Consider the following 51,204-nt stretch of genomic DNA (forward strand, 5'->3'; position numbering starts at 1 on the left):
CACAGCACCTCCTCCCGTGTCTTCTCTTTCCCTAAAATTTCTTGCATCGTAATCTGTTTGCCCATAAATTTTCCTCCTTGGTATCGTTATAATTTTGTTCATTATCGGGTCATTTCTTCGATCTGAAGTTCCGAAAATGAGATGCCTTACGGCCTAGATTCCTGCGGGCAGGAAGAAACCTGCCCGCCGATATGTAGACATAATATCATATCATAATAATTATGTAAATACATTTTTCATTATTAGTACAACAAAACGTATCCGTTCACCAAAACAAGAAAAGGAAGCTAAAAGCTTCCTTTTCTATCCCAGCGCCACATCCAGCACCATCATCAACACAAATCCTGCTGCAAACCCTATCGTACCGATATTACTATGCTCTCCTTCACTGGCTTCCGGTATCAATTCCTCCACAACCACGTACAGCATGGCGCCTGCTGCAAATGCCAGAAGGTAAGGAAGAATCGGAGTCATCACTTCACTTAACAGAATCGTGATTCCTGCCGCCACCGGTTCTACAAATCCCGATGCCGCCCCATAAAGAAAGGCTTTTTCTTTACTCATGTTATCTTCACTTCGCAGCGGCATGGAAATAATAGCGCCTTCCGGGAAATTCTGAATCGCAATACCGATTGATAGGGCGAACGCTCCCGCTAAGGTAATTTCCGCACTGTCCGCCATCATCCCTGCAAATACTACGCCCACTGCCATACCTTCCGGAATGTTATGGAGCGTCACTGCCAGCACCAGCATAACCGAACGGCTCCATCCCCTCTTCGGCCCTTCCGGTTCCTTGTGATCCATATGCAGATGCGGAACAGCAACATCCAAAAGTAATAAAAATGCAATACCTACCATAAGTCCGACTGCTGCCGGTACAAAGGCAAATCTGCCCATGGATTCAGACATTTCCATGGCCGGAATCAAAAGAGACCACACAGATGCCGCCACCATGACTCCGGAGGCAAACCCCAGCAAAACCTTCTGTATCAGCGGACGGATTTCATTTTTAAGCAAAAATACACACGCCGCTCCCAGAACGGTTCCCACAAAGGGTATCATCACACCCCAAAATATACTCATATACGAGCCTCCTAGTTAAAATATACTAATTCATCCGAAAGCGCCGGTATACCCTTGCCGTGCTCTACCTGTATCACCGGACCCTTGCCGCGGTAAGCACGCTTAAATTCAAACCCTACCTTGCCGCGAATCTGAATCCACTGTCCGGCTTTCAACTTCTGTGCATACCTGCTCTTACATACATAGCCCAAAAATGTAACATCATCTGCACAGCAGGTCATTGCCTTTCTTCCTACAATAAATTCATCCTCCGGAAATCCCCTTGGCTTTAGAATTTTTCCTTGAAATTCTACAGTTTTCCCTTTGTAACGATCCGGATGGTCAATCATATCCACATACCAGATCCCATAATCTATATCTTCGATTCTCACCACCGGAGCCTCCAGATCATAAGGCATCTGTTCATCAAAAATATTGTCAATTTCACCGTCTTCATTCTCAAAAATAATTTCGGCGCTCTGATTTACCACCTTCACATTCCTTCGGTAAGCGGCCAGAGGCATATCCTTCCTGCAGCGGTTAAAAACTACCAGTTCCGCATTGCGGACCATCTCCACAAACAACGGCTTCATATTCGCAATATACATATCAAATGTGCTTGCGTCTACTGTCGTAATCTCCTGAACCAGCCCCCAGCCTTCAGGCGCTTCCAGCTCTTCCATTTTACTGACCGGATACATGCCGTTGCACTCGATAATCACCCTTTCCGGATGATAAAGGAGATCAATTCCCTGCAGCCACTCCAGTGTCAGTTCTTCCGGATCCTCCACCGTCAGCAGTACCGTATTTTTCGCCTTTAAAAGTTCTTCATCATATTCTTCTATTCCCTCTTCGCAGAGAATCAACACCGTAGTTCCCTCTATTTCAAAGTATTCCTGACTGAGTGTCTGTGTTAAAAACTGCGTCTTACCGCTCTCCAGAAACCCTGTAATCAGATACACTACTACCCGTGCATTTTCCACCATCTGCATAGCTTCTCCACCTCCGGTATATTTTCTATCCTACTTAAAAACAATTTACAGACCAAACAGCTCTTCCAGTGCGCTCTCTTTAAGCTTAGAGCCGATTACACAGATTCTTCCCGTATATTCTGCCTCTCCTGTCCTTACCTCTTTCTCACCCGGAACCATGTCAAAATAAATCCACTGCCCGTCATCTCCGGCAACCATTCCCTTCGCACGGAGTACTGTCCCGTAAAATTCTTCTGACTCCAAAGCGTCCAGCTTCACCTTTAGTTCTTCCCGGTTGTATTTCTTCACTGTCTCCCTGCCCCAGCTTGTGAACACCTCGTCTGCGTGATGATGTCCGTGTTCATGGTGATGTCCATGCTCATGATGATGTTCATGGCAGCCACATCCACAGTCCTCGCCATGCTCATGATGGTGTTCATGCTCATGATGATGCTCATGCTCGTGATGATGCTCATGCTCGTGATGATGCTCATGCTCGTGATGATGCTCATGCTCGTGATGATGCTCATGTTCATGTCCATGATGGTGATCATGCAGCATCTCTTCCTCCAGCGATTCTACATGTTCCATCGTCTCCAGCAGCTTCTTTCCATCCAGCTGCGCAACCGGCGTCGTGATAATTGCCGCCTTCTCGTTCATACTGCGGAGCAGCTTCACCGCCTCTTCTACCTTATTCTCCTTCGCCACATCGGTACGGCTTAAAATAATTGCTCCGGCGGATTCCACCTGGTTACTGTAAAATTCTCCAAAATTATGCAGGTACATCTTGCACTTATTTACATCCACCACTGTTGTGTAACTGTTCAATACAATATCCACGGAATCTTTTACATCTTCCACTGCTTTGATAACATCAGATAACTTGCCCACGCCGGAAGGTTCGATTAAAATCCGATCCGGTGCGTAAGTTTCAATCACTTCTTTCAGAGAAGTTCCGAAATCCCCCACCAAAGAGCAGCAGATACAACCGGAATTCATCTCCCGTATCTCAATGCCGGATTCCTTCAGGAATCCTCCGTCAATCCCAATTTCCCCAAATTCATTCTCGATCAGCACTACCTTTTCCCCGGTAAATGCCTCCGCCAAAAGCTTCTTAATTAATGTTGTTTTTCCTGCTCCAAGAAATCCTGAAATAATATCTATTTTTGTCATTGTCAATCCACTCCTGTTCTTCTTTCACTTCTATGGTCTGTTTTGTTACAATTCACAGCACCCCACCAACATGCGCACTCGTCGCATCTTCGATGCTCCAGTCCCGCTCCTGAAGGAGCTAAGACTGCTTATGTGGGTGGGGTGACTGCTCCACAGTCCTGATTTGGAATCCAATATACCTTCTTACGTGCAAGCACGACGAATCCATATTGGATTTCAAATCGACTGTGAATAGTAACTCTGTTTTAACACAAATACAAGAAAAATTCAAGGTGGCACACTTAGTATTCTATCCGTTCCAGCAATTCCAGGTTCTTATCCGAATGCTCTACCTCCCTGGAATACCGATAAACAATCTCCACCACGTCTTCAAAGTCAAGCTGCCTTTCATTCTTACACCATCTTGCCACCAGCATTTCATAAATCAGGAACACACTCACCACCGACATCCTGGCTTTTGCATAAATTTTACCGTCGTATACCGCCCCACAGAAATACGTAGCAATAAAATATACCAAAAGCTGCTCACACTGAACCTGCCACCGGGGCATATGTATTTCCAGCCACTCTGCAAATTCCTCCTGCGTTTTCTTATAACTTTCTCTGCCGCTCCCGTAAAGAATATCCTCTGTCTCCCTCAAATGTGGTTCCCAGTCCTCCCGAAGAAATTCCATTGTATATAACTTTCGGAATACTTTCCTGGGATTCCTGCAAAATTTCCTATCCACCGTCTCAGATATTTCCGCGCAAACACATTTTTCCCTATATTTTTCAAATACTTCATCGCAGGAAAATAATTTGTCTTTTTCGACATACCTTTCCATGTCTTCCGCCAAAGAAAGCACAAGTTCTATCCGTTCCTTCAACTCTATCTTCCGGTTCTGCAGGATACCGAGTATCTCTTTTTGCCCGTCTGCCAACTTAGAATACAGGAAAGGATTGTAATCCTCATACTCTTCCTCTCCTTCTTTTTCATAAGTAAGAAAGCATACCGGTTCTTCTTTTCCCAATAAAATCCTTGCTACCTCCGGGCAGGATACCGACAGTGTAATCTCCCGGACTCCCTCAAATTCTTCCACATGCCGAGGGTACAGTCTGCATGTTCTGCACAAGCCTTTCGCTCCCAGCTCCGTATACATACTGCATAAATTATCCGGTTCTAAAAAAGCGCACCTTTTTTCTTTATCCTGCCGAAAGGTTTTTCCCCGCCAATGAATAGACCTCCGGAGTCTTCTGCCAAATTTCCCTCTTACTTTCCTATATTTATGCAGAGATTTATTATCAATTACAATCTGCCATCCGGCGCAACAGGTATCCTCGCACCGGTCTGCAGTACACTGAAATTGCCTGTAATAGTCAGGAATTGTATATAACATAGCATTCACCTCTCCCAAAAAATGTCGTTTCTTTTTATTTGACATTTCTGATATATATTGTTAATATTAGCGTCAGCGGACAAGGGCAGTACGAACCTCTTGTCCATCGACTCCGGCATTATACTTATTATATAGAAAGAAGGTCTTCTATGGAATTCATTACTGATATTCTGCTTGATACCACACTGGACAGTCTCCGCATGCTTCCCTTTTTATTTGTGGCATTTCTGCTTCTGGAAGCCCTGGAGCACTATTCCACTGCATTTATCAATAACACTTTAGCAAAAATAAATAAGGCAGGTCCTCTGGTTGGCGCCCTTTTTGGCTGCATCCCTCAATGCGGTTTTTCGGTCATGGCATCTAACCTATATGCCGGGGGCGTCATCTCTCTGGGTACGCTGCTATCCGTATTCCTTGCCACTTCCGATGAAGCAATCCTGGTCCTCATCGGGCATCCGGGAAATGGCAGCTCTATTCTGGCGCTGATTGTCACAAAAATCATCATTGCCATTATCGCCGGATATATTGCCGACTTCTTCTTGAAGGGCAGAATTTCTACGAAAAAAGATATCGGAAATCTTTGCACTCACTGCGGCTGCCATGACCATCACGGGCTTCTGCGGCCGGCGCTCAATCACACCCTAAAGCTTTTCGCATATATTTTTGTGTTTTCCGGTATCTTAAATTTCCTGATTGCACTGCTTGGATTAAACACGCTTTCCGCCTTTTTACTGGAAGGAAGCCTCATACAGCCTTTCCTTGCCGCATTGATTGGTTTCATCCCGAACTGTGGCGCATCTGTACTTCTGACAGAACTTTATTTGAATGGTGCACTCTCCTTTGCCTCCGTTGTTGCCGGTCTCTGTACCAATGCCGGAATCGGGCTGGTGGTTCTTTTCCGGGTAAATAAAGACCAACGGGAGAACCTGAAAATCACCGGACTCCTTTATCTCATTGCAGCAATCGCAGGACTGATCCTGCAACTGGGGTAGTGCGCATTATTTCAGCGCTGTATTCAAGGCTTCTTCCACCGCATCCAATTGTTTCAGCACCTCTTCATGCTGCTCATCCAACAGAAGACCTTTGTTATATTTATAATACTTATCGCAGTCATTGTCCTTAAGGAATTGGACACTATAATAATTTGTGTTCAATTCCGTTACAAAAGAAACCATTTCATGACTATCTCCAAACGCATCTTCCATAAAGTCAAAGGCATAATCCAAAGAATTTCCGGTTCTTTCTATCACGCACTCCCGCTTCTGCGTCTCTTCAGCAAACTTTTCCCTTACCCTTTCCAACGCTTCTTCTCCTTCCAGATGTTCCTTCTGCAAAGTAAGCAGGTATCTCTCCAGCGTGTCTATCACCCTTCTGAAAATCCGGTCTGCCGTCTTCGTAAGCTGCTCTGCCCTGCGCAGCTTCTCATAATCTTTCTGTGCCTGTGCCACGGTATCCTTAAGATTTTCACAGGATTTATACTGCTTCAGATACTCAAAAAGCCTGGTTACATACTTGTCTGTCTCATAGCATTCTTTGAACATCTCTGATAATTTCCCAATCAGCATTCCTACTACACTGAGTCTCTCATCAAAAGAAGCATACTTAAGTTTTTCCAGTGTATCCTCTCCGTATTGTCCCTCTAGAATCCGCTCCAGGCCATAATCCTTTTTATATTTTTCATAAAGCTCCAGATAATTGGCAAAATCTTTGGCAATCTTCCAGTGCTGGATATATTGGTGCACCACTTCCCGGTCCGCCTTCTTTCCCAACACATCATAGGTCTTAAGGAGCTGGGAGAGGTCCTCCCATCCTCGCGCCGTTGCGAACATCTTCCCGTCTACCGTCGTCTCAATTCGATAAAAATAGTCTCTGCGAAGCTCCAGATAAGCAAGAATTGCCGGATGGATTTCCGCCTGGTATGCGTACTCCCTCCAGACCTCATAATTTTCTTCCACTTCAATTTTTTTAATTCTGTCCAAAGTCACAATATCAAAATCACGGACAGACTTATTATATTCCGGCGGATTCCCTGCCGCCACGATGATCCATCCTTCCGGAATCTTCTGATTGCCGAAGGTCTTACACTGCAAAAACTGAAGCATGGCGGGAGCCAATGTCTCTGACACACAGTTAATCTCGTCGATAAATAAAATCCCTTCCCGGATTCCTGTCTGCTCTATCTTCTCATAAACTGATGCAATAATCTCGCTCATGGTATACTCGGTCACGGAAAATACCTGCCCTCCATATTCCTTCTCCCGGATAAACGGAAGGCCGATCGCGCTCTGCCTGGTATGATGAGTAATGGTATACGCTACCAGTCCAATACCGCACTCTCTGGCAACCTGCTCCATAATCTGTGTCTTTCCGATTCCCGGCGGTCCCATCAGAAGAATCGGGCGCTGCCGGATAACCGGAATCATATATTCTCCACAAGCATCCTTTTTCAAATATGCCTCCACCGAATCCTTAATCTCATTTTTCGCTCTCTTTATATCCATCATATCTCTCCTCTTCCAGAATTAGCTTCATCGCCCACGGCGGCACATTCATATCCTCGTAATCTTCTTTCATAAAGACAAACGCCGTCTCAAACCCAGGTTTCTTTGCCGGATAAATTCCCTGTCCGTCCGTAAAATAAATAAGTCCTCTTAGCCGGCTGAATTCATGCTTCTCTTTCAGCTCTTCCACATAGGCAAACGCAGGGCGGAAATCTGTCCCGCCCTCACCGCGAAGCTCCAAATTGTCCATATATTCCTTCAGTTCCTCCTGCGACGTGATTTTTTGATCTGTCTTCACTTCATCATCGCATTGAATAATATGAATATTTACCCGCCTGAAGAAACTATTATTCTCACTAAGAACCGAATAAGTTTCTTCCAAAAATTTCTTAACCAAATCTCCCGAGCAGGACATGGACGTGTCAATCACAATCACAAACTCTTCCACCTTCTGTACTTCCTTCCATTCCTGAGGCTCGATCAATGGCATATTTCCATAAAGCCGAAGTCCATAGCTGTAAAACACATAATCAAAAGAATCTTCATCTACCGTCATTTCTTCTTTTAACACAGAAAACTTACGCAAAAACTGCCGATAGTCAAACCGCTCTCTATTCTCCACCCGCACCTGTTCCAGCAGATTCCCCGATGCCTGAGACGCCTCTTTTGAAAAAGTCTCCATCTCTGTCTCCATCTGCTCACTCTGATTCTTCCAGCGGTTTTCAATCTCATTCTGCCTTTTCCTGTCGTCATCCTCCGGCCAGTAGCAATGATCGTCCACATAGAATTCCTCTGCAAGCTGCCGGAGTTCCTGCTCCGAAAGCTCCCATCTTTCCAGTACACCATATACCCGATCCGGAGTCAATACCTTCATCCTCTCCCTTAGCTTCCGGTAAGTTTCCCGCCGCAGCCAGGACTTAGAACGTCTCACGCTTCTGTGCTGCATACTGTCGATCATGGATTCTGCCACAATGTCACAGGAAAGGTTCCAACGCTCTTTTTCCCTTCCTTCACGTCGGATCAGATGGCGGAAGATACAATGCAATACGATGTGAAGGTATGCCCGGTTGACTAAAATCCGTTCCTCTCTGTACATACCTCCCAGATACTGTGGATGATAATACAGACAGAAGCCGTCCGTCCCCAGGGGACGAACCGCCTCATCCATCACAAAAGCCAGGCTCGACAGAGCCACATCCAGAAACCGCATGTTTAAATACAGCTCATTTCTGGCAATTTTAAGAATCTGCTCACTGACCGTCTCTATACAATTTTTTAAGTTCTGTTCTTGCTCCGACTTCTTCTCCATTCTTCTATCTGCCAAATTTCCCTTTTCCCATCTTATAATTCAAAAATCTTTTTCTTCTTTGGGAAGTACCGACGTCTTTCTTCCAACAACACGCTCAGAACTTCTGTCTTCTTCTCCACCGACACGGCGTCGATTGCCTGTTCAATGGCTTCCCTTGTCCAATAACCGTTCCTCCCGAAGAATCGGAGAGTCTCTGTATCTTCTGCCAGCGCATAAAATCTCCCCGCATCTTCTATATGTTCCACAAGCCATGCTTCGTATTTCTCCTTTGCAGCACCACTCAGCCGGTAAGGAAAGCGCAGGCGCAGCACTGCAATCTTCGCTGTCACCACCTCATTTTCCCCGGCAGCCGCCCAGGGAAGCAGCGAATCATACTCTGCATAATTCAACTCTCTATTATAGAAGCACTGCCTGTAATATCCGCCGGAACCATGCCGGTGAGTCTCTACAATCCGTGCCGGTGTATTTTCCACTGCTTCCTCATAATGCTCGGGAAACAGCACCTTCGCCGTCTCCACCTGTCCGTCTTCCCTATGATACCGCATGGTAACACAGATTTCATAGCGCACCTCGTCCACAATGAATTTCAGGCAGGATCTCTCTCCCCGGTAGAAATCAATTTCCAGCTCACTGAGCCTGCACCCGGTAAATACTCCTGCGCCAATTTCTTTCCACGAATCGGTAAAGCACAGCCGCCGCAGTGCAAAGCAGCGATAGAATACATATCTTCCCACTTCTTCCAGACAGCCGGGCAGATGAAGCTCTTCTACCCTCTTTCTTGCAAACGCATAAGGCGATATTCTTTTTACCGGCAGCCCCTGAACCTCATCGGGAATTTTCACTTCTCCTTCCAACTCTTCACAGGTCTCCTGCACCACGGCAGCCGTCTCCTCCAGAAGATAATGGATTCCTTCCTGCCAGATATCGGCAGCGCCCTCCTTCTCCAGATTCTTCTCCTGCATCCTTACCGCCCCGCCATCTGCTCATGCTCTTTCTTAATTTCCGCATAAAGCTCCAGCGAATTCCAGTGGCGATTCGTGGGAGTCAGCACCGCCTTCAGAGGGATCTGAATCTTCTCTTTCCTCAGATATGCCAGCATATAATTCATCTGACTCTCCGTAAAATGATTCAAAACCAGCATCTCATCCTCAAATCCTTCTCCCTCAAAACAACTATCCACGGGTTCTATATCTTCTTCTCCCGCCAGCTCTCCCAGAGGTTTCAGGTAATCCGCTTTTTCGACCGTCTTAATCCGTATTCCCATTAAGACAAAAACAAATTTCACCTTATCCACGCGCTTTTTTTCTTGAAAATTATATAACAACACACTTGCCCTTGACGCCATTATTATCACTCCTCCGTTTTAATCTTTCCGGACTCCACGCTAGGCTGTACAAAATTCTGGCGTGCATAGTCCCACAGCACAGCTGACCCTTCTGCCGTATGCTGATTCCGCCCCAAAATCTGGCTTAAATGAACGCCATGTTCCTCCCAGCTCCTGCCGTCGGTAGCTGCATTCAGCATAATCGGCTGGATATTATCCATCGCATGGGCAAATTTCGCCTCCGGCGTCTCCCATGCCTCAAATTCTTCCCATAATCTGCGAAGCTTTTCCTGCTGATCCTGCGGAAGCAAACCGTAGATTCTCTCAGCAGCCCTCTCTTCCCGCTCCTTTTTCGTCTTCTTTCCTTCTTCATCATATGCATAAGTGTCTCCTGCATCAATCTCAACCAGGTCATGGATTAATAACATCGTCACCGTCTTTAACACATCAATTTCTTCATTCGCATATTCATTCAGAAGGATTGCCATAATCGCCATATGCCATGCATGCTCCGCATCATTTTCCTTTCGCTTGCCATCAGATAAATAGGTCTGCCTTCCAATAAATTTTTCTTTATCAATCTCTCTGCAAAAATCAAACTGTTTTTCTAACCTCGTCTTCTCCATCGCACTCTCCTTCTGTCTATCACTGACGCTATTAGTTTATCATGATTTTGCAGGCGCAACAACTATTCTTCCGAATATTGCCTTGCCAGCCGTTCAATCTCTTTCTTCATCCTATGCACTACGGATTCGGGCCCCACAATTTTCGCCCCTTCCCCCAGCGCTATCACCCACGCCAGAAACTGGCCGGACACCGCAACTTTTACATTTACATAAAAGGAATCTTCATCCCTTTTCACCATCGTGACATCCTTTCCAAAACGGTCTATCATCACTCCCGCAAGGTAATTCCTGCACAAAATCTTCACCATCTCTTCCTCGCCGTCAAACATACCGAACATTTTTCTTGCATATGCCCCCATATCAAACTGCCGGAATCTCTCGTCTCCTTCTCTGTGCTCCTTAGCCAGCTCAATATGAAGCATTTTATCTACACGGAAATGTTTGATTTTATCTTCCTCACTGTCGAATGCCACAAGATAATAATTCTCATCATCCCAAGATAATGCCCAGGGACTGACACGGTACAAAGCTCCGTCTTTCCTCAGCACCTGCCTTTTATTCACATCCCAATTAAAATACTGAAACGTAATCTGCACATTAGAACCAATGGCCATATGAATCTGATCCACATTGTAGTAAATATTTTCATTCGCTGTCTTAATCCGCTCAGCTGTATACACCTGACGCTGCAGCTTAGAAGCTTCATATTTGCTTGCCAATCCTTCAATCTTCTTTATCAGTTCCCGAGATTTCTTCGCTGTAAGGAACTTCGCCGCCTGCACGGAATCCACCAGAAGCTTAAGCTCTGCCAACTCAAACTGACGGTTCCCAATATGATAATAATAGGTTTTATTTTCTTTTTCTCCAATAATATCAATCCCAAAGGTACGAAGATTTTCCATATCGCTGTAAATACTTTTTCTCTCCGCAGTTATGCCATATAGCTTGAGAGAAGAAAGAATTTCCGTCATAGTAATGCTGTGGGTTTCGTCTGTCTTCTCCATCAATATTTTCAGCAGATACAAGATTTTCAATTTCTGGTTATTTCCCTCAGCCATAAGTTTCCCTCCATGCTTCTGTGTTACAAGATTTCTTCTCTAAAAGCATTTTATCACAACAAAAAATAGCCGTACAGTTCTTTCGAAACTATACGACTATCCATACGGCTATCTGCATACCTGAAGCGCCTCTGACAGACTGGAACATACAGCCAGACAGCCGGGTCTGATTTCAGGCGGAGCTTCGATAAGATCCGGCACCATGATGGTTGCACATCCCGCCCGAATCCCTGCCCGGACGCCATTCACACTGTCTTCAAATACAAAGCATTCTTCCGGTCTGCACCCGATTTTCTCGGCGGCCCGCAGGAAAATATCCGGCGCCGGCTTTCCCCGTTCTACTTCAGAACCGCTGGTAACAGCAGTGAAGTATTCCCGGATACCGCTTCCTCGCAGATTCGCTTCAATCTGTTCCACGGAGCTGCTGCTTGCAACTGCAAGCAGCACACCTCGTTCCTGAAAGAATCCCAATATTTCACGAACGCCTTCCTTCACCGGGACATGGATCGACAGCTTCTTTTCCATCCGCTCCATGCACTCCCGCGCAATCTCCGCACCATCTTTCACCTGATACCACTCTTCAAGCACCCGCGCCATACCGCTTCCGCTGGTTCCCGATATTGCCTTAGTAAAACCATCGCCCAGCTTTATTCCTCGTTCTTCTGCAATCTCCCGCCATGTCTGCTGGTACATCCTCTCCGTATCGAAGAGGACGCCATCCATGTCAAAAATCGCTCCTTTACATTTCATTCGCCATTCTCTGCCTCCGCTCTTCCAACTCCTTAGTCATCTCCGCACGAAGTCCGTCCAGCTTGTAAAAATATGTAAGTACTCCAATCAGCACACACAATACAATGGGAATCCATATAAAACAAATTTCAATATAAGAAAGCGCTTTTTCTGTCTGCACTGCATTCGCAACATATCCGCCCCTTGCCAGGAACGCTCCGATAATAAAACTGGTAAGTCCCATTCCGCCTTTTACAAAAAACCCCTGGAATGCTGCTATCAGACCCGCCACACTGGCATTCTTCTTATATTCTGAATAATCAATCACATCCGGCTGCATTGCGAATGTAATACCAAAGATTCCATAAATTCCAAGTCCTGTAATCACAAGCCCCGTCAGAAGACAAACTGCTGAGTTCTTTCCTATAAATATAATCATATCTCCCACAATATACAAGAGGATACTGAAAAACATCAGATTTTTCTTGCTGAAGTGCTTCTCCAGGGAAGGAAGCAAAAGCAGCATGGGAAGTCCCGACAAGATGCCCAAAAGTCCTACCAAAGACAGCCATTCCGTCCTGCCCAGATTATATTTAAAATAGTAAATAACAGTAGTGCTTCTTACCACATAAAGGGAAAAATAAAACAGGTTCAGTAAGAACAGAATCCATGCCTGCCCGGTAAGTCCCTTAAAATCCTCCTTCAGCGAAGAATGCTTTTTGTTTACCGTAGATGGAACCACTTCTTTTGTACTTGCAAATGTTACGAAGAAAATGCACATAGCTGCAATGCCATAAATCGTCATCGTAACAAGGTAACCCTTTGCTTCATTCCCTTTTCCAAAGTATTCCACCAACGGCGCCGTAATAGACATAACCACTGCGGTTCCGATCATAGCACACACCATTCTGGTGGATACCAAGATATCTCTTTCATGTACATCGGATGTAAGTCTGGGTACGATAGTATTCAGCGGAATATTAACCACCGTATAGGCCGTACAGAGCAGACAGTAGGTCACATATGCCCACACCAACTTTCCTCCGCTTCCCAAATCCGGAATATAGAAGGTCAGGAATGTAAACACTGCAAATGGTACTGCCCCCAGCAGAAAATACGGTCTTCCCTGTCCCCATCTGGTATGAGTCCTGTCTACAATCAGCCCCATTCCCGTATCCGTCACCGCATCAATGAATTTCGTAACCAACATCATTGTTCCGGCCGCTGCTGCCGTAATGCCAAATACATCTGTATAAAAAACCATAAGATAAGATGCCATCGTACTGAAAACCAGGTTGCATCCCAGATCTCCAATCCCATATCCGATTCGTTTTCCCCACTTTTTCATACTGTAATCCTTTCTTCCCGCTTAAAAACAGGTGAACGCTCCATCAATAATGAAATCAGAGCCTGTGGTAAAGGAACTGGTATCTCCGGCAAGGTATACACAGATAGATTCCAACTCTTCCGGCTTTCCCATTCTTCCCATAGGCGCCATCTCGTTCCATTTCTCAATCAACGGAATCAGCGTCGGAGAATTCAAAGTCAGTTCCGTCCCAATATATCCCGGGCTGATGCTGTTAACACGCACACCTCTCTTCGCCCATTCAATCGCCAGGGACTTCGTCAGCTGAATAACCCCTGCCTTAGAAGCATTGTAAGCGCACTGTGGCTGCGGTACATTGACAATATGTGCTGACATAGATGCCGTATTAATGATGGAGCCACCTCCATGTGCCAGCATATACTTTCCTGCCGCAATATCCGTAAGAAAAATACCATTCAGATTGATATTAATTACTTTATACCACTGATCCCAGGTCATCTCTTCCGCCGGAGCGTTAATACAGATTCCCGCATTGTTATGACAGAACTCAAGACCGCCCAGCTCTTCTACAACCTGTGCCACCATAGCATCTACCTGCGCTGCATCCGTACAATCCGTCCGGATTGCAATCACTTTTCTTCCGGTCTTTTCCGCAATCTCAGCAGCAGTTTTCTTCGCCTCTTCAAAATCCAAATCCACAATCGCTACATCTGCTCCTGCCTCTGCAAATGCCGTCGCTGTACTCTTGCCGATTCCTCTTGCTGCTCCTGTGACAAATCCTCTTTTTCCATCCAGTCTCATTTTTTCCATAATACCCATAGCTTCTTCTCCTTTTCTTAAATAATTTTGTGATTTAATTTTATAAAATCGTTTTGTTTAATGTGTTTATATAATATACCAATTTAGCAAATTATGCAATATGATATTTTAGCTAAATATTTTTCTCTTTTTTTGTCTATATTGCACAATCATTGCCCTCTTTCCTTTTTTCTGATTAAATTGTATAATTGTTTTATTAAATAACTTTGCATTATTGACGCAGTATTCTTGCATCAATACATGAAAGGAGAATTTCTATGGAAACATTTTCACTTACAGATATTAAAAAGAAAAACTTATCCGATGTTTATCATTATATTTATTCCAATCCCGGATGTTCCAAGCAGGCAATTGCAAGTGCATTGTCAATCAGCCTGCCCACCGTCTCCCAGCATCTTTCCACGCTACTTAAGGAAGCACTTATTGAAAAATGCGGCCAGCTCTCATCCTCTGTGGGAAGGCGCGCTATGGCATACCGTACAGTCCCCACTGCACGGATTGCAATCGGCGTTGAAATTCTGCCACGCAATATCTACATCGTAGCTTTAAATCTTTATGGAAAAAAAGAAGCAAAAGAAAAATTCAACCTTTCCTTTCGTCCTTCACAGGATTACTTTACCGAACTCAAGGAACTGATTAACAATTTTTTAAAGAAATATAACTATAAAGAAGAACAATTACTGGGGATCGGGCTTGGTATGCAAGGTCTTACTTCTCCTGACGGTTCTAAAATGACCTATGGAAAAATACTGGATTGTACCGGGCTTTCCATCCGGACATTTGCCGACTTCTTTTCTATCCCGTGTAAATTCATCCATGATTCGGAGTGTGCTTCCAACAGTGAACTGTGGGAAAACCCTTCTGTCAAAGACGCCATCTACCTTTCTATCGGCTATCACCTGGGAGGCGCCATCATTATCAACGGAGAGTTGCAAAATGGGCTGACAGGGAAATCCGGCACTTTCGAGCACATGACCCTGGTTCCCGGTGGTCTTGACTGCTACTGCGGAAAGAAAGGCTGTGCAGAATGTTACTGTTCCGGTAATTCCCTGCTGGAAACGGACATGGATCTCGAGGATTTCTTCACAGAAAAAGAGCATGGAAACCCTACATGCCAGAAGAAATGGGAAGAATTTCTCCGACATCTTTCCATGCTGATTAACAATCTCCATATGGTAATTGAAAGCACCATCATACTTGGAGGACATATTACGCCTTATTTTTCAGAACAGGATATCGACTTTATCAAGAAGAATGTATTAGAACGCTCCACCTTCCAGGATGACACCTCCTACATCATTCCCGGAAAATGCCGCAACGATGCAGTTTCCATCGGTGCTGCCCTGCCATTCATCAAAGACTTCCTGGCAGGGATTGCATCGGATTAAACAGATAATACATCCGCAGCTTTTTATATCCGTTCCTCACTTTCTTTCATTATGCTCGAATATTTTCTTGCATACATAACAAATGCTAGAAGCATAAAACATCCACTGATTATAATCAGGATATTGGCCGCTGACACCGGAATATCAGGGAAAAACACCAGCAGAAACATTACGATGTAAAATACCGCCGTATTCACTTTCCCGTACCACATAGCCCCCTCATTCCGCTTTGTTTTCCCGACAACCTTTATTCCGGCAGCCGCCATAAAGCTTTCCTTTATCAGAAAAAGCACAAACACGATTTTCATCGCTTCATACCGGGACATAAAGCAAATTAATAGTAATCCCTGTGTGAGCTTATCAGCTATTGGATCAATGATTTTCCCTAATTCACTGACCATATGAAATTTTCTGGCAATCTTACCATCCAGAAAGTCTGTCAGTCCTGAGATTAGTAATATAATAATAATTGCCGTCTCTTTCTCCTTTACCTCCGGACTATAAAATACCCACAACATTACCACTGCAAGAACCATTCTAAATACACTTAATAAATTGGGAATTGTGAAAATATCCTTTTTGCTCTGTAAAACTTTCATACCATATCCTCTTTTCTTATACTTACATTCCCATTGTAACCTTTTTGCTTCCCTCATCCAATATACATTTTTACAGAATTGTCTACTTTAGAAAACACATGCGCCACAAATACAAACAAAAATGCCATGCAATCGGCAAGCCTTCTGCACAGCATTTTTGTTCATTTTTTACTTTACACAAACTGTCATTTTGCGTTATTTCTTATTTTGTTAAATTCTCCATAAACCTCTGGATAATGATCGCACACTCTGCACGACTTGTGCTGTCCTGTGGGTCAAGACGATAGGAACCATCTGTATTTTCTTTTCCTTCAATGATTCCATTTCCTACTGCCCACTTCATCGCCGCCTCTGCGAATTCCGTTACTTTATCAGCATCCGTATATTTACTGATATCTGCCGGTTCTTCAGATTCATATCCCATATGGTCCGCGTAACGGTACATCATCGTTACCATCTGCTCACGGGTAATCGGATCATTCGTTCCAAAGTATCCGGAATCTGTATAACCCGTAACAACCTCCGCTTCAGCCGCCCAGATAACTGCCTTTGAATAGAACTGTCCATCCGATACATCCGGGAATCTTGTCTCATACTCTACTTTCGGTTCACCGTTGAGCCGGTAAAGAATCGTTGCAAACTGTGCACGTACCAGCGTTGCGTATGGTGAGAAATGCGTAGGATCTGTACCCGTCATGGTTCCTGCAAAGTAGTTGTAGTATGCTCCATTGTAGAACCAGTCGTCTTTCACCACATCTACGTATGGAAGGTTTGTTTCATCCGGCTTTTCCGCTTCCTTCACCGTTACCTTAAAGGTCGCTGTCTTTCCTTCGTACGTTACTGTTACCGTCTGCTCGCCGACCTCGTTCTTATTATAGCCGGTTACTTCGCAGTCCGTTACGGCAATATCCTTCGTTGTATCGTCGCTGTATTTTGCGGTAACTTTCATTCCGTCAAGGTCAAGCTCTTCCCCTTCCGTATACTCGGTCTTCGTTGGAGTCGTAATCGTAATGGATTCTACTGTTGCATCCGGCTTTGCAGCTTTCTCTTCAAATGCCCAGTAATCCACATCCATCAGGTCTTTTTCTTCTTCGCCTCTGAATACAAAGAATACCTTGTGTTCTCCTGTCGCACCTTCAAGCGTGCATTCTACTGTCTTATAGCTTCCGTCGCCTGCCGGTACCTCTAAGGTTCCTACAAGGTCACCGTCTTTCGCATCCAGACGTACTTCAATGGTTCCACCTGCCTTGCCTGCCACATTTGCCGTCAGCTTCGCAGCTCCCTCTTCGCCAAAGTCAACGCCGGACAGCGCTGTCCATTCTCTATCCTGAATATCAGTAATTGCCATATTCAGTTCTTTTACCATTCCGCCGTCCTGTGCACATACGACAGTCTTAATACCGGAATTCCATGCGAAATTCTCGCTTTCCAGTCTCTGGTATGGATCTACCGTCTTCAGCTGCTCCACACCCTTCATATCCGCTGTAATCGTGTCAATCTTTCCATCTTCATTAATATGAATCTTATTAATGTGAGTAGAACGGTATCCTCTTGTATTACCAATTGCTTTTCCTAATGTCTGCGCATGATAAGTAATATAATACTCTCCGCCAAATTCAAAAATCGCATGATGGTTATTTCCGCCTACACCAAAGAAAGTTGCCGGATTTGCAAGGATCTCTCCTATATAATTGAATGGTCCCATGGGGCTGTCACTTTCCATATAGCAGATATTTCCCTGTCCCGGATATCCATCTGCGTGCTTGGAGAAGTTAGAGCAATAACTATAATAATATTTATTTCCATATTTGTGGATACCGGAATCTTCGAATATTGCCGGTGCATCGATCACCTGTGCATCTCCATCCAAATGAACCATATCATCTGTCAGCTTCACCACGCGGGAGGTCTTCGGATTATTTGCATCGTTTCCTACACCGCCGCCATAATAAAGGTATCCTGTTCCATCATCATCCAAAAGAACTGCCGGGTCAAACAACCAGATAACACCCTGCGCATGTGCAGAACCCGGAGCAACCAATGCCTTTCCAATCGGGTCTACGAATGGTCCGATCGGGGAATCGGATTCCAATACACCGATTCCGGCACCATTATCTGCAAAGTAAAGGAAGAACTTCTCTTTACCATCAATCGTCTTATGCGTCGCTGCCGGAGCCCATGAATTGGTTGCCCATTTTGCAGCTCCGTCAGGATTATTCCTGCCCGCTACCGGGATAGAACCATGGTCGGTCCAGTTCACCATATCAGCGGAAGAAATAACATTAATCGTATTAATACTTGCATAACTGTTATCTGCAGAACCATTATTCTGTGCCTCATATTCCTGGGAATCGTTAGTCATATAGATATAAACTCTTCCATCGTACTCCATTGCATAGGGGTCTGCGCCAAACTTATAGTCAATCAGTGGATTCGCTGTATCAAGTAGCTTCGCTGCAGGTTCTTTATTCACCAGAATCAGCCTATCAATTGCATCGTTCAACGCTGCCGCTGCCGCGTCTATGTCTGCCTGCTCCGCCTTTTCAGCATCATTCAGGCGCTCGGCTTCCGTCAAAGCAGTCTCATACCGCTGCCAGCTTTTCTCCGTATACAAATCTTTCGCTCCTACAGCTTTCGCTGCTTTCAGGGCACTTTGAAGCGCTTCTTTATCAAGCGGAAGCTCAATTACCTTACCGGTAATCTTAAAGTTGTCAAGATATCCTGTGTAATACTCGCCCTGAATATTTGTTCCCCATGGAATCCAGGTTGCTTTTCCGATATAGAAAATCGGATTTCTTCCCAGAATATCCAGTACGCTTACAAGACCGTCCTGAGTCACCGGTTCTGCATCTCCCACTTTAACAGTGGTGCTGTTCTTACCTAACGTAACCTCAATATGTACCCAGTCGCTTGCGTCCAGAGGCACTTCGCTGATCTCGGCTCTCACACCCTCATTCTTATAACGCTCGATTTTCAATGTAGATCCTGCCAGTGCTCCGATATACTGCTCTTTCTGGAACGTGGGAGGGGTTGTGTCGGGAGCTGCAAAGAATGCCCAGTTTGGGCTTCCACCAGCCGTCTTCATATCATAAGATATGGTCATCTCCTCCACGCCTGTCAACAGGCTGCTTCCATCCTCTTTGGTTACATCCAGCCAATTCGTATTAGCTCCATCCAGATACAGGGCTTTCCTGCCATCGATTTCCACAATCTCACCCTTTGGCTCTGCAACCGCCTGACCGCCTTTAAAGCCGGTCTCCTTGTCATCAAAAGTAAAATCCAGAAGAACTACTTCTTCTGTCTCTTCGGTGTTCTCCGCAGCCGTCACCCCAACCTGTGGAACCAGCATTGCCGCCGTAAGAAGCACTGCCATAACTTTTGACAATGTCTTTTTCTTCATCTTTCTTCCTCCTTTACTGATTTCTAGTCTGGTATCACATTATCAAATGACACCAGATTACATATCATTTAAAATAACAGAATGCCGGGATTTTTTCATCCCGGCAAACAATAGGAAAAAATAGAAGTTTAAAAGAAAATCTTTAAAAAGTTGTATTTTTACTTATTCTGCATTGCTTGCTGCAATCTTTACCTTACTCCAAAGATTACTGATTAACTTTCTGGTATCCTCATTATAAACAAATACCTCATCCTTCTCATAGCCCATCCGCGGCATATATGCCTCGATTCCTTCATAATCTCCGCCTTCACCGTAAATGTCTTCCATAACCTCGCGGTTTGCCGATGTGTATCCTACATAGCTGGAATTGTCATAAGCTCCGTCATAATCACTTGCATAATTAATAAATGCATGGGCAAGGTCAGGATTCTTCGCGTTCTTTGGAATTACCATGGCATCAGACCAAAGGTTTGTCCCTTCCTCCGGAAGATAAAAACCCATGTCTTCATTTTCACTCATAACATAAGTTGCATCCCCGGAATAAATGAGTCCCAGTGCCTTCCTTCCCTGCGCCATATTATCGATAATCTCATCCGTTACAATCTCCGTCTTCATAGTCTGTACACACTTTACAAGCCATTCATAAGCCTCATTAATCTCGGCTTCACTTTCCGTGTTCATCGAATATCCCAGAGCCTTCAGCGCCATCATAAAAGAATCTCTTTCGGAATCATACAGATAGACATCGCCTTTATATTTCTCATCCAGGAAAATACCAAATCCTTCTTCTTCCAAATCTTCTAAATCCACCTTCGTCTTGTCGTACACAATTCCCACCGTTCCCCAGAAATATGGTACGGAATAGTCATTGTTCGGGTCATAAGGAAGGCCTTTCACCTCATCCACAAGCTTATCCAGGCAATCCAGCTTTGATTTATCCAGCTTCTGCAGGTAGTCTTCCTGAATCAGGCGCTGAATCATATAATCACTGGGCACAAGAATATCATAGGCCTCTCCGTTAGCGACTTTAATGTACATCTGCTCATTGGAATCGAAATTCTCCATCACCACCGTAGCGCCTGTCTCTTCCTCAAAATTCCTGATAATATTCTCTCCCGTGTATTCTCCCCAGTTATAAATGCGGAGGGTTTCTCCTTCAAACGGACGTGATGAGCCCTTTCCGCCCATATGATACACTCCCGCAGCAATAAGGATAATCGCCAGTGCCCCTGCTGCCGGAAGCAGGATTTTCCTCTTCCCGCCAGTATTCTTCACCGTTTTCTTCGTCCGCAGCACTGGCACCACATTCAGCAGCACCAGTGCGATCGTAATGATAACCACCACCAGCGTGGACACTGCATTGATACTGGGATTCACACGCTTGCTCATGGTATAGACCACAATACTCAAATTCTTCACACCACGCCCCGTCACAAAATAAGAAATAATAAAATCATCCACCGACATGGTAAATGCGATCAGTGCACCGGAGATGATTCCCGGAGTAATCTGCGGAACAATAACTTTCGTCAGCGCCTGCCAGGGCGTGGCTCCCAAATCCATCGCCGCATCCGCCAGATTGGGATCCAGAGAGCGGATTTTCGGCATAACCGACAGCATCACATAAGGAATACAGAAAGCAATGTGCGCCAAAAGCATAGTAAGATATCCTTTCTCCACCCGGAAAGTGATAAACAGAAGCATAAAGCCGATTGCAGTAACAATCTCCGGATTCATCAGCGGAAGGTTATTTACCTGAACAACCAGATCTCGAACCACCTTTCTGGATTTGCTCAGTCCAATTGCAGTAATCGTTCCTACCACCGTCGAGACAGCCGTAGCAAGGAGGGCAACACTAAAGGTTGTATAGAGTGCCTCCATCATATCGCCGGATTCCATCATATGCTGATACCAGCGCAGGGAAAAACCGGTAAATGCCGTAAGGGATTTCCCACTGTTGAAGGAGAAAATAATCATATAAAGAATCGGCAGGTAAAAGAAAATAATCATCAAAGTCATCAGTATTTTCCCAAATGTCCGTTTACTCTTTTTCATACCGGCTATTCCTCCTTCCCGCCCTGGTTTCTGATTTCCACCTTACGCACCAGCATCATAAGCAGCATCATAATAACCGCCATTATCATGGAAATAGCGCTTCCAAAGTTCCATTCGCCTACAGTAATGAATTGATTTTCAATCAGATTTCCAATCAGGAAATACTGTCCGCCACCTAAAAGCTTCGGGATGAAGAAGGAACTGACAGCCGGAAGGAATACCAATGTAATCCCATTAATAACCCCCGGAAGGGACAGTGGTAATGTAACCCGCCGGAAAGTCTGCGCCGGGTTTGCTCCCAGGTCTGCGCTTGCCTCCAAAAGCGAGTGATCCATTTTACACAAAGAGGTATGAATCTGCAGAATCATAAAGGGAATAAAGTTATACACCATTCCCAAAAGCACCGCCCCTTCTGTATAAAGAAGCTCCGTATTCCCAAGGCCGATAAAACTTAAAATACGCTGGAAAATCCCTCCTTCACTGAGAAGTCCGATCCATGCGTAAGTCCTTACCAGCATGTTAATCCATGTAGGCAAAGTAATACAAAGCACCAGAATATTCTGCACCTTTTCACTGCTCCTGGCAATAAAGTATGCCACCGGATATCCCAGAAGCAGGCAGATAACCGTCGTCTTAAAAGCAATCAAAAGCGAACGCCAAAGTATAATCAAAAAATCCGGGTCGGTAAAAAACTTGGCGTAATGCTCAATCGTAAGTGTGAACGAAATAATGCTGTTGCCCGGCTCCGTTACAGAGTACAATGCAATCAAAATCATCGGGAGAATCAGCATCAACGCCATCCACACAACATACGGGACTGCCAGTTGTGAAAATCTTTTCATACTAGTAGCCCACCCTCGACATCACATGAATATCTTCCGGGAAGAATGTCAGTCCGACCTCCTGACCTTCCTCCGTATAATCCGTCGTATGGATCTTAAATTCCCGCCCGGCGGTGGAGAAAGTAATCCGGTAAACTCCTTCCTTTACATCCTCCGGCTCAAAATCATAATCCACACTAATATCGACGCTTTCATCTTCATTGCTCAGCTTCCATCCCTGCGCATTTGCCCAGGTCTTAAGATCCGTATCCAGCGCCTGTGACTCTGCAATCTCATCCACTGTCTTGAAAAAGTTGAATGCCATAACCGCCTCGTTGGCTTTCTCATTCTTCACAAACGGCTGGTTCACCACAAAAATGGTTCTTTGAATACTGGTTCCCGCTGCCGTGGAAAAGGTAACCGGATACTGACCTTCTTCTTCCTGCAAATCGTATTCGATCCTGGCAATAGAAAGATACTCATCGCTTTCTACCTCCCATGCCTGCGCATTGGAACGGGCAATAATCTCCTTGTCATCCAAATCCTTCACATCCTCCAGATCTACATAGAAGTTATTCGCGCTGATTTTCTCCCTGCCATCCTCGCTGGCTACATCATGGTTATGGATAACCCGCATATTCACCGTAACACTGGTACCGGGAACCGTCTCCACAATAATTTCATAATGAACGCCTTTAAACAGAACACTCAGCACCTCTCCCGTCATCTTTCCGGCCTCTACATCTACGATGTCAATATCCTCCGGCCTGATAACCACGTCAACTTTTTCGTTTTCTTTGAAACCAAAATCTACACAATCAAAGAGTATATCATCGAACCGCACCTTATAATCTTCTACCATCGTTCCGGGAAGAATATTGCTCTCCCCAATAAAATTAGCAACAAAACGGTTGGCAGGCTCATTATAGATTTCCTGCGGTGTGCCCACCTGCTGGATCTCACCATTCTTCATCACCACAATCTTATCCGACATCGTCAGCGCCTCCTCCTGATCGTGGGTCACAAAGATAAAAGTAATACCAACTTCCTGCTGAATCCGTTTCAGCTCATACTGCATCTCTTTACGGAGCTTAAGATCCAGAGCCGCCAGAGGCTCATCCAAAAGCAGAACCTTCGGTTCATTCACAAGAGCTCTTGCAATCGCTACTCTCTGCTGCTGTCCGCCGGAAAGCAGTGTCGTATTCTTGTCTTCATAACCTTCCAGCCCAATTAGCTTCAGCATCTTCATAACCTTCTGGTCGATAACGTCCTTACTCATCTTTTTAATTTTCAACCCGAAAGCAATATTTTCATACACACTCAAATGCGGGAACAATGCGTACTTCTGGAACACCGTATTCAATTCTCGTTCGTATGGCGGTTTCTGGCTGATTTCCTCTCCGTCAAAAATCACTTTTCCCTCATCTGCATCCAAAAAGCCGCCCAAAATCCGAAGCAGCGTCGTCTTTCCACAGCCGCTCGGTCCTAGCAGTGTAACAAATTCATTTTCATAAATATCAAGATTCACGCCTTTCAGGACAATCTGTCCGTCAAAATTCTTCACAATCTCTCGAAACTCTATTAGTTTCTTCTCCTCCATATCACCCTCTCCTTCCTAGAACATAGGCGGCGTCGTAATCCACAGCACCTTCGCCTCACTACTTCCATGATTGTATAAATAATGGCTCTTTGTCCCGTCTAAATAAAAAGTCTCCTGTGCCTTCAGCTTATACCTTTTATTTCCACGCACTAAAGTTACATTGCCTTTTAATACATAGCCAAATTCTTCTCCCCGGTGGGCAAGCATCTCCTGGCTCCTCTTATGGGACGCAAGCGTCAGCAAAATCGGCTCCATCTCATTCCTCTGAGCATTGGGGATAATCCATTCAATCGTATAGTCGTCCTGCTTATCCTCGAAAAAATCCTGCGCAGAAAAGACAATCTGCTTCTCTTCTTCTTCATGGAAAAACTCAGACAGGTTGCTCCCCAGAGCCTCCAGTATATCCTCCAGAGTCGCAATACTCGGAGCCGCCTGATTCCGCTCCACTTGCGACAGAAATCCCTTCGTTAATTCACTGCGCGAAGCCAAATCGCTCAAGGTCAGATCATTCTGCAGCCGCAGCTCCTTAAGCTTTTTCCCGATATCCAAAAACTCACCTCCCAAAGTTTTGTAATACTATACTTTTTATTTACTTTACATCCACTATTATACAGAAAAAAGAAAAGATTGCAATAAGAAATTAGCAGATATGCTTTATTCGGTCGGCACAGGAAACGGAAGATTACACAGGATGCCTGCATTCCTGATAAAAAAGCTTGAAAATTATATGGAAATGATATATGATTGTAACGGCGAAACAAGCCTTTTGTATCCGCTAAGGCGCGTGTGTTCGAGACCTTCCACAAGGCAACCACATTTTTACAGGTCTTTTTTATTTGTTTTGCGTTCATATATTGCAATAAATCCGTGTTTTCGGTGTCCGTTTTCACCGTCTGCACGGTTTTTTAGTTCCATTTTAGTTCCATCCTTACAACCCCATCAACGCATCCCGTTCAACCTCACTCGTCCAGGTACGGTTGAAACTCTCTACGCCCACGTGGTGAATCGGCGATGCTGCTATGTACTCTTCACAGTACCGGCGGAGCTTCGCCCCTCTTCGCTCTGTACTAAGCAGCCGGAATGCTTTACGCTCCAGGTTTGCTACATAGCTCCGGTTTACCCCGAGATGCTGCCCGGTCTGCTCCAATGTCATGCCGTCCCGGTATCGGCATTTTACCGTATCACGGAGCCTGTCCGGAAGCTGGTCTACTGCAAGCCATACCTCGCGCTGCATCATTTCCAGGTCGACGGCACGGATGCAATCGTCTTCCACATCCTCACCGGATGCTACGGTATCCTCAATGGTAAGGTCTTCTTCTTCCCCGCCTATCACCCTGCTCAGGCTGTCTATTTGCCCCATTCTAGCATTTTCCTGTATGGTGTGGAGGTTTTCCCGGTCAACGTCTAAAATCGCACACAGCGCGCGCTCAGGAGGTTCACAGCCGTAATACTGGCGGTATTCCCGGACAGCTTTCTTGTACTTCCTGATAGCGTCCTGGGCGTGTACCGGGATCCTTACGGGCTGGCAGCAGTTGTCAATATACCGCTGCATAGCCTGCCGGATCCAGAACGCCGCATAGTGAAGGAACGTCACGCCCTGTTCCGGGTCGTACTGCCGGACAGCTTCACACAGGGCGATGTAACCTTCCTGCATCAAATCATCCATCTCAGCATATCCCTGGTACTTCTTCGCCATCTTCGCAATGAAACCTTTATTCTGCTGCCAGAGCTTCAGCATATTCCCGGCCGTATCTTCCCCAGCCTTCACTCGAATGACAAGCTGTTCATTCGTCATGACGCACCTCCCACGTGAAAACGCCCCAGGCAATCCAAGGAAGGAAAGCCCGGGGCGCCCTGTTAAATGATAAGATTATGGCTTTCCCGGCGTACATGCCGACGTCTATGCTGCCGGCTTGTTCTCGTGGTAGTAGATAGCCATCTTCTTATTGTCCAATATAAACGCATCATAGCAGATACGCCCTTCCACCAGCTCGCCACTGATTCCCGGCGGGTCCTGATGTACCTTGTAGTCCTCAAGCTTTGTGGGAGCTACCGTTGCAACTGGGTGCGCAATCATAAAGCCGAATTTAGCCGGGACACGGTTTTTCGGTATTTTAATCACGTCCATGCCGTCTACCATCGCAATGACGCCCTTCGCCTTCTGCTCTACTGTAATGTCACAGTCTAGCGTCAAGTCCGGGGTTTTCTTCATCAGGCGGTAAACATCCGGCGTAACGGTCAGCACCCTGCCTACATCCGGGACTTCGGCGTTGTCCAGGACTTCTGTACCAAGAATAATCTCGTCATAGATATTGTCCTTCGTCAGAGTCACGTCTGTAACCTTCGTCCCTGCACCTTCAGCCATTACGCCGTAGGTATAGGAATCCACTTCTGGCACAATCACTTCCCTCTGCTGGCGTGCAAGGGCGGAAGCTCCGGCAAGCACGTTGCCTGTCTCGTCTTTATCCAGCTTATCAATTACAAACGTGAAAGAGCGGTCTTTTTTAAGCGTAAACTCTTCTATCGTGTTGCCTACGGCGCCCAGGTCACCGTAACGGGAAGTACTGAGACCAGATCCGCTTGAGCCTATTCTCCTGTAATCATTCATAGGTACCGTGTTTACTTTATGAACTTTGATGGTATGTGCCCCAGTCCAATCAAAATCATCATTTGTTAAGAGCGCTTTCTTACTCTCTGTTGTGAAAATTTCATCCACATAAGGGAGAAACTTTGTCACTAAATTAATTGCCATTTATGAACCTCTTTCTACTTAAGCCCCATGGCAGCCCTGACTGAATCAGTATTTGTTCCATTAGTCGGACCAACTGCGTTAAAAATAGGCTCTCTTGCCTTTTGAAAGTACGGGCTTAAGATTTCTAATGATTTGTTAAAAGCATCTTCGCTCGCACAGTTAAGCGCTTCATAGACTTCTTCGGGAATATTCTTTGACTTCATCACTGCCTTATAAGCAATTTCACGTTCCCGTGCTGCCACTGCTTTTTCTCGCTCTTCAAGCGTCTTTTCAGCATCAGACGGAACGCGGTTTCTTTCCCTTGCAAGCCTTTCCTGTACAATCCTGTTTACATCTTCCTGTGTAAAGGTCTTTCCCGGCTCACTACTTTCCGGTTGTGTTGCTTCCTGTGTTGCCACTGTGTTCTGTTCACTCATGTGTAGTTACCTCCATTTTTTACGCCCTGTCGGGCTAATTTCACTTACCTGATTGCGTTTCAAAAGAAAGGATAGCGAACAGAAAAGGCGCAGAAACAACTCAACGACAATTTATCGTCCAGTCATTCCCACGCCTTAAAGCTTACGGACAGAGAAGGGGCTGCCCGCGGTACTGTTCTACTCGCTATGTAGCCATTATAACAATTGCTGGCTTATCCTGCAAGCTATTTATTCCGCTTTTCTTTGTTTTTCCACGCCTTGTTTGCCTGCTCTCCTAAAATCTTCCCAATCATCCGAAGTTTCTTATTCCTTCTCCTGACTTTCCCCGATGCAATACCGCCCTTTCTTCCCATTTCCCGTAGTTCGCTCGGGCTTCGCTCGCTGTTCGGTATCAGGTTTCCATCATTCATCTTCTCTCACCTCCCCGAACTTAATTTCCAGCTCGACATACGCTTTCTTATACCGCCCGTCTTTGTTCCTAGATACCTTATAATCTTTCAGCTTCGGGGAGAGAAGCCGGATTACTCCGGCCAGCTCCCAGTCTTCGCTGTAAGATATTTTAATCTTCACGCTCATTGTCCTGCTCCGTTTCGCCTGTATAAGCTGCTACAAAAACATAAATTTCACGTACCACCCTGTCACTTTGCTTATCTAAGATCCTGTTGATTTTCTCTCTGTCCGTCACTATGTAACACCTCCTCGCTTCGTTCGCGAATATACATGTGATGCACAATCGCAAATATTCTTTTCACCCACACGTTATTATGTATCTCGTTTACCAGCGGATAATTAATTCTCTATATTTTTCATTACTTGTCATTCTGCGCACTCTCCTTCATTTATTTGTTTTGAAAATTAAGCATTATGCTTCTTTTCCTGCAATAAAATCAAGCGCCATATTTGCCCTGGCCATAAATGCAGCATACTCAAGGTCACAGATCAAGCTCATACAAGGATCCATATTTCCATCTCTTTCACCGCCGGGCAAAATAGATGTAATAAATTCATCCAGCTTAGTAAAGGATTCATGCATCTCACCGCATATTTCTTCATTGATAACCGTATCATACAAATTCTGCAATAATTCTTTTCTAATATTCTTCATTTCCCTCTTGTCCTTTCCTGCAAATCTCTGTTATCATGTAAGTGTATCTTCTTTCCAACGCCCGCCAGCGCGTTTTGAAGATATATGCCTTGTAGGTGTGTCCTGCCTACAAGGCGCTTTTGCTGTTAGTTCCCGGTATCGACATTACCGCAAATACGTAGGAAGTGGTGACCTTCTTTCTGAGTCCACCTCGGCGGTGCGTACCCGATGCAATCCGTAAGCTCTTCCAGACTTCCGCTCATTTCCTTAAGGCTACTGTCTATGCCTTCCAGGGCGTCGGCGATACGGTCAAGACGCTTTAATTGCATGAATTTCAAACCGCTACCATCGCAACTGCTGGGCGTGTTCAAGTATTCATTAACCAAATCTTCAAATCCATTACTATCTGGTTTTAACATTTTGTTTCTCCTTCCACTTGTAATATTCGGGATTTATGTAAATTTTTTCGGACGGTCTCCCTCGGCCGCTTTTCTCTGGTTTTATGGCAATATACCCGTGTTCCTCCAAGCATTTAAGCCCCGGCTCCATTTCCTCGACCGTTCCGAAGTGACCTCTACACAAATCAAAAGCGTCCCTTTTTGAAATAAAGCGAATTTTGCTATTTTTGCTATTTGAGTCTATACGTGAGATTATATATTTTGCGTCCTTCACCTCTTGTGGATCGGAAAGCCCCATAATGTCAAAAGCCTGTTTCGAGTGTTCCAAGTAGTACTTGCCTATTTCAATGGCGGATTTCATGGTATCCTCTTCCAGCAGCACATTGATTGCATTAGACTTATGTTTTACTACATGCAATATCCCAGCTATGCGCATCGTGTTGCCATGCAATTTACCAGCCCAGTCCTCAATCTCTTCCAGTTCATCAGTAAGCTGCCGCTCAATCCATTGGTTATACTGCTCCGATAACGCATCCGCTTCCGGGCTTAACCTGATAACCCTTTCAAATCCTGTTAAATCCGGGATGTTAAGAAGCTCTTCTACAAGGTTTTCATAATCTGCTCGAATCAATTGGTCTATCGGCTTGCTCCTGTATGTCCTGCTGCCAACCATGCTATTCGGTATGCTATATAAGAACCTAGCCAGTAATCCGCGCCCCCTGAACTCCTTGTTGTCCATGATGTCAGCTATCAGCTGAGGCTGAGCAGCCAGGCATACTGTTAATAATGGATTTTCCAATGTTATCCCTCCACTTCCTACTCTGACAGATGAAAAATACTCACCTGAGTAACTTTTTAAAAAAATATCAATGTTTGTATTGTTGCTGTACCTCCCTGCCATCATCCCGAATATACCGCCCTCGGCTGATATGATTCCCATCTTTTCACTGTTTGCCTTCATCGCTTTTACAAGCGCTTCCGGTGTAACATCATCAAGAATCATCTGGAGTTTAGTCACCTCTTCCAGTTCGTCCAGTTCCTTCTGGCAGTCAACCGCATCCTGTACGGTATATTTTGCCTTACTGGTTGGTTTAGACAGGGTATCCTGTATATTCTTAAGCTTTCCTGACAGGATTCGCTTTTTAATCTCATACTCTGAAATCTCCGACTTCCTACGTTCATTTTCTTCCTTTACGTACCTGAATACAGGTTTAAAAACTTCTTTCAATGTGGGTGACTTCCTTTCTGAAGGTCTTGCTACTACAAGCACGTACAGGTTAAGCGTTTCCACCCAATCAGCTTTTACCCTAATAGAATATTTCCCCTGTATACACAGTGACAATACCGCAAATACGAAAGACGCCACCATATCAGCCGGAACCTGTAGCGATTCGGACACCGCCACAGTATACTGCCTGACACCCCCGGGAAGGCAGTCCACCGGGAAGGATACTAAGTGCTTTTTCTGATTTTTAACCATAGGAGCAAAAATAGCAAAAATAGCAAAAATACCAATAATATCCGATTCTGGGGTAGCGTGACTTAAGTGACAAATGTGACTTAATTCCTCTTTAGTTGCCACGATTGCTGCATCAACAGCAGCTTCTTTTCGCGCAAGAGCTTCAGCTTCTTTTCCAGCAGTTCCCGTCTCTTCTCCAGTAGTTCCGCTTCTCGCCAATTCCTATCATCCCCTTTCTTTGTAAAATCCTGTTTCCTATACCACGCTGCCACGCCCGCCAGCATCTTGTCGTGGTTATACTCCCATTCTGCCACTATGCAGGTGTAATAGTTCCTTGCCTTGCTGCATCCGGCTTCTTCCAGCCTTGTCAGAGCCACCTCGGCGAATCCCGGAAAAGATAACTCATATCCGTAGATCCGGAGAAAGAAATTCTTCGTAAGCTCCATGCCTGGCCGGATGCTGGCAAGCAGTTCTTCCCTGGAAGCCATCAGCCTACCTGCTCCTTTCCGAGATACAGCTTTTCATTGAAGAACGCCCGGCTTGTCTTTCCTCTTACTGTGATAAAACCCCTGCTCTGCAGCTCCCCGTTTAGCTCCCGGATGATGCTGTAGCTCTTCGTGAGCGATACGCCCAGCGTCTCCGCAATCTCCGCTGCTGTTATGAATTGCTTTGCCATCTTTCGCTTTCCTCCCTTTCTTCCATGGTGAAATCGGTACAGCCTTCAGTTGCAAGCCGTCCAATGATTGTGAACGCCTGGAAATCGCTGAATGCGACCCGGCGTATGCGCCTGCCTTTGTAAACTGCTGTGATAATATACATGCTTGTCCTCCTTTCTTATGTGCGACGCCGCACATCCTCCGAACACTTCCCATGCCCGCCAGCACGCTAGTTGTTGTTTTCGGTTACAATAAATTTGGCGTCAATAATTTCTGTCACGTCTACGCCCAGGCTCCGGGCTATCTTGCCAAGTGCCTGTGGCGTCACGTTCTTCTGGTTCAGAATCATAGCGTAACGCTGCCGGCTGATTCCTGCCCGTTCTGCTGCTTGTCCAATCGTTAAGCCGCTTCTCGCCAGGGCGATTTTGAATTTTTCATCGCTAATTGTCATGTTATCACCTCCAACCACTTTTGTTGTTATCATCTTGCAACATAAGTGGTTTCTAGTCAACCCCTTTTGTTGTTATTATTATTGACTTTTTATTATTTAGTTGTTATCCTTATGGAAGAAAAGGAGATAAACAATGAATTTTGCAGAAACTTTAAAGAAAATCCGTATTGAAAAAGGATATTCCCAGCAATCACTTGCTAAAAAAGCAGGCGTTTCACAAACTGCTGTATACAGTTGGGAAAAAGGCGAGAGAAAACCCAAACTAGAACAATTACGCCGCATAGCCACCGCCCTTGATGTTACTATAGGGGAATTAAATCCAAACTGGGGCAGCTTTTCAACAGATGAGCTTAGTAATGATATACTTGAACTTTTTACAGGAAAAGGCGGACTTGAAATAGATACTAGGGAAACTCGGTTAAATGAATTATTTTACGAACTCAATAGCAACGGTCAAGACAAAGCCATAGAACAAGTAGAATTACTCACCAAGATACCAATATACCGTGCTGATATTTCCGACAGCGAAGAGGCTTATTATAGAATTGATGAGAACGGTGATTTTATTCCTGTTGAAAAACCAGAACCGGAAGGACCCAGAAAGGACCGGAAAGACCCGGAAGAAGATTAGCTTCCCTGGCACAGGCTTAAAGCCTGCTGCCGGCCGGCACATTGAAAACATAATATACTTACCCAGGGAACCGTTGAGGTGCTATACCAACCGCCGGACGCAAGAAAAAAGGAGGTTGGTGCTATGGTTACATATCCTGACTTGTTCACGTTTGTTATCATGCTTTGTGCCGTTATAACCCTTGTTGTAACGATTTTCAGACACAAAAAATAGCGCCCCTGCTCTGGTAAAGTAAGGCGCTACTTTTTTTAAGTTTTAAGTTTTTACTCTGCCGACGGCTAGGTGTGCTCTAGTCAACGGCTCCCTTGTTAAGTATATTATAGTCATTTTCAATTTTTTTGTCAATTGCATACAGTGCATATTATGACATATTATTTCACCCAGTGCATGTATTTCTAAATATCGTACATTGAAAACATAATATATTTACTAAGGCAGCCGGGAGGGCGGCCGTATCATCCGCTTTGAGTCTTAGGAAGGGGATGATATACATGGTTACATACAGCGATTTATTCACTTTTGTAATTATGATATGCGCTATTATTACATTAGCCAGAAATGGCAGAGACAGAAAATAGCCGCCCTGCTCTCTGGTAAAGAATTAGGCGGCTATCTCTGATAGTTTACATTTAATTTTTCGCCAAGGCGGATAGGTTTGAGCTATCTTCTCGGCTGTCTTAGTAAGTATATTATAATCAATCTTTACGATTGTGTCAACACCTCCAACTACTTCCCATGCCCGCCAGCATAGGAAAAAGGAGGATGACACAGAATGCCTGTTTACAAGGATGAAGCAAAAGGCACATGGTTTGTAAAGTGTTACTATACGGATTACACCGGGGTGAAACGTCAGCGGAAGAAGCGCGGCTTTAAGCTCCAGCGTGAAGCGAAGGAATGGGAACGAGATTTTCTTGCTTCTCTGCAGTATGACGGAGCTACAACCTTCGGAAGTGTAGCGGAAAACTTCATACAAGAAATCACGCCCAGGAGAAGAAAAACGACTGTCAGGACGTACAATATCGCCCTGGCTCACATCCTGCCCACGTTCAAAGATACTGCCTTGGCAGCCATTACGGAAAAATCTGTTGTGCTCTGGCAGAACGAGCTGCTATCCAAAGAGCTTTCAGACGTCTATATCAATAAGATTGATACCATATTCCGCACTATTTACAAATACGGAGCGAAACGCTGTGGAATTATGGCTAATCCTTTTGAAGGTGTAGAGAAGATAGGAAAAGCCCGCTCAAAGTCCCTGACCTTCTGGACTTACGACCAATACAGCGCATTCATTAAACTGATTGAAAACCCTACTACCCACATGGCTTTTCAAATACTATACTTTACTGGGATTCGGATTGGAGAACTGTTTGCCCTTACTGCAGAGGATATCAATCTTGCTGAAGGCGTGATGCATATTACCAAATCACTACAGCGTATGGAACGCCAGGATGTTATTACGCCGCCTAAAACAGAGAAAGGGATTCGAGACATCACATTGCCTGCATTCCTGACAAAAGAACTTGAAAATTATATGGCTATGATATATGATTGTAACAGCGAAACACGGCTTTTTGGAATGTCAAAACAATCACTGTATTACCCCATGAAAAAATACGCAGAGCAAGCAGGGATTCCCCGGATCAGGATTCACGATTTTCGGCATTCGCACGTTGCTCTATTGATTGAAAAGGGCGTTTCCCCGCTGGCAATAGCGGAGCGGCTCGGTCATGACAGTGTAACCGTTACCCTAGGTACATATGGGCACTTATATCCGAATAAGCAAAGAGAAATCGCCGACCTTCTGGAACTTCTTTAACGGTTTTAGTTCCATTTTAGTTCCGTGAAAGGTCGGGGATTCCCCGAAAACCTTGTGATTACGCTAAAATTAATTCGTGTGTTCGAGACCTTCCACACGAAAAACAAAACTAAAGGAGAAAAAGAATATGAAAGAAAACAAAGTAACATTTCTGACCCAGGCAGCGATGATTGCTGCCATCTACGTAGTTCTTACCTACGTATTCGCACCATTTTCGTTCGGAGAAATACAGATCCGTATTTCCGAAGCCCTTACCATTTTACCATTATTTACACCTGCAGCCATTCCGGGCCTGTTCATCGGATGCCTGATCGGCAACATTCTCGGAGGCGCCATACTGCCGGATATTATTTTCGGAAGCCTGGCAACGCTCCTTGGCGCTGTGTTTACCTGGCTTCTTCGCGGACACAGCAAATTCCTGGGACCGGTTCCGCCGATTGCCGCCAACACGATTATCGTCCCATTCGTCCTACGTTATGGATATGGCATCGTTCTTCCGATTCCTTTTATGATGCTGACAGTCGGTATCGGAGAAGTTCTTTCCTGTGGTGTATTGGGAATGATTGTATATTTCGCACTGGCTCGCTATAAAGGCGTTATTTTTACAAAAGCCTCTGCCTGAAAATAAGGTATCTAAAAAGGGAACACGCTCCTGACGGCTGTCGTGTTCCCTTGTTGCTATTCTAAATACCCTTCCAGAATTCCTCCGCTTCCGGAAAGCATCTGATCCATCTGCTCATAGGTCACGGTTCCGGTCACGCCCGTTCCCGCCTCTATGTAATTCACCGTCTCATCCGTATATCCCGTCAGTATTACAGAATTCTGGCTATCCGTCATTCCTATTATCAGGCATCCTCTGCTGATGAGGTACAGAAGCTCTTCTGTCGTGCAGCCTGTCAGATCCATTCCTTTATTACCAGAAATCTCACTTATCACCTCAGCGGGCCGTTTGCCGGACTGCAGCTGCTGCAGCATCGCAGAAATCGTCTCATCTTTTCCTTCCATGCTGTACTGAGTATCCCTGTTTCCCCTCTCATAGATATAACGAAGTGACGTGTCAACTGCCACACCGCTCTGCCTGTCCGCTTCTGCAATGGCATCTCCTGCAGTTTCATAGATACCCTGCAGTTCTCCGTAAGCATATACGTAATATCCTTCCGTCTGCTGAAAACTGTCAAATTCTTCCACATCCGCCTGCTCAAATAATACCTGCTTTGGCTTCAACACTTTCGGCATCTGATCTTGAATCCCGTCTGCAAAGGTCAGGCGCATCTGCGTTTCTTTCAGCTCCGTACTGTAGCTTTCCAGGGAAATGTTGCTTTTTTCCTTGTCCTCGTTATTCGTAATATATTCTGCGTTCATGCCGGAATATACTGTTCCGTTTTTACTCACACGCCTGAGCGTCAACATTCCATCTTCCACCTCGACCGACTGTACATAACTGTTGTCAGACTCATAGGTTTTGATTATCTCATTCTCTGCACTGCGGATTTCTATCTTATACATCGGCAGTACCTGCTCTCCTGCAATGGTCGTACCTGCATCATCCTTTCTGGCAGTCCCCACCACAAAATCACTGTATATAAAATCCAGCGGTTTTATGCATTCATTCTCTGCACAGGATATGTTGTATTCTGCTCCGTCTTCCAGATTCTTCACCGTTATTTCTGTGGCTTCATCCTCATTCCCATCTGTCTGGTACGCCACCATGCTTCCGTCATCCGAGACAGCGTACTGCCCCTCTGTCAGCCCGGAAGCCAATTCTTCCCTCCGATCCTTCTCCAGGTCAATCTCATACAGAGTTCCGCCAACCAACATATAGAACATGTTCTTCTGCGTACTGTAATACACAAGCCGTTCCAGCTCATCTGCGGCTATTGCCGCTGATTTCGTACTGGGTACAAACACCTTCTCCTCAATAGAATTTTTACTGCTGTTGTAATAATAAACGGCTGCTCCCACCTCTCCTTCATGGGCGCCCCGGTTCATATATCCATACACGGCAAAGGTTGTATTTCCATTTCCCTCAACCGCAAGAATCTTAATCTCATGCGTATCCGTCATATTTCTGACATCCATATTCTCCGCATCCATAAAACTGAATAATAGCGACAGTTCATCCTTCTCCTGATTATAATTCCACAATTCATTCGCCTGTACAAACGAAACAATCGTACCATCATCATTTACCATATAAGGGACATCATAAGACGCAATCCCCAGCAGAAGTCCTTTTTCACTCAATACTTTCTGGCTTCCATTGAAAATCTGTTCCATTTTGCGGTCGTAATTAAGCAGGTAAATATGATCCGCCGCCATGCGGACACGGAAAAATTCCTTCACCCGGTACCGGTCTGTCTGATTTTCCTCCCCACTGCACAGCACCTCATACTCCAGTTTTACGGAAGTATAAGAGGCATTGGTTTCCATAACATACCATCGTTCTTCCCCGGAAATCTTCGGTTCCAAATCTCCCCATGTAACATGATCATAATCCGAATGAATTGTCACATGCTGAAATGTGGTATTATCTCCCTCACCGGACGGCTCAATTGCATCGGATATTCCGGAATTCTCTGCTTTAGAAAGGGCATTTTCATGAAAATTATAAATATAATCCATACAGGATGTAAGATTGCATTCGGAAGGATCTTTTATCCTAGTATAATAATAAACTTCTTCACTTTCAACCTCCAGTTCAACCACCAGCATTCTTTCCTCTGTCAGGATTCCCTCTTCAATCGGGAGCGTCATCTGAGCCTTTACATCTTCCATTATATTTTCATACAACATCTGCTGCCCATCAAGAGAGCATACCCGATAACTAACACTCAGAATATCCCTGTTATATGCGTCAATATTCATAACCAGCTGGTTTGCCGTAACCGGCGTAACCGAATCCCGCATGGTGGCAATATCCATCTCCTGCTTATAGCCTGTCAGCGGATTGACGTCATACCCGTCGCAAGAAAAAGAGATTGTCGGCAGTGTCGCAGTCCCCAGATCCGCCGTCATATTATCATTGCCGCGGTTCGTCAGATAACTGAATACGATTACCGCTGCAATGAAAACACCTGTAAGTACTCCAATGTTTATCCATTGTTTTTTCATCTATTCTATCCCTTCTGATTCAATAACTTTCCGATCATCGGTTCTACATGCAGCGCCTCTTCGCAAGCCGAGATTACAGATGCATTCTCTTTCTTTCCATCCGTTTTCACCGCCCGGATCAAGATATTCTTCGGTGTATGTTCCATATCTATAAACTCCAGGATCTGTGCGTTATATCCTTCTCTTTCCAGATATTCCGCCCGCAGAGCATCAGTTGCCAGCGCTGCGAATCTTTCTTTAATCAGGCCATATTTCATCAAAGGCGCTAACACATCGCTCTGAATCTGCCCGTTTAATTCATGCTGACAGCAGGGCACAGACAAAATAACTTTCGCGCCCCAGCCCACTGCCTTTGCCAGCGCAAAATCTGTCGCTGTATCGCAGGCATGGAGCGTCACAACCATATCCACTCTATCTGCACCGGTATAATCCGCAATATTCCCTTCCAGAAACCGCAGTTTTTCATATCCATATTTTATACTCAGCTCATTGCAGCGCCGTATCACATCCGATTTCAAATCCAGCCCTACTATACGTACGTCGTATTGATTTATCTCATGTAAATAATAATACATGGCAAAAGTAAGGTAAGATTTGCCGCACCCAAAATCCAGGATCGTAATCTCCCTGTCTGTAGGAAGTTCCGGCAGTATATCCTCGATAAATTCCAGAAAACGGTTGATTTGCCGGAATTTGTCGAACCGTGAGTGTACAATCTGTCCTTTCTTCGTCATAACTCCCAGATCCTGAAGGAAGGGAATCTGCATCCCTTCTTCCAGCAAATATCTTTTCTTCCGGTTATGAGACATATCCACATCTTTTATGCATCCGTCCTGCGCTTTCTTCTTAATTGTAACCTTCCCCTTCTTACTCACCAGCACGGTATAACGATTCTTCCGGGTCTCCATCTGCATCTGCCTGAACTCCTCCATCAGTCCGGCTATCTCCCTGTATGCTTCTTCCGGTTCTAAATTCCTGTGAAATGCCTGGTTATTCTGAAAGCTTTCCAACTGAAAGAAAAGTGTGCCCTTCTTCATCAAAGGACGCACTTTCACTTTATTTACGCCACCCTTAGAGCGCGGGCTGCTAAGGGTGGCAGATATAAATTCTATATTCAAATTGTCCTGCAGTATTTTTTTAAATTTTCCATGGGACTATTATACCGCAAGTTTCCGGCAGAGTAAATGGATTTTTATTTCACCATTCTCGGAAATGTAATCGTTACACGGAACAGGTCGCCGTCCAGATACAGTTCAAACTTACCGCCCTGCATCATTGTCAGACTCTTGGCAATGGAAAGCCCAAGGCCGCTGCCTTCTGTACTTCTGGACACATCCCCCCGGACAAACCGCTCTGTCAGTTCATCTGCCTCGATATTCAGTGGCTGTTCCGATACATTTTTCAGTGAAAATTTCACTTCTGTCTGTGTCACTCTCAGATCTGCGTAAATACGTGTCCCTTCCATAGCATATTTTGCCGCATTGTTGTAAATATTTTCCAGAACTCTCCACATTCTGCGTCCGTCTACCCGGATGACCGCTTCTTCCTCAGGAAGGCTTACGATTTCTTTCAGGTTCCGGCTCTGGAATTTCTCCGCAAACTCTCCACTGACCTGCTGAATCATTTCCACCAGATTAATATTGGTGTATTCCAATGAAATATTGCCGGAGCTTACCTTTGACGCTTCTACCACATCCTCCGTCAATGTCTTAAGGCGCTGTGTCTTTGCTTCCAGGACATCCAAGTAGCCTTGTATTTTAGGATCTGTAAAGTTCTCCTTTTTCAGCAGATAAATATAATTGATAATCGAGGTAAGCGGTGTCTTAATATCATGAGCCACATTGGTAATCAGGTCTGTCTTAAGCCGTTCATTCTTCATGCTGGCTTCTACCGCCGCATCCAGGCCCTCTCCAATCGTATTCACCCTCTCTGCAATCTCGAGCTGTTCTCCGTAAAGCCCCTGGAGCGGGATCTGGTAATCTACTTCTCCGCCGGCAATCCGCATAATCCCCGTCCGGATGCGTTTTCTCCCAATCACTCTGCGCATCAGATAGACAAAAGCCAATATCTCCGCTGCAAACATTAAGAAGACGAACATGCCATTCCCGCCAAGCGCAAACCAATGAAGCAGTATAAATCCACCATACAAAAGCACAATTTTCCATACAGAGTGGATGTTACGGAACAGCTTCCTGAAGGAATGAATCAGCCATCGAAGCAGGCTGTCCTTCCAAAGTGACTTTGCCTTGATTCTCCGCACCAGGCTCAGATAACCGATCAGGAAGATAAGGCAGGTCAGCGCCGCGCAGACTCCTGCGACTATCACCTGTGCTATATCATAAGCCTGAATCCTATCCGCAGAATAATAAACCATGCCACTTGTGTCCGTCACCCAATCGCCGGATACGTATACCTCCGTTGTGGGCCAGATTGTGGCTAAGAGCATCATACACAAACACCAGGCTCCAATCACAAGCGCAGCCGCAATCTCTGTCTTCCAGCGGTCAAAAAAGTGAAGATGCAATTCATCATCTCCGGGGCTGCGCCCGGCAGCCGCCGTAAGCCATACCAGGATTACCAGCAGAAGCAGCCCGGAAACGCCTCCCAGAACCATCATCCGCCTCACCGTCGGCGCATACTCTTCATACCCGGCTGCCTGTGTATAATACGTATCCTGGATTGGGAACGCTGTGTCAACCTTCATGGCAAAAACAAAATTGTCATCTGTCCACGCCATATCTTTCACTACATCCACCCAATCCTTAGCTGAAATACCTTCCATATTGGAATCAAAATCTGCAAGCTTAGGCTTTACAATTACATATTTCCCGTCCGCCCGGATTTTTTCCAGATTCTTCTCCACATCATCATAAGACGTATATCCTGAGACGTTGGTATATACCTTTTTCTCCTCCTCGTCAACAAACAGGTAAGTGAGATTCGTATTTCCCTCCGTCCACTCATTTACGAACGTCTGATAACTGTTCACATCATTATAAATCCGCAAAGCGGAACTATGAATCATATCAAACGCTTCTGATAGCCTTCCATTCCACTTTTCGTTTGTATTCACAATTTCCAGAAGATTCTGCGCATCAAGCGGTTTATACTTCTCTTCTGTCCAATATCCGTCATAAGTCCAGCAGTTCACGTATTTCACTCTGCCTTCCTTATCCTGAACCATCTTAACTCCCAGGGATTCCCCATTATAGGACGAATCCTCCACCAGAATCCTGAGCGCTTCCGTTGACGTATAAGACGAATCTTCCATAACAAAGGATAGCTCACCATTCTCCAGAAGTGCCTTCAATTCATCATAATAGTAGTACTCATAGCTATTATCTGTTTTCTGACAAACAATAATCGGATTCTCTGTCTCGTCTTGTGTATACCCGCTTTCTACTCCGCCATCATTAATGGCCTCGCCCCAATTATTCAGGTCTTCAAGACGGTACGCAAGCCCGTTCGTATTTTCATTCGTGATGCGGTTATTATTAAAATATTCCTCCACATCTACAATTTTATCTCCGTCCAGTTGCCCCTCTGTCTCTATCTGCCGCTTCATCCCAAGCAGATGAAGAATCTCCATGCTTTCACTGTAAACTTTCTTTGAAAATCCTTCCGTATCCAGGTAATTTCCGGTTTTTTTGCCGGACAGCATATCTTCTGCCACATCCGGATAGGAAGCCATCCACAAAATGCTTATCACCAGAGTCGCTGAAAGGACATACGCGGCAACAATCAGAATCCCTTTTGCCAATCCTGATTTGTACCATTTGTTCATAAGCAGCTCCCTTCTAAAGCTTCTCCACCTTATATCCCACTCCCCAGACCACCTTCAAATAACGTGGCTCTTTTGGATTGATTTCAATCTTCTCCCGGATATGGCGAATATGTACCGCCACTGTATTATCTGCTCCAATGGCGTCCTCATTCCAGATACTTTCATAAATCTGTTCAATGGAGAATACTTTCCCTTGATTTTTTACTAATAACAACAGAATATTGTATTCGATCGGAGTGAGCTTCACCTTCTCACCGTCCACCGTAACCTCTTTCAGATCATCATTAATCAGCAGGCCGCCCGTCCCATACACCGCCTGGCCGCTTACATTAACTGTGCTTCCAAGCTGTGTGTATCTGCGCAGTTGGGACTTAACTCTTGCCACCAGTTCCAACGGGTTAAATGGTTTCGTTACGTAATCATCCGCTCCTACATTCAGCCCCAATATCTTATCTGCATCCTCTGATTTGGCAGATAGGATAATAATCGGCATATTGTTCTCCTCACGAATTTTAAGGGTTGCTCTGATCCCATCCAGCCTCGGCATCATAACATCTATCACCAGCAGGTCTACCTTCTCGTCCTTCAGAACTTTAAGCGCCTCCTGCCCGTCATATGCCTTAAGCACCGTATAGCCCTCCTGGGTAAGATATATATCGATTGCCTCCACTATCTCTTTATCGTCATCACATACTAATATTTTGGACATTTTCATCACCTCCCTTATACTATACAAGAATACCAGAGATTTTTTAAGAGGAAGCAGGGGAATTTATTAAGAAAATTTTAATTCGCATCCGCCCTCCCCTCAGCGTCATACCCGTATTCTTTCATCGCTTTGCAAAATGCATATACCAGCTCTTTTTTTAATTTTTCCGTCACCGCTATCCCTCTGGATTGTACATATCTCGACGAGTCTTCGCTAAATATAAACACAACCGGTCCGAAGATTTTATATTCTTCAATTGTCTCTGCGCAATACTGCGCTTCCTTCTTTGCCATATCCGGTGTGCAGGCATAAGAATGCCAATATACGCCAAACGGTTCTCCCCGGCGGGTGCATTCCTCCGCTTTCTTGCGAAACTGTACATCAATCTCCCCGGCTCCGTATCCCGCCCACAGCATTACAACCCTGTTCTTTTCCTGAATACTCATATCTACACCCCAAAATATTCTTAATATAGTATATTACATTTTAAAAATTCTGTTCTTACCCCCTGGTCTTAATCCATAGATTTCTGTCGAAAAATGTCGATATATTTTAATTTATATTTCTTTCGGTTTATGATATGTTCAGGATTCTACGTTAAGAAAGGAAATCGATTATGAGAGAAATTGAACATCTGATACGCTCTCTAGGAATTGGCGCCACATATCGCGGCTATAAGTATCTCTGTTATGCTATTTCTTTATGCCTTGAAAATGAAGACTATCTGTTAGGTATCAGTAAGCTTTTGTATCCTACAATTGCCAATACCTTTCAGACCACTCCCAGCAGTGTGGAAAGAGATTTGCGCACGGTCATCAACGTCTGCTGGGAAAGAGGGAATCGTTCCTTATTAACCACCATCGCCATGTATCCACTGGAAACAAAACCCACTACCGGAGAATTTCTTGATATTCTTATTGGTCATCTTCAGCACAGCAGCCTTGTATAAATTCACTCTCCCCCACATATTCTCCATTTAAGTCCGGTTTTTGTTTTTCTTAATCTTTACTTAAGAGATTTTCTTTTTCTTTTATAGATTTAACATATTTTAGACACATTTATCTATTATACTAAAGTCAGATAGTTGATAGAGATTCAACTATCACCCCCTCATAAAGTAAACACCGATGATTATTCTTTCGGTGTCACACTTTACTCTCATTCCTTTAGATAACTATAAAACACAAGAACCCCCGCGCCTAGCCAACGCGGGGGTTCTTCTGTACGGACTTATTCCGTCTCTTCTCCAACCAGCGGTACAGGTCAAACATCACCTGTGCCCTGTCGGTTTCATTCAAGATTTCATGCCTGTCACCCGGATACAGTTTCATCTGCACGTCCTGCATCCCGGCATCTGCATATTTTTTGTACACCTTCCGGACTCCTTTTCCAAAATCTCCCACCGGATCCTCTTCTCCGGCAACGAAAAATACCGGAAGTGTCTTTGGAATTTTTTCCATGCTTCTTTTTCCTGTCAGGGTCTTCATTCCGGCAAACATATGATAATAGCCGTTGACTGTAAAAGTAAAGCTGCACAGAGGATCACTCTCGTAGGCTTTCCGAAGCTCCGCATCAGATGTTATCCACTCTTTCTTGCTCTCTCCCCTCTCAAACTTCTTATTAAAACCGCCCATCCCTAGGCTGTCTACCAGGCTGCTCCGGTATTTCCATCCCCGGAAAGCGGCAATTACTTTACAGAGCATCTGTCCTGCCGTCAATATTCCTGCGCTCTTATATCCGGTTCCCATAATAATAGCTCCACTAAGCTCGCCTCCATGCAGCGTAAGATACTGCCTCAGCAGAAAGGAGCCCATACTGTGTCCCATCATAAAATAAGGAACACCAGGATACTTCTGCATCGTCTCCTCCTGCAGTCGGCGGATATCTTCAATCACGCATTGATTTCCATTTTTCTCATGAAAAAATCCATATTCTTCTTCGCTCTGAACCGACTTTCCATGGCCCAGGTGATCGTTACCCACTACATAATATCCTTTTTCAGCCAGGAACGAGGCAAACCTGTCATATCTTTCCACATATTCAACCATTCCATGGCAAATCTGCAGAATTGCCTTCACTTCCCGTTCAGGAATCCACTCCACTGCATGAATCTGTGTAACGGCATCGCTGGATGGATAGTAAAATTCACTCTTCATTCCTTTTCCTCCCATACAGGTATCTGCCGTTATCTGTCTTCTATCTTCACATATTCTCTATGTGGGGCAAGAGGTTTATATGCCGGACGAATAATCTTATCTACATTCTTAAGCTCCTCCAGCCGGTGTGCGCTCCACCCTACAATACGCGCTGCGGCAAAAATCGGCGTGTACAATTCTTTCGGCAGATTCAACATACTGTATACCAATCCGCTGTAGAAATCTACATTCGCATTTACGCCTTTATAAATCTTACGCTTCTCTCCGATAACTTCCGGAGCCAGATGCTCTACCGTCTCATAAAGCTGATACTCTTTTTCACAGCCTTTTTCCTTGGCAAGCTGTTTTACAAACTTCTTGAAAATGTCTGCCCTTGGGTCAGACACCGAATAAATCGCATGACCCATTCCGTAGATTAGGCCCTTCTGGTCAAACGCCTTTTTATCCAGCAAATCATACAGATATTGCCTGACCTCATCCTTATCTTCCCAGTCCTTTACCTTTTCTTTCATATCGTCAAACATCTGCGTCACCTTAATATTAGCGCCGCCATGCTTCGGTCCTTTCAATGATGCCATCGCCGCTGCAATGGTAGAATATGTATCCGTCCCCGAAGAAGTAACAACATGTGTGGTAAAAGTAGAATTATTACCGCCGCCGTGATCCATATGGAGTACAAGCGCCATATCCAGGATCTTCGCCTCAAGCTTCGTATACTTCCGATCTTCTCTCAGCATCATAAGGATATTCTCTGCCGTAGAAAGCTCCGGCAAAGGAGCATAGATAAACAAATCATCCCCATGTCTATAATTATAAGCATGATATCCGTACACCATCAGCATCGGGAACTGACTGATCAGGTTCAGACACTGGCGCAGTACATTCGGAATGGAGGTGTCGTCCGCCTTTGAATCATAGGAATACAGATTCAAGATAGAGCGCGACAAACTGTTCATCATATCACGGCTGGGGGCTTTCATAATGACGTCACGTACGAAGTTAGGCGGCAGGGTACGTCTTTCCACCAACGTCTCATGAAAACCTGCCAGCTCACTTGCTGACGGAAGTTCACCGAATAATAAAAGATAAGCGATCTCTTCAAAACCATAGTGTTCTTCTCTCAGGAATCCTTCCACCAAATCCTTGATGTTATACCCTCTGTAGTAAAGATTACCGGCACACGGAACTTCCTCGCCGTTCACAATCTTCTTTGCACAGACGTCCGAAATATTGGTAAGTCCTGCAAGGACTCCTTTACCATTTAAATCACGAAGTCCTCTCTTCACCTCATATTTGGTGTATAATTCCTTTTCAATCGCATTATTTTTCTCGCAAAGCGCTGCCAGTCTCTGAATCTCCGGCGTGTTCTCAAATAATGCTCTCTGTACTGATGCCATAAGCATTCTCCTTTCTTTTCAGTCTCATCGGTTACTCACGCATTTTCCGGCTGATACTGTTGCAAAGCGCCGCAAATTCTTCCAGCGACAATGCTTCTCCCCGGATACTCGCCCCTCTTCCCAATTCCTCTATACACTCCATGATGACCTCTTTCGGAACATCCAGTTCCGGAGAGTTCTTCAGGCCGTTCGCCAGCGTCTTCCTTCTCTGATTAAAAGATGCCCGAATCAGCCGGAATAAAAGCTTCTCATCCTCCACTTCCACCGGAGGCTTTTTATGGCTTGTCAGCCGGATGACCGCCGACCCCACCTTCGGTCTTGGCATAAAACAATTAGGAGGAACATTTGCCACAATGTAAGGTTCGGCATAATACTGAACTGCCAATGACAGTGCGCCGTAGTCCTTACTTCCGGGTTCCTCCTGCATACGGTCTGCCACTTCCTTCTGTACCATAACCGTAATGCTTTCAATGGGGACATGATTTTCATACAGCCCCATAATAATCGGCGTCGTAATATAATAGGGAAGATTTGCAACCACCTTAATCGGCTTTCCTTCATTCTCCTCTTCTACCAGTTTTCTGATGTCGAGTTTCAGCACATCATCATTAATAATTGTTACATTATAATAGGAAGAAAGAGTATCCGAAAGAATCGGAATCAAAGCCTTATCAATCTCTACCGCAATTACCTTCCCGGCCGCCTGCGCCAAATACTGCGTCATAGTTCCAATGCCGGGGCCAATCTCTAACACACAGTCATCCTCTGTAATCCCCGCTGCCCGGATAATCTTATCCAGCACATGTGTATCTATCAGAAAATTTTGTCCATACTTCTTCTGGAAAGAAAAATTGTATTTCTTCAATACCTCTATCGTATTCTGTGGAATTCCCAGCGTAGGTTCTGCCATATATAATCACCTTCACTCTCTCGCGTATACTACAGCCGGTACATCCGTCTTGCATTCTGCTCCGTCTGCGCTACCACTTCTTCATAGGTTATCCCTTTAATTTCCGCAATCTTTTGTGCCACATAGACGAGATTCAGGGAGGAATTCCGCTTCCCCCGGTTCGGTTCCGGCGCAAGGTAAGGGCTGTCCGTCTCCAACAGAATAGACTCCAACGGAACCTTCTCTACCACTTCCTTCATCTTCCTGGCATTCTTAAATGTCACCACGCCGCCGATGCCGATATAATATCCCATCTTCACGTATTCCTCTGCCATCTCGCCGGAATAGGAAAAACAATGAATTACACCGTCCAGTCCCTGTCCGTACTGCTTCATAATCTCCATAGTATCTGCTGCCGCATCTCTGCTGTGAATTAAAACAGGCAGATCCAGCTCTCTGGCAAGATTAAGCTGGCGGACGAACCATTCCTTCTGCAAATCATGGGATTCATTGTCCCAGTAATAATCCAGGCCAATCTCTCCCACTGCAACCACTCTGGGATTAGAGAACAACTCCTTCATCCTGGCAAATGTCTCTTCATTCAAGGCTCCCACCTCATCAGGATGAACTCCCACCGCCGCATATACGAACGGATACTTCTCTGCCAGCTTCACAACCTTTTCGCAAGACTCATAAGACGCGCTTACATTCACGATGGTTCCTACGCCGCCTGCCTCCATAGACAAAAGCAAGTCCTCCCGGTCTATATCAAATTGTTCGTCATCATAATGCGCATGTGTCTCGAAAATCATAAAAAATACCCCTGCAAAAGTGAAATTACAAGAATTATACCACAATTTATTTATAAATTATAGTTATGATAGATTAAATTTTTATGAAGCGTTTATAAACAGACAGGGCGGAAAGTTCTCGTCCCTCCGCCCAACTGAACTATTTTCATCAGAATCGGATCGTTTTTAACAGATTTCAGCCCCTGAAGGCATCTCTTTCTCCGGCGTCATCAATGCAAGATTGCCTTCTGCATCCTCTGCACAAAGCAACATGCCTTCTGACAGCACCCCGGCAAGCTTCGCGGGCTTTAAGTTCACAAGAACCATCACCTTCTTACCCACCATCTCTTCAGCGCTGTAATATTTCTTAATACCGGATACAATCTGCTTCACCTGGCTTCCGATTTTCACCTGGGAACACAGAAGTTTTTTTGATTTCTTCACTTCCTCACAGGCAATAATCTCTCCCACCTGGAACTGCATTTTCCCAAAATCATCAAAAGTAATTTCCGGTTTCGCTTCTATATCAATACCAACTTCTTCTTCCTTCTCCACTTCCAGTTCCTCTGCTGCCTGCGGGTGAAGTTCTTCCACCTTCTTCAGGACCTCCTCCATATCCAGTCTTGCAAAAAGAATCTCCGGTTTATCCGTCACTTTGCCATCACCAAGCTGGGCAAGGATTTTCGCAGACGTCTCCGGCATGAAAGCTTCCAAAAGCTCCGCGCCCACTTTGATGCTCTCAATCAGGTTATAAAGTACCGTCTCCAGACGGTCTCTTTTCTCTTCTTCCTTCGCAAGAGCCCATGGCATCGTTTCGTCGATATATTTATTACAGCGTTTAAATAAGGTGAAAATCTCGGTAATAGCATCCGCCACCCGAAGTTCGTCCATCTTAGTGCCGACCACCTTCGGAAGATTCTCTGCCACGCTCTTTAAATCTGCATCAACTTCCTCTGCCGCGCCTTTATCCGTTACCACGCCGCCAAAATATTTATTCGTCATGGAAATCGTACGGTTCACCAGATTCCCCAGTGTATTGGCAAGATCCGAATTAATCCGCTCTACAAGCAGTTCCCAGGAAATAACGCCGTCATTATCAAATGGCATCTCATGCAGCACAAAATACCGCACCGCATCCACTCCGAAGAAATCTACCAGCTCATCCGCATAAAGCACATTTCCCTTGGACTTGCTCATCTTACCATCACCCTGCAGAAGCCACGGATGCCCGAATACCTGCTTCGGCAGCGGAAGATCTAACGCCATCAGGAAAATCGGCCAGTAAATCGTATGGAAACGGATAATATCCTTCCCTATCAGATGCAGGTCTGCAGGCCAGTTCTTCTGAAACTGCTCCGTACCGTCCCCCTCTGCATCATATCCGATTCCGGTAATATAATTCGTCAGCGCGTCCAGCCACACATAGACTACATGTTTCGGATCAAAATCCACCGGAATTCCCCATTTAAAAGAAGTCCTGGATACACACAGATCCTGCAGTCCCGGAAGCAGGAAGTTGTTCATCATCTCATTCTTCCTGGATACAGGCTGAATAAATTCCGGATGTGCATGAATATGCTCAATCAGACGATCTGCATACTTGCTCATCTTGAAGAAGTACGCCTCTTCCTTCGCCGGCTGAACCTCACGTCCACAGTCAGGACATTTGCCATCCACAAGCTGTGACTCTGTAAAGAAGGATTCACACGGGGTACAGTACATACCCTCATAGTATCCTTTATAAATATCACCTTTTTCATACAGCTTCTTGAAAATCTTCTGAACCTGTCTTTCATGGTCTTCATCGGTAGTGCGGATAAACTTATCATAAGATGTATTCATCAGATCCCAGATTTCCTTCACCTGCCCCGCCACATTGTCCACATACTCTTTCGGCGTAATGCCGGCTTCCTCTGCCTTCAGCTCAATCTTCTGGCCATGTTCATCCGTCCCCGTCTGGAAAAACACGTCATATCCCTGCTGTCTTTTATAGCGCGCGATTGCATCCGCAAGTACAATCTCATAAGTATTTCCAATGTGCGGTTTCCCTGATGTATAAGCAATCGCTGTCGTAATGTAATATTTTTGTTTCTCAGCCATCTTTCCCTCTCCTTTTAAAAGCAAAAAAAATCCTCTCCGATTCCAAAGAACCAAAGAAGACGAGCCATCTCGTGTTACCACTTCTACTTCACTCCGCCCTCACGGGCAAAGCCTCAACAGGTACCGGAAAGTACCTTCCGCTGTAATGGGCGGTCCCATCATGAAGTAGCAAACTGTTCCTCCACGCTGCTCAGAAGCCATCTTCAGCCAGTCTCCCTTCATCCCTCTCAGCATCCCCGCCCGCATCAGTATCTATACCTCCCGGCTCCGGTTCAGGATCTCTCTGTAAAACTTCAACAAGCTTACTCTCTCCGTCATTGCTTTTGCTTTATTGATTGATTTTAAAAAATGGTATCACATATCCACTCTGCTTGTCAAGAAAGAACCCTCGTTTTCTTCTGTCATACCCCTCGTTTTCCACGCATAAATATAGACAAAACACTTCGAGGAAATTTATGCGAAAAAAAATATCCGCCGTTCTTCTCATTCTTCTATTTCTTGCTCTTGCCTTCTTCGCTGCCTGTTCCGGCTCTTCCCGGCAGGTCAACACAAGCTTCGATAACTTCACCAATGAGCTATTCCGTCAGGAAGTATCGGCAAATGCAATTACCGTGCATTACACATTGAAAGATCCGGAAGCATACGGGATCCACGATGTTCCTGAAACACTGGGAAGTTACTCCACCGATGGTTCCTCTGCCAGCGCTTCTGTTGAAAATTGCCTTGCCGCACTGAAAAAATTCCGATACGGCCTACTTTCCGACGAAAATAAGCTTACCTTTGACATCCTGGAAAATTATCTGGAAATCTCTCTGGCAGGAGTTCCCTATACGCTATACGATGAACCGTTAAGCCCCATGACAGGCACACAGTCCCAGCTTCCGGTCCTTCTTTCTGAATATCAGTTCTACCGGCCTGAAGATGTCGATACTTACCTTTCCCTATTGGAAAATATACCGGATTACATAGATTCTCTGATTACTTTTGAACAGGCAAAATCTGACGCCGGATTATTTATGGCATCCTATACTGCAGATACTATTATAAAAGAATGCAATTCCTTTATATTAACGGGAGACAGCAACTACCTCTATTCTACCTTCGAAAACCGGATTGAAGAAACCGAAGGCATTTCCCGTGAAGAAAAAGACCGTTACATCGCAAAAAATGAAGAATTGATAGAAACAGCAGTATTTCCCGCCTACACCAGACTAAAAGACGCCCTTACTTCTCTGCGCACGACAGGAAAGACTCCCAATGGGCTGTGCTATCTTCCCGATGGTTCCGGATATTATGAGTACCTGGTAAAAAGGGAAACCGGTTCTTCCAGAAGCATCACCGAACTTCAGGAACTGACCCGTGCCCAGATGGCAGAAGACCTGGCTGTCATGCAGGAAATTCTGATTTCTGACAATTATACAGAGGGAAGCATCTCCGCCTCGGCACAGCAGAGTCCTTCCTTTACCCTGGCAGATTCCAATCCTTCTGCGATTCTGCTGGAACTAAAAGGAAAACTTGACAATTCCTTTCCTGCGCCTCCGGAAGTGGCTACCCGGATAAAATACGTACAGAAAGAAATGGAAGAATACTTAAGTCCTGCATTTTATATGGTTCCTGCCATCGACAACACCAAAGAAAACGTCATCTACATCAACCAGGGGCATATTCCCGATGATCTCGATTTCTATACCACACTGGCACACGAAGGCTATCCCGGGCACCTCTATCAGACTACCTACTTTGCCAGTACGAACCCTGCTCCTTTGCGCAGCCTCTTAAATTTTGGCGGCTACACAGAAGGATGGGCGACTTACAGCGAGATGATGAGCTATTATTACACTTCTCTGGATAAGAATACTGCCACTTTGATGCAGCGCAATTCTTCTGTAATCCTGGGATTGTATGCACTGGCAGACATGGGGATCCACTATGACGGATGGACACTTTTGGACACCGTCTCCTTCTTCCATGAATACGGTATCCGTGATACAGAAACCATTGAGAACATTTATGATTTAATCATCGCAGACCCGGCAAACTATCTGAAATACTATATCGGATATGCCGAATTTCTGGACTTAAAGCGAGATGCAATTTCACAGAAAGGTGATGCCTTCGACCAAAAGGAATTCCATAAAGCCATACTGGATATCGGTCCCGCCCCCTTCAGTATCCTGCGAAAATATATTCTGTGCGACAGCGAATCCGGTGCTAAAATTATGTCAAAAAACCCGTAATTATCTTTCCTTTTTTACTGCATACCTTTACAATAAAACGCGAGTTGATTATGTAAAGCAATTTGGTGATATGTCAAGAGGAAAATGAAAAAGATTTTTTTGGAAAAGGGTAACTTTAATAGACCTACGGTCTAAAAGGAACGTAAGTTCGATATATGGTGTGGATTACCTACTCTTTTCCGGAGAGTAGAGTTGGCCCTTGTCCAGCAGACCGAAGAGCAGACGTATA

The 51,204-nt window shown here is 45.0% G+C and carries 49 protein-coding genes and 1 pseudogene; 7 read left to right on the forward strand and 43 right to left on the reverse strand.

What is annotated here, in order from left to right:
• Positions 1 to 303 precede the first annotated feature (303 nt).
• The 4 genes from OCV99_RS13585 to fliB form a co-directional block, all read right to left on the reverse strand.
• Entirely contained in the window at positions 304 to 1,083 is a 780-nt protein-coding gene (locus OCV99_RS13585; protein ID WP_158371287.1) for a ZIP family metal transporter, read from the reverse strand.
• Between the two features lie 11 nt (positions 1,084 to 1,094).
• A complete protein-coding gene (locus tag OCV99_RS13590) occupies positions 1,095 to 2,045 on the reverse strand; it encodes a TIGR03943 family putative permease subunit (protein ID WP_416810595.1) in 951 nt (316 codons plus the stop codon).
• 54 nt (positions 2,046 to 2,099) lie between these two features.
• Positions 2,100 to 3,206 (reverse strand): CobW family GTP-binding protein, encoded by a 1,107-nt coding sequence (locus OCV99_RS13595; protein ID WP_158371288.1) that lies wholly within the window; start codon positions 3,204 to 3,206, stop codon positions 2,100 to 2,102.
• 281 nt (positions 3,207 to 3,487) lie between these two features.
• Entirely contained in the window at positions 3,488 to 4,582 is a 1,095-nt protein-coding gene (fliB, locus tag OCV99_RS13600) for a flagellin lysine-N-methylase (RefSeq protein WP_158371289.1), read from the reverse strand.
• Between the two features lie 149 nt (positions 4,583 to 4,731).
• On the opposite strand from fliB, the gene OCV99_RS13605 reads away from it, so the two are divergent.
• Positions 4,732 to 5,574: a putative manganese transporter gene (locus OCV99_RS13605; protein WP_158371290.1), complete on the forward strand. Its 843-nt coding sequence runs from the start codon at positions 4,732 to 4,734 to the stop codon at positions 5,572 to 5,574.
• A 6-nt stretch (positions 5,575 to 5,580) separates the two neighbouring features.
• Here the strand turns inward: OCV99_RS13605 and OCV99_RS13610 are convergent, their stop codons facing one another.
• From OCV99_RS13610 to OCV99_RS13650, 9 genes are all read right to left on the reverse strand, one after another.
• Positions 5,581 to 7,083 carry an AAA family ATPase gene (locus OCV99_RS13610; protein ID WP_158371350.1) on the reverse strand — a complete coding sequence of 501 codons (1,503 nt, stop codon included), beginning with the start codon at positions 7,081 to 7,083 and terminating at the stop codon, positions 5,581 to 5,583.
• The gene (locus tag OCV99_RS13615) at positions 7,058 to 8,392 is read right to left on the reverse strand and encodes a vWA domain-containing protein (protein ID WP_158371352.1); all 1,335 of its coding nucleotides are present in this window, start codon (positions 8,390 to 8,392) and stop codon (positions 7,058 to 7,060) included. The genes OCV99_RS13610 and OCV99_RS13615 overlap by 26 nt, the downstream gene beginning before the upstream one ends.
• 32 nt (positions 8,393 to 8,424) lie before the next feature.
• Positions 8,425 to 9,354 (reverse strand): leucine-rich repeat protein, encoded by a 930-nt coding sequence (locus OCV99_RS13620; protein WP_158371291.1) that lies wholly within the window; start codon positions 9,352 to 9,354, stop codon positions 8,425 to 8,427.
• Between the two features lie 2 nt (positions 9,355 to 9,356).
• Positions 9,357 to 9,737: a DUF3783 domain-containing protein gene (locus tag OCV99_RS13625; protein ID WP_158371292.1), complete on the reverse strand. Its 381-nt coding sequence runs from the start codon at positions 9,735 to 9,737 to the stop codon at positions 9,357 to 9,359.
• A 5-nt stretch (positions 9,738 to 9,742) separates the two neighbouring features.
• Positions 9,743 to 10,342 carry an HD domain-containing protein gene (locus OCV99_RS13630; protein WP_158371293.1) on the reverse strand — a complete coding sequence of 200 codons (600 nt, stop codon included), beginning with the start codon at positions 10,340 to 10,342 and terminating at the stop codon, positions 9,743 to 9,745.
• Positions 10,343 to 10,404: 62 nt separating this feature from the next.
• Complete coding sequence (locus OCV99_RS13635) at positions 10,405 to 11,400, reverse strand: helix-turn-helix transcriptional regulator (RefSeq protein WP_158371294.1); 996 nt, start codon at positions 11,398 to 11,400, stop codon at positions 10,405 to 10,407.
• A 108-nt stretch (positions 11,401 to 11,508) separates the two neighbouring features.
• Positions 11,509 to 12,150: an HAD family hydrolase gene (locus OCV99_RS13640; RefSeq protein WP_158371295.1), complete on the reverse strand. Its 642-nt coding sequence runs from the start codon at positions 12,148 to 12,150 to the stop codon at positions 11,509 to 11,511.
• The gene (locus OCV99_RS13645) at positions 12,140 to 13,477 is read right to left on the reverse strand and encodes a glycoside-pentoside-hexuronide (GPH):cation symporter (protein WP_158371296.1); all 1,338 of its coding nucleotides are present in this window, start codon (positions 13,475 to 13,477) and stop codon (positions 12,140 to 12,142) included. Before OCV99_RS13645 ends, OCV99_RS13640 begins: the two co-directional genes overlap by 11 nt.
• Positions 13,478 to 13,498: 21 nt before the next feature.
• Positions 13,499 to 14,275: an SDR family oxidoreductase gene (locus OCV99_RS13650; RefSeq protein WP_158371297.1), complete on the reverse strand. Its 777-nt coding sequence runs from the start codon at positions 14,273 to 14,275 to the stop codon at positions 13,499 to 13,501.
• Positions 14,276 to 14,532: 257 nt separating this feature from the next.
• Here OCV99_RS13650 and OCV99_RS13655 point away from each other — a divergent pair, with 257 nt between their 5' ends.
• On the forward strand, positions 14,533 to 15,663 hold the full coding sequence (locus OCV99_RS13655; RefSeq protein ID WP_158371299.1) for an ROK family transcriptional regulator: 1,131 nt from the start codon (positions 14,533 to 14,535) through the stop codon (positions 15,661 to 15,663).
• Positions 15,664 to 15,686: 23 nt separating this feature from the next.
• Here the strand turns inward: OCV99_RS13655 and OCV99_RS13660 are convergent, their stop codons facing one another.
• The 19 genes and pseudogenes from OCV99_RS13660 to OCV99_RS13750 form a co-directional block, all read right to left on the reverse strand.
• On the reverse strand, positions 15,687 to 16,262 hold the full coding sequence (locus OCV99_RS13660) for a CDP-alcohol phosphatidyltransferase family protein (RefSeq protein WP_227193513.1): 576 nt from the start codon (positions 16,260 to 16,262) through the stop codon (positions 15,687 to 15,689).
• 202 nt (positions 16,263 to 16,464) lie between these two features.
• Positions 16,465 to 19,662 (reverse strand): family 43 glycosylhydrolase, encoded by a 3,198-nt coding sequence (locus OCV99_RS13665; protein WP_158371302.1) that lies wholly within the window; start codon positions 19,660 to 19,662, stop codon positions 16,465 to 16,467.
• A gap of 162 nt (positions 19,663 to 19,824) precedes the next feature.
• The gene (locus OCV99_RS13670; protein ID WP_158371304.1) at positions 19,825 to 21,717 is read right to left on the reverse strand and encodes an extracellular solute-binding protein; all 1,893 of its coding nucleotides are present in this window, start codon (positions 21,715 to 21,717) and stop codon (positions 19,825 to 19,827) included.
• 5 nt (positions 21,718 to 21,722) lie between these two features.
• Complete coding sequence (locus OCV99_RS13675) at positions 21,723 to 22,559, reverse strand: ABC transporter permease (protein WP_158371305.1); 837 nt, start codon at positions 22,557 to 22,559, stop codon at positions 21,723 to 21,725.
• A 598-nt stretch (positions 22,560 to 23,157) separates the two neighbouring features.
• Positions 23,158 to 24,138: pseudogene (locus OCV99_RS18270) on the reverse strand (ABC transporter ATP-binding protein); the annotation flags it as partial.
• Positions 24,139 to 24,153: 15 nt separating this feature from the next.
• Entirely contained in the window at positions 24,154 to 24,687 is a 534-nt protein-coding gene (locus OCV99_RS13685; protein ID WP_158371308.1) for a helix-turn-helix domain-containing protein, read from the reverse strand.
• A 379-nt stretch (positions 24,688 to 25,066) separates the two neighbouring features.
• Positions 25,067 to 25,933 carry a sigma-70 family RNA polymerase sigma factor gene (locus tag OCV99_RS13690; protein WP_158371310.1) on the reverse strand — a complete coding sequence of 289 codons (867 nt, stop codon included), beginning with the start codon at positions 25,931 to 25,933 and terminating at the stop codon, positions 25,067 to 25,069.
• Positions 25,934 to 26,038: 105 nt separating this feature from the next.
• Complete coding sequence (locus tag OCV99_RS13695) at positions 26,039 to 26,890, reverse strand: hypothetical protein (protein ID WP_158371311.1); 852 nt, start codon at positions 26,888 to 26,890, stop codon at positions 26,039 to 26,041.
• A 14-nt stretch (positions 26,891 to 26,904) separates the two neighbouring features.
• Positions 26,905 to 27,306 carry a hypothetical protein gene (locus tag OCV99_RS13700; protein ID WP_158371313.1) on the reverse strand — a complete coding sequence of 134 codons (402 nt, stop codon included), beginning with the start codon at positions 27,304 to 27,306 and terminating at the stop codon, positions 26,905 to 26,907.
• 224 nt (positions 27,307 to 27,530) lie between these two features.
• The gene (locus tag OCV99_RS13705) at positions 27,531 to 27,716 is read right to left on the reverse strand and encodes a hypothetical protein (protein WP_158371315.1); all 186 of its coding nucleotides are present in this window, start codon (positions 27,714 to 27,716) and stop codon (positions 27,531 to 27,533) included.
• Positions 27,709 to 27,876: a hypothetical protein gene (locus tag OCV99_RS13710; protein WP_262575711.1), complete on the reverse strand. Its 168-nt coding sequence runs from the start codon at positions 27,874 to 27,876 to the stop codon at positions 27,709 to 27,711. Before OCV99_RS13710 ends, OCV99_RS13705 begins: the two co-directional genes overlap by 8 nt.
• Entirely contained in the window at positions 27,866 to 27,991 is a 126-nt protein-coding gene (locus OCV99_RS13715) for a hypothetical protein (protein WP_262575713.1), read from the reverse strand. The genes OCV99_RS13710 and OCV99_RS13715 overlap by 11 nt, the downstream gene beginning before the upstream one ends.
• A 177-nt stretch (positions 27,992 to 28,168) precedes the next feature.
• On the reverse strand, positions 28,169 to 28,411 hold the full coding sequence (locus tag OCV99_RS13720) for a hypothetical protein (RefSeq protein WP_158371317.1): 243 nt from the start codon (positions 28,409 to 28,411) through the stop codon (positions 28,169 to 28,171).
• A gap of 125 nt (positions 28,412 to 28,536) precedes the next feature.
• Positions 28,537 to 28,809 carry a hypothetical protein gene (locus OCV99_RS13725; RefSeq protein ID WP_158371318.1) on the reverse strand — a complete coding sequence of 91 codons (273 nt, stop codon included), beginning with the start codon at positions 28,807 to 28,809 and terminating at the stop codon, positions 28,537 to 28,539.
• Positions 28,793 to 30,268: a YfjI family protein gene (locus OCV99_RS13730; protein WP_262575728.1), complete on the reverse strand. Its 1,476-nt coding sequence runs from the start codon at positions 30,266 to 30,268 to the stop codon at positions 28,793 to 28,795. The genes OCV99_RS13725 and OCV99_RS13730 overlap by 17 nt, the downstream gene beginning before the upstream one ends.
• 80 nt (positions 30,269 to 30,348) lie before the next feature.
• The gene (locus OCV99_RS13735) at positions 30,349 to 30,735 is read right to left on the reverse strand and encodes a hypothetical protein (RefSeq protein ID WP_158371321.1); all 387 of its coding nucleotides are present in this window, start codon (positions 30,733 to 30,735) and stop codon (positions 30,349 to 30,351) included.
• Complete coding sequence (locus OCV99_RS13740; RefSeq protein ID WP_158371322.1) at positions 30,735 to 30,923, reverse strand: hypothetical protein; 189 nt, start codon at positions 30,921 to 30,923, stop codon at positions 30,735 to 30,737. Before OCV99_RS13740 ends, OCV99_RS13735 begins: the two co-directional genes overlap by 1 nt.
• The gene (locus OCV99_RS13745; protein WP_262575716.1) at positions 30,905 to 31,066 is read right to left on the reverse strand and encodes a hypothetical protein; all 162 of its coding nucleotides are present in this window, start codon (positions 31,064 to 31,066) and stop codon (positions 30,905 to 30,907) included. The genes OCV99_RS13740 and OCV99_RS13745 overlap by 19 nt, the downstream gene beginning before the upstream one ends.
• A 66-nt stretch (positions 31,067 to 31,132) precedes the next feature.
• Positions 31,133 to 31,354 (reverse strand): helix-turn-helix domain-containing protein, encoded by a 222-nt coding sequence (locus tag OCV99_RS13750; protein ID WP_158371323.1) that lies wholly within the window; start codon positions 31,352 to 31,354, stop codon positions 31,133 to 31,135.
• 133 nt (positions 31,355 to 31,487) lie between these two features.
• Between OCV99_RS13750 and OCV99_RS13755 the strand changes: the two genes are divergently transcribed.
• From OCV99_RS13755 to OCV99_RS13765, 3 genes are all read left to right on the forward strand, one after another.
• Positions 31,488 to 31,985 carry a helix-turn-helix domain-containing protein gene (locus OCV99_RS13755; protein WP_158371325.1) on the forward strand — a complete coding sequence of 166 codons (498 nt, stop codon included), beginning with the start codon at positions 31,488 to 31,490 and terminating at the stop codon, positions 31,983 to 31,985.
• A gap of 772 nt (positions 31,986 to 32,757) precedes the next feature.
• Complete coding sequence (locus tag OCV99_RS13760) at positions 32,758 to 33,801, forward strand: site-specific integrase (RefSeq protein WP_158371327.1); 1,044 nt, start codon at positions 32,758 to 32,760, stop codon at positions 33,799 to 33,801.
• A gap of 127 nt (positions 33,802 to 33,928) precedes the next feature.
• Complete coding sequence (locus tag OCV99_RS13765; RefSeq protein WP_158371328.1) at positions 33,929 to 34,423, forward strand: QueT transporter family protein; 495 nt, start codon at positions 33,929 to 33,931, stop codon at positions 34,421 to 34,423.
• A gap of 56 nt (positions 34,424 to 34,479) precedes the next feature.
• Here the strand turns inward: OCV99_RS13765 and OCV99_RS13770 are convergent, their stop codons facing one another.
• From OCV99_RS13770 to OCV99_RS13790, 5 genes are all read right to left on the reverse strand, one after another.
• A complete protein-coding gene (locus tag OCV99_RS13770; RefSeq protein WP_158371330.1) occupies positions 34,480 to 36,912 on the reverse strand; it encodes a hypothetical protein in 2,433 nt (810 codons plus the stop codon).
• A 5-nt stretch (positions 36,913 to 36,917) separates the two neighbouring features.
• Positions 36,918 to 38,030 carry a class I SAM-dependent methyltransferase gene (locus OCV99_RS13775; protein ID WP_262575719.1) on the reverse strand — a complete coding sequence of 371 codons (1,113 nt, stop codon included), beginning with the start codon at positions 38,028 to 38,030 and terminating at the stop codon, positions 36,918 to 36,920.
• A 74-nt stretch (positions 38,031 to 38,104) separates the two neighbouring features.
• The gene (locus OCV99_RS13780) at positions 38,105 to 40,696 is read right to left on the reverse strand and encodes a sensor histidine kinase (protein ID WP_158371333.1); all 2,592 of its coding nucleotides are present in this window, start codon (positions 40,694 to 40,696) and stop codon (positions 38,105 to 38,107) included.
• Positions 40,697 to 40,709: 13 nt separating this feature from the next.
• On the reverse strand, positions 40,710 to 41,405 hold the full coding sequence (locus OCV99_RS13785) for a response regulator transcription factor (protein WP_158371335.1): 696 nt from the start codon (positions 41,403 to 41,405) through the stop codon (positions 40,710 to 40,712).
• A 77-nt stretch (positions 41,406 to 41,482) separates the two neighbouring features.
• Complete coding sequence (locus OCV99_RS13790) at positions 41,483 to 41,851, reverse strand: glycoside hydrolase family 25 domain-containing protein (protein WP_158371336.1); 369 nt, start codon at positions 41,849 to 41,851, stop codon at positions 41,483 to 41,485.
• Between the two features lie 170 nt (positions 41,852 to 42,021).
• Here OCV99_RS13790 and OCV99_RS13795 point away from each other — a divergent pair, with 170 nt between their 5' ends.
• On the forward strand, positions 42,022 to 42,354 hold the full coding sequence (locus OCV99_RS13795) for a sporulation initiation factor Spo0A C-terminal domain-containing protein (protein ID WP_158371338.1): 333 nt from the start codon (positions 42,022 to 42,024) through the stop codon (positions 42,352 to 42,354).
• 250 nt (positions 42,355 to 42,604) lie between these two features.
• Here OCV99_RS13795 and OCV99_RS13800 read toward each other — a convergent pair whose 3' ends face one another.
• The 6 genes from OCV99_RS13800 to OCV99_RS13825 all read right to left on the reverse strand — a co-directional run bounded on the left by OCV99_RS13800 (position 42,605) and on the right by OCV99_RS13825 (position 48,984).
• Positions 42,605 to 43,561 carry an alpha/beta fold hydrolase gene (locus tag OCV99_RS13800; RefSeq protein ID WP_158371340.1) on the reverse strand — a complete coding sequence of 319 codons (957 nt, stop codon included), beginning with the start codon at positions 43,559 to 43,561 and terminating at the stop codon, positions 42,605 to 42,607.
• A 29-nt stretch (positions 43,562 to 43,590) separates the two neighbouring features.
• Positions 43,591 to 44,958 carry a citrate/2-methylcitrate synthase gene (locus OCV99_RS13805; RefSeq protein ID WP_158371342.1) on the reverse strand — a complete coding sequence of 456 codons (1,368 nt, stop codon included), beginning with the start codon at positions 44,956 to 44,958 and terminating at the stop codon, positions 43,591 to 43,593.
• A 31-nt stretch (positions 44,959 to 44,989) separates the two neighbouring features.
• On the reverse strand, positions 44,990 to 45,868 hold the full coding sequence (rsmA, locus tag OCV99_RS13810) for a 16S rRNA (adenine(1518)-N(6)/adenine(1519)-N(6))-dimethyltransferase RsmA (RefSeq protein ID WP_158371344.1): 879 nt from the start codon (positions 45,866 to 45,868) through the stop codon (positions 44,990 to 44,992).
• A gap of 29 nt (positions 45,869 to 45,897) precedes the next feature.
• The gene (locus OCV99_RS13815) at positions 45,898 to 46,659 is read right to left on the reverse strand and encodes a TatD family hydrolase (RefSeq protein ID WP_158371345.1); all 762 of its coding nucleotides are present in this window, start codon (positions 46,657 to 46,659) and stop codon (positions 45,898 to 45,900) included.
• 165 nt (positions 46,660 to 46,824) lie between these two features.
• A complete protein-coding gene (gene metG, locus OCV99_RS13820) occupies positions 46,825 to 48,792 on the reverse strand; it encodes a methionine--tRNA ligase (RefSeq protein ID WP_158371354.1) in 1,968 nt (655 codons plus the stop codon).
• Between the two features lie 45 nt (positions 48,793 to 48,837).
• Positions 48,838 to 48,984: a hypothetical protein gene (locus OCV99_RS13825; protein WP_227193404.1), complete on the reverse strand. Its 147-nt coding sequence runs from the start codon at positions 48,982 to 48,984 to the stop codon at positions 48,838 to 48,840.
• A gap of 209 nt (positions 48,985 to 49,193) precedes the next feature.
• Between OCV99_RS13825 and OCV99_RS13830 the strand changes: the two genes are divergently transcribed.
• On the forward strand, positions 49,194 to 50,975 hold the full coding sequence (locus OCV99_RS13830; RefSeq protein ID WP_158371347.1) for a DUF885 domain-containing protein: 1,782 nt from the start codon (positions 49,194 to 49,196) through the stop codon (positions 50,973 to 50,975).
• Positions 50,976 to 51,204: the final 229 nt, after the last annotated feature.

The sequence above is a fragment of the Dorea acetigenes genome, from assembly GCF_025567385.1.
GTDB lineage: Bacteria > Bacillota > Clostridia > Lachnospirales > Lachnospiraceae > Claveliimonas > Claveliimonas acetigenes.

Bases quoted from the DNA above. Each gene is read 5' to 3' on its own strand.
- OCV99_RS13585 (WP_158371287.1), bottom strand. From the start codon at position 1,083: ATGAGTATATTTTGGGGTGTGATGATACCCTTTGTGGGAACCGTTCTG.
- OCV99_RS13595 (WP_158371288.1), bottom strand. From the start codon at position 3,206: ATGACAAAAATAGATATTATTTCAGGATTTCTTGGAGCAGGAAAAACA.
- fliB (WP_158371289.1), bottom strand. From the start codon at position 4,582: ATGTTATATACAATTCCTGACTATTACAGGCAATTTCAGTGTACTGCA.
- OCV99_RS13605 (WP_158371290.1), top strand. From the start codon at position 4,732: ATGGAATTCATTACTGATATTCTGCTTGATACCACACTGGACAGTCTC.
- OCV99_RS13610 (WP_158371350.1), bottom strand. From the start codon at position 7,083: ATGGATATAAAGAGAGCGAAAAATGAGATTAAGGATTCGGTGGAGGCA.
- OCV99_RS13615 (WP_158371352.1), bottom strand. From the start codon at position 8,392: ATGGAGAAGAAGTCGGAGCAAGAACAGAACTTAAAAAATTGTATAGAG.
- OCV99_RS13620 (WP_158371291.1), bottom strand. From the start codon at position 9,354: ATGCAGGAGAAGAATCTGGAGAAGGAGGGCGCTGCCGATATCTGGCAG.
- OCV99_RS13625 (WP_158371292.1), bottom strand. From the start codon at position 9,737: ATGGCGTCAAGGGCAAGTGTGTTGTTATATAATTTTCAAGAAAAAAAG.
- OCV99_RS13630 (WP_158371293.1), bottom strand. From the start codon at position 10,342: ATGGAGAAGACGAGGTTAGAAAAACAGTTTGATTTTTGCAGAGAGATT.
- OCV99_RS13635 (WP_158371294.1), bottom strand. From the start codon at position 11,400: ATGGCTGAGGGAAATAACCAGAAATTGAAAATCTTGTATCTGCTGAAA.
- OCV99_RS13640 (WP_158371295.1), bottom strand. From the start codon at position 12,150: ATGAAATGTAAAGGAGCGATTTTTGACATGGATGGCGTCCTCTTCGAT.
- OCV99_RS13645 (WP_158371296.1), bottom strand. From the start codon at position 13,477: ATGAAAAAGTGGGGAAAACGAATCGGATATGGGATTGGAGATCTGGGA.
- OCV99_RS13650 (WP_158371297.1), bottom strand. From the start codon at position 14,275: ATGGGTATTATGGAAAAAATGAGACTGGATGGAAAAAGAGGATTTGTC.
- OCV99_RS13655 (WP_158371299.1), top strand. From the start codon at position 14,533: ATGGAAACATTTTCACTTACAGATATTAAAAAGAAAAACTTATCCGAT.
- OCV99_RS13660 (WP_227193513.1), bottom strand. From the start codon at position 16,262: ATGAAAGTTTTACAGAGCAAAAAGGATATTTTCACAATTCCCAATTTA.
- OCV99_RS13665 (WP_158371302.1), bottom strand. From the start codon at position 19,662: ATGAAGAAAAAGACATTGTCAAAAGTTATGGCAGTGCTTCTTACGGCG.
- OCV99_RS13670 (WP_158371304.1), bottom strand. From the start codon at position 21,717: ATGAAAAAGAGTAAACGGACATTTGGGAAAATACTGATGACTTTGATG.
- OCV99_RS13675 (WP_158371305.1), bottom strand. From the start codon at position 22,559: ATGAAAAGATTTTCACAACTGGCAGTCCCGTATGTTGTGTGGATGGCG.
- OCV99_RS13690 (WP_158371310.1), bottom strand. From the start codon at position 25,933: ATGACGAATGAACAGCTTGTCATTCGAGTGAAGGCTGGGGAAGATACG.
- OCV99_RS13695 (WP_158371311.1), bottom strand. From the start codon at position 26,890: ATGGCAATTAATTTAGTGACAAAGTTTCTCCCTTATGTGGATGAAATT.
- OCV99_RS13700 (WP_158371313.1), bottom strand. From the start codon at position 27,306: ATGAGTGAACAGAACACAGTGGCAACACAGGAAGCAACACAACCGGAA.
- OCV99_RS13705 (WP_158371315.1), bottom strand. From the start codon at position 27,716: ATGAATGATGGAAACCTGATACCGAACAGCGAGCGAAGCCCGAGCGAA.
- OCV99_RS13720 (WP_158371317.1), bottom strand. From the start codon at position 28,411: ATGAAGAATATTAGAAAAGAATTATTGCAGAATTTGTATGATACGGTT.
- OCV99_RS13725 (WP_158371318.1), bottom strand. From the start codon at position 28,809: ATGTTAAAACCAGATAGTAATGGATTTGAAGATTTGGTTAATGAATAC.
- OCV99_RS13730 (WP_262575728.1), bottom strand. From the start codon at position 30,268: ATGGTTAAAAATCAGAAAAAGCACTTAGTATCCTTCCCGGTGGACTGC.
- OCV99_RS13735 (WP_158371321.1), bottom strand. From the start codon at position 30,735: ATGGCTTCCAGGGAAGAACTGCTTGCCAGCATCCGGCCAGGCATGGAG.
- OCV99_RS13740 (WP_158371322.1), bottom strand. From the start codon at position 30,923: ATGGCAAAGCAATTCATAACAGCAGCGGAGATTGCGGAGACGCTGGGC.
- OCV99_RS13745 (WP_262575716.1), bottom strand. From the start codon at position 31,066: ATGTATATTATCACAGCAGTTTACAAAGGCAGGCGCATACGCCGGGTC.
- OCV99_RS13750 (WP_158371323.1), bottom strand. From the start codon at position 31,354: ATGACAATTAGCGATGAAAAATTCAAAATCGCCCTGGCGAGAAGCGGC.
- OCV99_RS13755 (WP_158371325.1), top strand. From the start codon at position 31,488: ATGAATTTTGCAGAAACTTTAAAGAAAATCCGTATTGAAAAAGGATAT.
- OCV99_RS13760 (WP_158371327.1), top strand. From the start codon at position 32,758: ATGCCTGTTTACAAGGATGAAGCAAAAGGCACATGGTTTGTAAAGTGT.
- OCV99_RS13765 (WP_158371328.1), top strand. From the start codon at position 33,929: ATGAAAGAAAACAAAGTAACATTTCTGACCCAGGCAGCGATGATTGCT.
- OCV99_RS13770 (WP_158371330.1), bottom strand. From the start codon at position 36,912: ATGAAAAAACAATGGATAAACATTGGAGTACTTACAGGTGTTTTCATT.
- OCV99_RS13780 (WP_158371333.1), bottom strand. From the start codon at position 40,696: ATGAACAAATGGTACAAATCAGGATTGGCAAAAGGGATTCTGATTGTT.
- OCV99_RS13785 (WP_158371335.1), bottom strand. From the start codon at position 41,405: ATGTCCAAAATATTAGTATGTGATGACGATAAAGAGATAGTGGAGGCA.
- OCV99_RS13790 (WP_158371336.1), bottom strand. From the start codon at position 41,851: ATGAGTATTCAGGAAAAGAACAGGGTTGTAATGCTGTGGGCGGGATAC.
- OCV99_RS13795 (WP_158371338.1), top strand. From the start codon at position 42,022: ATGAGAGAAATTGAACATCTGATACGCTCTCTAGGAATTGGCGCCACA.
- OCV99_RS13800 (WP_158371340.1), bottom strand. From the start codon at position 43,561: ATGAAGAGTGAATTTTACTATCCATCCAGCGATGCCGTTACACAGATT.
- OCV99_RS13805 (WP_158371342.1), bottom strand. From the start codon at position 44,958: ATGGCATCAGTACAGAGAGCATTATTTGAGAACACGCCGGAGATTCAG.
- rsmA (WP_158371344.1), bottom strand. From the start codon at position 45,868: ATGGCAGAACCTACGCTGGGAATTCCACAGAATACGATAGAGGTATTG.
- OCV99_RS13815 (WP_158371345.1), bottom strand. From the start codon at position 46,659: ATGATTTTCGAGACACATGCGCATTATGATGACGAACAATTTGATATA.
- OCV99_RS13825 (WP_227193404.1), bottom strand. From the start codon at position 48,984: ATGCGGGCGGGGATGCTGAGAGGGATGAAGGGAGACTGGCTGAAGATG.
- OCV99_RS13830 (WP_158371347.1), top strand. From the start codon at position 49,194: ATGCGAAAAAAAATATCCGCCGTTCTTCTCATTCTTCTATTTCTTGCT.